Below are 57,671 nucleotides of genomic sequence, written 5' to 3'. Positions count from 1 at the left end.
ATCGCTTACCCGATGGGGCGATCGCTAATCTATCAGACCAACTGCAAGCGTTCCGCTATCGCATAGGTCAGAAAATTATCGGTAAGGAAAGTCTCCCGGAACGCATCACCATCATTTATGAGGGACAAGTGCGCCTCTTGGCATACGATCCCCAGACGCAAATGCCAATTACTCTAAAATTGCTGCAACCTGGGGAAATTATCGGCGAAATTGGTTTGTTGCGGGATGTCGCCTGTGAAACTGCGATCGCTTCCACCGAAGTAGTATGTTTAACCTTGAGTGCATCGGCATATTTTAGTTTTCTCGCTTCATATCCAGCTTTTGCCGAAGCCCGCAAGAACCGCAGTTATTTGATAGAAGTTTTTGATATTCTCAGTTCCTATTGGAACCAGCAAGCGATCGCTACCTTAAATCTTAGGGAACTCACAGAAAAAGCCTTACCACAAGCAAAAATCCATTACTTACCTCTAGGAAAAACTCCATTCAACCAACTGGATAGCGGAAGCGTCTGGTTTGTAAGTGGCGGTGGTACAGTCACGAATTTATCACCTGGCGATCGCCTAGAATCATCCGATGACAGAGACAAGATTCAGGTTATCGGTCAAAATCCCGCCCGGTTGGTTGGGATACATCCGTCAGATTTGATATTAGAAGATAGTCATGAAATAGTGCTTGCGGTGAATAACACCCAATTAGATACCCAAGATGAAGATGAATTAGATATCCCTTACGCATCAGACGAAATAGTTCCCCATACAGTCCCCGATACCTCACAGAGTTCGTCAAAACAAAAATATCCATTTTTTAGCGGTAAGGGAGAATTAAATACAGCCTTCGCCTGTTTCCAAATGATTGCGAAGCACCTAGAAATGCCATTTCGTCGTGAAGTGGTTCGCCGCATCTTAACTGAGCAAGTCAAACGTCAGGGAGTTATATCGTTTCAAGTTACTGCTTACCTGGCAGAATTAATCGGACTCAAGGCGCAGTTGGTAGAAATACCAGTCGCTTCAATTACACGCACTCCAACACCAGCATTGATTCGCTATGGTGACAATTTTGCAGTTTTATACGCAGCAGATTCAAACACCGTGGTTGTTGGTGTCCCATCTAAAGGAATTGTGCGCTGTAAACCGGCACAATTAGTTGAACAATTAGATATTGATCCAACCAACTTTCCGCCCCAAGCTAGAGTATTACTGCTCACTGCTACCAACCAAACACCTCAAGAACGCTTTAGTTTACGGTGGTTTCTGCCCTATTTGTCAAAGCACCGTCGAGTATTGATAGAGGTCTTTATCGCTTCCTTTTTCGTACAGTTGGCAGCCTTGGCAAATCCTCTGGTAGTTCAGTTAATTATCGACAAAGTTATCACTCAAAATAGCATTGGAACCCTACATATTTTGGGGATTTTGCTATTAGTAGTCGGGATATTTGAAGCGGTATTGACTACCTTAAGAACCTACTTATTTGTTGATACCACGAACCGGATTGATATGGGTTTAGGGTCGCAAATTATCGACCACTTACTACGTCTACCCCTGCGCTACTTTGAACGCCGACCGGTGGGTGAACTTTCCACTCGCATCAACGAATTAGAAAATATCCGGCAATTCCTGACTGGTACGGCCTTAACGGTGGGGTTAGATGCTCTATTTTCGGTGGTTTATATCGGTGTGATGCTGATTTATAGTTGGCTACTTACCTTAGTAGCCCTAAGCACAATTCCCATTTTTATCGTCATTACCTTAATTGCTTCTCCTACCATTAGTAGACAATTACGTGCCAAAGCCGAACGCAACGCCGAAACTCAATCTTATTTAGTGGAGGTAATGTCAGGAATTCAAACCGTAAAGGCACAAAATATTGAATTGCGATCGCGCTTTTCTTGGCAAGAGCGTTATGCTCGGTTTGTCGCTGCTGGTTTTAAAACAGTTGTAACTTCTACCCTTGCTAACTCCACCAGCAACTTTCTCAACAAACTTAGTAGCTTACTGGTTTTGTGGGTAGGAGCTTATTTAGTACTGCAACAACAATTAACTTTAGGCGAATTAATTGCCTTTAGAATCATATCCGGTTACGTCACCAGCCCAATATTACGTTTAGCTCAACTCTGGCAAAGTTTCCAAGAAACAGCCTTATCGTTAGAACGTTTAAGCGATATTGTGGATACACCACAAGAAGGAGAAACAGACCGCTACAACATACCGTTACCGACGATTAAGGGAGCAGTAAAATACGAAAATGTTTCCTTCCGATTTGGGACGAGTGGCCCTTTGCAACTTTCCAACGTCAACCTCGAATTTGAACCAGGTAAATTTATCGGTATCGTCGGACAAAGTGGATCTGGTAAAAGTACGATGATGAAATTGCTGCTGAGACTTTACGAAACTGAGTCTGGCAGAATCTTGATTGATGGTTATGATATTGCCAAAGTCGAACTTTATTCATTACGACGACAAATTGGTGTAGTTCCCCAAGAAACATTGTTGTTTGACGGTAGCGTTCAAGAAAATATTGCTTTAACAAATCCCGATGCGACAACCGAAGAAATTATCGAAGCGGCTCAGGTTGCGTGCGCCCACGAGTTTATCATGAACTTACCCAACGGTTACAACTCGCGGGTGGGAGAACGGGGTTCTGCACTTTCAGGTGGACAAAGACAAAGAATTGCGATCGCCCGCTCTGTTTTACAACGACCAAAATTATTAGTTTTAGATGAAGCTACTAGCGCCCTAGATTATCCCACAGAACGGCAAATATGTCTGAATTTAGCGAAAGCATTTAAGGGTGATACCGTATTTTTTATTACTCACCGACTAAACACCGTCAGTAATGCAGACATGATTGTTGTGATGGATAATAGCAGGGTTATAGAACAAGGTAGCCATCAAGAATTAATGGCTACTAAAGGTCATTATTTTTATCTATATCAGCAACAAGAAGTGAACTTGTAGTTAATTATTGCTTGGGAACAGTGTCCATCCGACAAAAAATCCAAAATCCAAAACCCAAAACCCAAAATCCTTATGACTCAACTTAATGGGAATCACCACAACGGCAATCAGAAAAACGGTAATCAGAAAAATGGAGTCAAGCAAGATTCACCAGTACTTACAAAACAACAGAAAGCTGCTCAACAGTCTTTAATTAACTCAAGTAGTCAGGAATTTGAGCAAGCAATTGTTTTGCGCCAATCTCCAGTTTGGTCGCGGACAATCATGGTTACTCTTATGGCCTTAGCCTGCTTTGGAATTGCTTGGGCTTATTTTGCAAAAATTGAGCAAGTAGTGCCAGCAACAGGGCAATTAAAGCCGCAAGGAACAGTCAAAGATGTTCAGGCTCCGGTTAGTGGAGTGGTAAAAACAGTTAATGTTAAAGATGGACAAGAAGTAAAGCCAGGAGATTTGTTGCTGACTTTTAATTCCATAGCCCCTGTTGCTGAATTAAATTCCTTGTATAAAATTCGGATTGCATTAGTTAAAGAAAACCAGATTTATCGCCGATTAATGGGTGCAAGTACCGCAGCAGGATCTGAACTTTTATATTTACGCGGTAATTTACCACAAGAAACTGCTTTTCTCCTGAAAAGTCGGGTAGCATTAGTAGCAGAGAATGACTTATTACGGACTCAATTAAAAAATTCTGGTCGAGACTCTACTCTAGGAATTGATGAGCAACAACGTCTACAAGTTGCCAAAAAAGAACTAGATTCTCGATCGGCTGCGGCGCAGTTGGAAGTAGAGAAAATTAAAAAACAACTAGCTCAAAATAAATTTAAGCTTGAAGATAGTAAAGCAAGTTTAGCTATTCAGCAGGGGATTTTAGAAAAGCTGAAAATATTGGCAGAAGAAGGTGGTATTTCTCAACTTCAGTATCTCAACCAGCAACAAGAAGTTCAAAACCGCACCGCAGAAGTAGCACAACTAGGTGAGGAAGGAAAACGCCTCCAGTTTGATATAGAAAAAGGACAACAAGAGTTAAGCAATACAGTGGCTGTTTCTGATAAAAACATTTTAGATAAAATCGCTGATAACAAACAGCGTATTGCCACAATCGATAGCCAATTCATGAAAGTTATCCTAGATAATGAGCAGCGTTTAGCAGATGTCAATAGTAAAATCTCTCAATCACAGTTAAACGTTAAATATCAAGAACTCCGTGCGCCTGTAGCCGGAACAGTTTTCGATTTACAAGCTAAAAACCCTGGATTTGTAGCAACTCCAACTACAAAACTGCTACAAATTGTCCCAAAGGAGAACTATATAGCTGAAGTTTTCATCACTAACAAAGATATCGGTTTTGTGCGAAAAGATATGAGGGTAGATGTAAGAATTGACTCCTTTCCTTACAGCGAATTTGGCGATATCAAAGGGAAAGTGCTGGGGATAGGCTCAGACGCATTACCACCAGACCAAACACATCAGTTTTATAGATTTCCGGCAAAAATATCATTGGATAAACAATCATTAGTAATTAAGGGTAAAAACGTCGCCTTACAATCAGGTATGTCAATCAGTGCCAATATAAAAGTCCGCGAAGAACGGACTGTGCTTAGTTTGTTCACTGAGTTGTTTACCAAGCAAATTGATACTCTTAAAGAGGTACGATGAAATAATTCGTAATGACGCTCTTTACGCGGACATGATTTGATGGGGCGATCGCTATCTGGAGAATAATCTTCTTCAGAGGGCGATCGCCAAACGCCCAACCTAGCCGCCCGATATTTGCTCTAGGCTAATGCGGCTACCTTCTCTAACAAGCCCTGAAATAACCTTAAGCCATCACTATTCCCCAGCATGGCATCAGATGCCCTTTCTGGGTGCGGCATCATCCCCAACACATTGCCCTGACGATTGCAAATCCCAGCAATATTGTTCAGTGAACCGTTGGGATTTTCCCCTTCATAACGAAACACAACTTGGCTGTTATCTTCAATTTCAGCCAGAGTAGCTTCATCAGCATAAAATCTTCCCTCTCCGTGGGCAATGGGCAAAGTGATAACTTCACTACTGGTATAAGCTTGCGTCCATAAGAGATTGGTACGCTCAACTTTCAAGGGGATGCGATCGCAAATAAAATGCAAATCCCGATTTCTGGTTAATATCCCTGGTAAAAGTCCAGCTTCAGTTAATACCTGAAAACCATTACAAATACCGATGACAAACTTACCCTTTTGAGAGTGTTCGATAACCTGCTGCATCACGGGTGAAAAACGTGCGATCGCACCGCAGCGCAGATAATCCCCGTAACTAAAGCCACCAGGGATAATCACGACATCCAAATCAGCAATGTCTGTTTCTTGATGCCAAACCATGCGAGTTGGTTGTAAGAGCAAATCTCTGGTTACATAAGCAACATCGCGATCGCAATTAGAACCTGGAAAAACAACAACACCAAATTTCATGATTGGGGATAAGGGAGTGGGGAATGGGGATAAGGGAGTGGGGAATGGGGATAAGGGAGTGGGGATAAGGGAGACAAGGGGGAATTATTTTACAAGTTTCTTCCCCAATCCCCCATGCCCCATGCCCCATGCCCAATCCCCAATTCCCTAAAATACCCCGGTTTGGGTTTCGACTTCAATTAACTCAAAGCGATAATTTTCAATTACGGGATTTGATAGCATTTGGTCACAAATGCGCTCGAGGTCTTGACGAGCTTTCTTTTCCTCAGTCGTGGTGATGGTGAGTTCAATGTACTTGCCAATCCGCACCTGATCAACGTTATCGTATCCCAGTTGCTGAAGACCGGATTGTACAGCCACACCAGCAGGGTCTAAGACTGAAGGACGAAGCGTAACAAAAATTTTGGCTAGATACTTGGTTTGCACGGCTTTTGCTGAATGCTGCGATCGCTATACTATAACTTTCTGTTCGAACTGAGTGAAAATAAGATTACGAAGCGGTTAAAGTTAATTGATCGATTAACCCATCTAACAGCTTCAACTACAGTGGCATATTTAAATAATTGTCTATGAGAGCTATACGCACCCGCAGTCAAGAGCGTATTTTCAACCTACTGAAAACCATCAAAAAAGGCATTTCTGCCCAGGATATTTACGTAGAATTACGTAATACAAATCAGAGTATGGGTTTAGCAACAGTTTACCGCTCTTTAGAAGCCTTAAAACTCGAAGGCATGGTACAAGTGCGGAATTTGGCTAATGGTGAAGCCCTCTACAGCCTAGCCCAGCAAGATAAACATCACCTTACTTGCTTACAATGCGGTGTCTCAATTCCGATTCATCAATGCCCCGTCCATGACTTAGAAGACCAGTTAGAATCCAGCCATAAGTTTAAAGTTTTTTACCACACCCTGGAGTTTTTTGGGTTGTGCAGCCAATGCCAGGTAAATCAAACTAATGAGATTGGTCAATAATCATACCAATTCTATGAGAGGAATAAAGCGTGTTCTACTTCAATACAGTTCAGTTAAGCATTTCTTTCTTCTCTTTGCGTCCTTGGCGTTCTTGGCGGTAATGCCTCCGGCACGCTCCGCGAACGTTAAAATACTCGCTTGCTGGTTTTGTCTCTGGTAGTTGTAAGAATTGTTCTACACTTACTACTGTGGTTGGCTGAATAGATAAAGTCATAATTTACAACTTCTAAAAACTTGATTATTTTATCACTGGAAGAATGCGATAATTTAGTGCCGCAGCTACGCCCTTTCTAGACATCGCATTCTCCTCACTAGCCATTGTAATTTTATGGAATGAGTTAGATGAACGTCAAAAGACAAAGTATTACTGTTGAAGAATTGTTGAGACGTTACGCTGCTGGTGAGAGAACTTTTGTTGGTATTGAGTTCAGTTACAGTGACAAAGGATTGAGAGGCTGTAACCTCAGTGGAATTAACTTGAGTGGTTCCCAGATTGAGGTTTACATGGCTGATATCAACTTGAGTGGAGCTGACCTGAGTGGAGCTAACTTCAGCAATACTATTTTTGATCGCGTTGACTTCTATGGAGCTAACTTGACAGGAGCCAACTTGGACGGTGTTGAATTCAGGAGAGTATCCTTCCAAAACACCATTATGCCAGATGGAAGTATTGGAGATGAGAGTTGCTGATGTAGGACATGAGGCATTGAGCATTGCTTCCCCTCATCCCCCTGATCTCCCGCACTCCCCATTCCTAACCAGGACGATTATTTTCTAATCCTGGGATTTGCTTAGAAAACAACTCGTTAGAGTCAACCTGACCATTTGAGATAACGGAACGCATACCCTCAAAAGCAGCAGGAATAGTCCGCGGATCTATAAATAAGACCTTGCTGCTATCGCTTTTACCAATTGTCGCGCCCATATCTAAATAGCCCAAGGCAAACAGAACTTCCACCGCTTTATTAGCATTAGGGTTAGTGTGGAGTTTTTGGGCAATAATTTCTGCTGATTCTGCGATCGCCTGGGCTTTCAAAACTTGCTGCTGACGTTCCGCTTGAGCCTTCAAAACGATCGCCTTTTGTTCAGCTTCCGCTTGCAAAACTGTCGATTTTTGACGAGCTTCCGCATCCAATATTTGCGCCTCAGCTTTACCTCTAGCACTATTGACAGCAGCTTCTCGTTCCCCTTCAGAAGTTAAAATTGCTGCCCGTTTGCGTCGTTCTGCTGACATTTGCAATTCCATCGATTCTCGCACTGCTTGAGACGGAATAATATCTCGCAGTTCTACCCGTGTCACTTTCACACCCCAAGGATCGGTAGCAACATCCAAATCCTGTAATAAAAGTTCACTAATATGGGAACGAGCCGTAAAAGTTTGATCCAACTCCAGTTGTCCCATTTCGGCGCGAATTTGAGTCAGCACCATGTTTACCATCGCTGACTGGAGATTTTCTACCTTATACCAGGCTTTTTCCATATCCACGATGCGCCAATAAAACACTGCATCCACCTCAATGCCAACATTGTCACGGGTAATGCACTGTTGCGGAGGAATATCTAAGACTTTTTCGCGGATAGTTCCTTGGTAGACAATTCTATCTACGAAAGGAATGACAAAGTTTAGTCCTGGTTCCAGTTTTTTGTTATAACTACCCAATCTTTCCACTAAAGCTTCATTACCCTGATTGACGAGTTTCACAGATCCCGCTACGGCAGAACCACCAAGGGCTAAAAATACTAGTAAAAAAAACTGTTCCATTGTAAATCTCCTGATTTTAAAGTATTAAATCTCAAAGGTAAGGTGATAATGACAAATTACCAATGACAAATAACTAAGAATTCAACAAATTTTCTGGTATCACAATCAAAGTAGTACCCTCTCTTCTAACCACATAAACTCTTTGATGGGGTGCTACGGTAAATTTGTCATCGTCACATCGTGCTTGCCAGGAATTCCCCTCATATAACACCCGTCCTGTTTTCCCAGGCGGAATTTCTGTTAAGGTTTCAGCTATGACAGCATCCTGAATTTTCGATTTGCGTCGTCGTGGTTGCAAAAACCGACGAGAAAGCCCGATTAGGAACGTGGAAAATAATAGCCAAACTACAACTTGCAACCATACATTTCCCAAACCCACTCCAGACAGCAGCGCCACCACAAAAGCGCTAATTCCCATCATGAAAGCGACAAACGCCGATGGTAAAAACAGTTCCATTAAACATAGAACTGCTCCTGCCAGAAGCCAGATTAAGGTCAAACTTGGCATAGCGTCATCCTAGACTCTACATTGACGTAAATGCATTTCTACGATTAGATACAGCCAGACGTAAGTTATTTACAGAAAGCAAAACTTGGTTTTTTACCAATAATTTTGATTAATTTCAGTAACCAGGTGTAGCTAGCGGTACACGAATCCAGTCTATTCTAGCCTTCAAGTCATTGCCAGCTAAATGTAATCGAAATTCATGAGTTGATTGGTTTTTTTAATTTATACTTTTATGATTTCTACTCAACTGACAATTTATTGTATAAATCCAAACTGTCATAGCCCCATTAATCCGATGGGAGATCGTGTTTGTGCTAGTTGTCAAACTCTTTTAGTTCATCGCTATCTTTGGGCTACTGGCTCATTGTCTGCTCAAATTACACCAGGTACAAAGGTAGCAGATAGGTATGGGGTAATTACCCACCAAATTTGGCTGGATACTCAACCGGGACTACTGCCAGATGTCCCTGAAGAATTGCCAAAGCAAGTAATTCCTTATCTACGGTTATATCCAGAAAGGTTACATTTGCCCCAGGCTTATGGGTTTGCTAGTAATGGTGAACAAGAGACAAATGACATTCTTTTGTTAGAAAATGTGCCGATAGATGAAACAGGAAATATCTATCCAACTATTGTTGAGGCATGGGAGCAAGCAACAGCGGTACGACAAGTTTATTGGCTGTGGCAAATTCTCAAACTTTGGAAACCTTTATCAGAATTAGGACTTAGCCGCAGTTTACTGGTAGAAGACAATTTGAGAGTCCAAGGTTGGTGTGTGCGACTGTTAGAACTCTACCAAACACCAGAAGATAAGACGCTGAGTTTACAAAATCTGGGACAGTGTTGGCAGTTTTGGGTAGCTACTGCAAAGACACCAGTAGCCAAAGGGTTACAAAACATAGTCCAGCAGATGTGTGAAACTGAAGTTGAGTTGGATGATATTGCTACTCAACTCAATTGTTTATTACTAGCATCTGCGGCAGAATTGCCATTAGTTTTGAAGGTGGCAGGCTCTACAAATATTGGGCCAATTATGGCGCAAAATGAAGATGCCTGCTACCCAAATACTTTAAGTGATTTAGATGAACCTTTATTGCATAACTTGTCGATTGTTTGCGATGGCATTGGTGGACACGAAGGTGGCGAGGTTGCGAGTAAGTTAGCAGTCCAGTCTGTAAAGTTGCAAATTCGCGCCTTACTAGCGGAGGTAACAGAACAAACTGTACTTGTATCACCAAACTTATTGCAAGAACAATTAGAAGCAAGCTTGCGGGTAGTAAATAATCTGATTTGTGCTCGCAATAACGAACAAAAACGCCAAGGGAAAGAACGGATGGCTACAACCATTGTTATATCCTTGCAAGTTCCACAACGAATACACACAAGTACTGGATGGCAATCAAATAATACCCATGAACTTTATTTGGCTAATGTTGGCGATAGCCGCGCCTATTGGATTACTCGCAACTATTGTCAGCTACTGACAGTAGATGATGATGTGGCAACGCGGGAAGTTCGCTTTGCTAGAAGCTTGTATCGAAAAGCACTGATTAGACCGGATGCTACAGCCTTAACTCAAGCATTGGGGACAAGAAATTCAGAATCTTTGCGTCTCAAGGTTCAGCGATTCATTGTGGAAGAAGACGGCATATTACTACTCTGTTCTGATGGTTTAAGTGATAATAACAGGGTCGAACAATATTGGCAGGATTATGCAATACCCGTGTTAACAGGTCAGATGACAGTTGAAGATGCTGTTCGCAACTGGATTAACCTGGCAAACGAAAAAAATGGGCGTGATAATACATCGGTTGTTCTCACTTATTACCGTGTGTCCCCAGAATACTTAGTACCTGTAACTCCGGCGTTGCCAGAAGAGATTATAGAAGCAGAAATACAAGAAGAAGTAGATGAAGCAGAGGAACAAGAGGAATTAATTTCTGTCACAGAAAGTTCGCAAACTTTGCTAGATTTGGATCTAAATTTGGATGTAGATTTAGATATCTCAGAGGAATCAGTTACAAGCCCAGAAATTCCACCAACTTTAATTACAAAACCTAATCGGAGTAAACGTTTAGTGATGCTGGGGGGAGTGTTGGCGTTGCTTGTCGGTGGTACAAGTTTAGGATTATTTGCTTGGTTGCAAATTAATCCCCAAGGATTCCAGCAAATGTGTCGGCAAGTTCCTCAAAAAGTGCAGCAATTGTGTCAGCCAGAAAAATAGGAAATGGGGAATGGGGAATAATAGGCTAGATGTCATATTGGCGATTCTTCAGTATCCCATCTCTAACCTGATTAAAATCAAATATTGCTTAGGGGTGGGGCTAGTGTGCATACTTCGCACTAATATTAGATTATCTAGGGTAAGCAGATTACTTATTCTAAAATTTACTTAACAAAGGCGGTAGAAAATGGGTAGACTAAATCCTTATACACTGCAATTGCAGATTACTCGAATGTTTGAGCAAGGGCAATCATTTTTTGCCACAACTAAGGTGCAAGAATGGTTGAAAGAACGCAAACATAATCCAGAAGATTATGATATTTTTTTCCATAAAAAACCTGCGCCTCCTGGTTCAAAAGAAGTGATGGTAGTAGAAATTGAATTACGCCGCAAAGATGGACAACCTGTAGATGCTTGGTTGCAGGAACAAGCAAATCTCCATGCCTGAACTGATTTTAAGAACTAGCAATTTCCAATTTTAATTCATATTATCTTAACAGAATTGACGAAAATAGAGCGTTCCCAATTGCGGAACGCTCTTTGCGATCTTTGGATGATATTTTTTACATTAGTTAATATAGTTTGAGTTATTTTCACCGCCTTACTTAGTTCATGAAACAATTCAAGCGTTTGTACCTTATCGCAGCTTTGATTTAGTTTATTTAGGCACTGAGCTATGCGGTATTGTGTTATTTACCTGGTTAGCAGAAAGGCTAAAGCTGAACAAATATGAAAAAACTCAATGCCGAAAAGACATATAGACAAATCCTACTTCTAGCTTTGTACTCTTTCTGTAGGAGCTTGTCGTAAGTATCTATCTATGCATTGTAAGTAAAAAATCACCCAATCAGGTGAATCAAGTGGGTGAGGCAGAAGAAACACAAACTATCCTATCTTAAGGCTATAAGAAAATGGTTGCTTGGCAGACCAATTTATAGCTTTAGAAATTAGGAAATGGATGATGACTGTAAACCAAATTATTGGAGATTCACAAAATAAGATTGCTGCCAACTTTGGTAAACGTTTCTTTGCTTGGATGATGGCTCAAAGCAGCACCACGTATGATAAAGTTGTGAGCGATGTCTACGACGGGCTACGCCTACGCAAACTTTCTCTTTTTGTAAATCTCCAAGGTACAGTGTTAGAAATCGTTCCAGGAACGGACACTAACCTACCGTACTATCCTAAAGATATTCACCGGATAGGAATCGCGCCAAAGCTACAAAGGCATTCCTATCTCCAAAAACAAGTAGAAAAACTAGGCTTAAACATCGATCTCCGAATTGGCAATGCTGAATGGTTAGATGCTGAAGATAACAGTATAGATACCGTTGTTAGTAATTTAGTTTTATGTTCAGTGCCAAATGTAAATTATACATTACAGGCAATTTTAAGAGTACTCAAACCCGGTGGACGCTTCTTATTTATTGAACATGTTGCCGCACCTCAAGAAACTTTATTGCGAAAAATACAAAGTAAAATTAGTCCCATTGGGAAAGTGATAGATGATGGTTGTCATCCAGATAGAGAAACTTTAATCGCTTTAGAAAATGCTGGTTTTGCTAGTATCAATTATGAGCGATTTGATGGACAACTTCCCATTATTAATTCTCATATTATCGGCGTGGCGACAAAGTGAAATAAATTTCTACTCCAGAGAATGTGTATTAAAAAGTCTTCTGAATTTTTTTGAAGCATTCTCTAACAAAAAATACTTTTATTAAGCTATATTAAAATATTATAGTAAAGGGCGCTTCTATATTAAACTAATAAGTTGATTATTTATTAGTTATTAATATGCAAAGAAAGGTTGATTATATTAGCTTTTTGGTTATTATAGGAACTTTAATATTATTTATTTCTAGTAGTTTAAGACATCTTTTATTTAAATCTACTGCTCTTGATTTAGCTGTTTTCGACCAATGGGTATATTTGATAAGTCAGAATCTACCCCCAATATCTTCTTTTTTTGGATTTCATGTTATAGGCGATCATGCAGCTTTTATATTGTATCCAATCAGCCTACTATATAAAAGAATATCAGCAAGAAAATAAGAGGCGTTGGTTGAAACCTAAGATATTAATAGTTTCTGCTATTATTTCTTTTTTTGCATTGGCTAAATATGATTTTTTTATAACACGTTATTTTCCAAATTTACCTAATCTTCCTTCTTTATATACTGCTGTCAGTCTAGTTAAAACTAAAGAAAGTGTTTTAACTACAGCAAATATTGCTCCTCATTTAGCTAAACGTCAAACCATTAAGCTAATTAGTAAAGATCGTCCGTCGGAAAAGTATAATGATATTTTTAAATATATAGTTCTAGATTTAATAAATAATAAATCTGAGTTTATTCCTGATTTAATATATCAACTTAAAAATAGTTCTAATTTCAAACTTGTATATGAAGCTGATAACGTTTTTTTGTTTATAAAAGTGTGATATATTTTTTACTGTCGCAAGTATCGCTTCTCCATACCGATGTTGCCTTGCAAGCCGCCTGTGTGTACCAGCAGCAACGAATCGCCTCTACCAAAAAACCCCTGTTTTAGTAAATCCATCACTCCGTAAAACATTTTGGCGGTATAGACGTAATCAAGAGGGACATTATGTTCTTTCTTGAATTGTTGGCTAAACAGCAGCAATTCATTGTTCACCTTTGCATAGCCGCCAAAGTGATAATCACACACCAATTCCCAAGGAGCGGGAGAGTTAGATGGTGTAGGTAAATCAGAGGCTAGGTAATTTGTCAATAAACTTTCGATTTCTTGTGCGAGAAATAACCCATTTTTTAGAATGGGAAAAGCGATCGCTCTTTGTCCTTGATGCAATGAAAGCGCAATACCAGCTAGTGTGGTAGCTGTACCACAGGCTACGCATATATAATCAAATGCGTAGGCGTAGTCAGCAGTAGGCATCGCATCACCAATGATCTCTGTACAACCGCGCACACCATTTAAATTACTCCCACCTTCGGGAATGATAAACACCTCACCAAAGCGTTGTTGCAGATATTCCTCTACCACTGCTGTGTTGCGCTGTCGATACATCTCGCGGTTCAGGTATACAAGCTGCATACCTTGTTGGACAGCAAAACTCAGCGTCGAGTTTAGTGGTAGCGTTTCCTCTCCACGAATTACACCAATGGTACGAAAACCGAAAAGATTACCAGCCGCCGCAGTGGCATAGATGTGATTAGAATAAGCGCCACCAAAGGTTAACAGGGTTATAAAATGTTTCTCCTTGGCCTCTAAAAGATTGTATTTTAGTTTGAACCACTTATTGCCGTTAACCCACGGGTGCATCAAATCCAGACGCAGCACATACAGATGAACACCAGCGTGGCGGGCGATTTCGCTGTCGATTTTTTGTATGGGAGGAGGAAAAAATATTAACGACATTCCTAAAGATTCTAACTGATTATTTACATTTTCTCACATTCATTATTGATGGTAAACATTGAGTAATTCAATGGTAAATCAATATAAATGATGAATAAAACTTTCTGATGATTAGCTTTAGAAATTAGCATTTTACTAATTGGGTATTTCAGGTCAATATAAGAAACATAAAGCTCGCTTCAGACAACAATCTTTTTGGAGAAAACAAATGGTTGCACTCATCCAGCCCACTCAAGTTACTCCCAACCCAGGACGTTTGACAGTTCAAACTGTTGAAATTGCTCCTCAAACAACTGCTATTCGTTGTCTAGACTGGGATAGAGAACGTTTTGATGTCGAGTTCGGTCTACAAAATGGTACCACCTATAATTCTTTCTTAATTCAGGGAGAAAAAGTTGCCTTAGTTGACACATCTCACCGCAAGTTTGAGGAATTATATCTTGAGATAGTGGTGGGATTAATCGATCCGACTAAAATAGATTATTTGATTATTAGCCACACAGAACCAGACCATAGCGGCTTAGTAAAAAATATTTTGCAATTAGCTCCCTCCATTACTGTTGTCGGTGCTAAGGTAGCTATTCAATTTTTAGAAAATATGGTTCACCAGCCTTTTAAATCAAAGCAGGTGAAAAGTGGAGAGCGATTAGATTTAGGCAACGGACACGAATTAGAATTTATCTCTGCACCTAACTTACACTGGCCTGACACAATCTTTACTTATGACCACAAAACTTGCACTCTCTACACCTGTGATGTGTTTGGGATGCACTACTGTGATGACCATACTTATGATGAAAATATCACCTTACTTGAGGAAGATTTTCAATATTATTATGATTGTCTTATGGGCCCCAATGCCCGGTCTGTTTTGGCAGCTTTAAAGCGCATTGAAAAGTTAGAAATAAAAACAGTTGCTACAGGACATGGGCCGTTACTACAAGAATATATTTCAGAATGGCTTGGACGGTATCAAAACTGGAGTTTAGAACAAGCAAAAACAGAGGCTTTAGTAGCTCTATTTTATGTTGAAGATTATGGGCATAGCGAACAATTAGTCCGTACAATAGCTCATGGATGCGCTAAAACAGGTGTGGCTGTAGAATTATTTCCGCTCAATAATTCAGAGCCTCAAGAAGTTAGAGAATTAGTTGCACAATCTTCTGGTTTAGTAATTGCAATGCCACCCCAATCTTCAGTGATGGCTCAAGCTTCTTTAAGCACTATTTTAGCTGCTATTCATAAGAAACAGGCAATTGGTTTATTAGAGTCGGGAGGGGGAGAAGATGAACCCATTTATCCTTTACGCAATAAGTTTCAAGAACTGGGATTAACTGAAGCTTTTCCACCTATTTTAGTTAAGGAAATCCCTACCCCAGCAACGGAACAGCTTTGTGATGAAGCGGGGACAGATTTAGGTCAATGGTTGAACCGCGATCGCACCATTAAACAAATCAAATCTATCAATACTGAGTTAGAGAAAGCTTTAGGGCGGATTAGCACAGGCTTATACATCATCACCGCCAAAAAAGGAGAAGTTCAGAGTGCAATGTTTGCTTCTTGGGTAACACAAGCCAGTCTTGAGCCTTTAGGAGTTGCGATCGCAGTATCCAAAGACCGGGCAATTGAGTCTTTGATGCACGTTGGCGATCGCTTTGTTTTAAATGTTTTAGAAGAAGGCAAATATCAAGGATTAATGAAACATTTCCTCAAACGTTTTGCTCCTGGTGCAGATAGATTTGCGGGAGTGAAAACATATCCAGCTAAAAACGAATCGCCCGTTTTAGCTGAAGCTCTAGCTTACATGGAATGTGAAATCACAAGCCGTATGGATTGTGGAGATCATTGGGTAATTTATAGCACAGTCCAAACTGGAAGAGTTGCCAAGTTAGATGCACTTACTGCCGCCCATCACCGCAAAATTGGCAATCATTACTAAATTGGCCATTGGGCATTGGGCATTAGTTATTCTCCTCTTCTGCCTCATCTTCTCAACTCCTAACTTCAAACTCCTCACTCCTCACTCCTCACTATTCAATTACAGAAAGCTATGTATAAATCTGTTGAAAATACTCCGATTACAATGTACGAAATCAATCGGGGGCGCGTTGTGCGAACCTTGGAATTTATTCAAGATATAATTGTAATTTCTCTGTGTATCGGTTTATTTAGCTTCATGGTACTTCAGGTGAGAGATATGTTTCTCTCCTTACTTCCGCCTCTAGATTTTCATGCTGTTACTGCCGATATTCTCTTTTTACTCATCTTAGTTGAGTTATTCCGCCTGCTGATTATTTACCTACAAGAACATCGAGTATCTATTGGGGTAGCTGTTGAAGTTTCCATTGTTTCTGCTTTGCGAGAAGTCATTGTTAAAGGTGTTCTAGAAACAAATTGGAGTCAAATTTTAGCAACTTGCGCCTTTTTATTAGTCCTGGGAGTATTACTATTTCTCCGAGTTTGGCTACCCCCTACCTTTGAAGGTATCGATCCGGAACAAGAAGTATCAAAACGCTATAGAACCCAAGCTAAATCTGAACTAACACAAACCAATGGTCATTAAAAACAAGCTGGCGTTGCAGGGGGAGTATAACTATTAATTATTTATCCATGCCCCATGCCCCATGCCCAATTCCCAATTAAGAAAGGTTATTATGTCTGTTGCAACATTAACGCCCAACCACAGCAGAGATGTCCAAGTTGCTGAAATTGGTAAAAATACTCTGATTCTCCGATCGCGGACTTGGGACAGACTAAAATTTGAGGTGGAGTATTCCCGCCAACGGGGAACTACAGCAAATTCTTATCTGATTCAAGCTGATAAAAAGGCTTTAATTGACCCTCCCGGCGAATCTTTTACCGAAATTTACCTTGAGCAACTTGCACAACGTCTAGATTTCATTACCCTAGATTACATTGTTCTCAGTCATGTCAACCCCAACCGGAGAGCAACCTTACAAGTATTGCTCTCTCTGGTTCCTCAAGCTACTCTAATTTGTTCTCGCCCCGCCGCCAATGCTCTGAAAACTGCCTTTCCCGAATTTCAATCACCTATTCAAGTGATGCGATCGCAGGATACTCTAGATTTAGGACAAGGACATCTTCTATCATTTATCACCGTACCAACTCCCCGGTGGGCTGATGGACTTTGTACTTATGATTCTGCAACAAAAATTCTCTACACAGATAAACTTTTTGGCGCTCATATTTGCGAAGATACTTTGTTTGATGAAGATTGGAAGGGATTAGATGCGGAACGTCGTTATTATTTTGAATGTCTTCATGCGCCCCAAGCCAAACAAGTTGAAGTAGCTTTAGATAAAATATCGGTTTTGGGAGCCAGATGTTATGCCCCAGCACACGGGCCAGTTGTGCGTTACAGCCTCAGCCGTTTTACTTATGATTATCGTCAATGGTGTCAAGGACAAAAATCTCAAGAATTGAGTGTCGCTTTGCTTTACGCTTCTGCTTATGGTAATACAGCAATTATGGCGAATGCGATCGCACAAGGTTTGATTCAAAATGGCGTAAATGTAGAATCAATCAACTGTGAATTAGCCGATTCAGCCGAGATTAACCGCATTGTCGAAACTTCCGATGGCTTGATTATCGGCTCACCTACATTAGGCGGCCATGCACCGACTCAAATTCAAACAGCTTTAGGAATAGTTCTCTCGGTGGCGGCTAAAACTAAGTTAGCAGGGGTGTTTGGTTCTTACGGTTGGAGTGGAGAGGCAATAGATTTAATCGAAAGCAAGCTCAAAGATGCTAATTATCAACTAGGATTTGAAACAATTCGGGTGCGTTTTAGCCCTACTCCTGAAATTCTTCAGCAGTGTCAAGAAGCGGGTGCTTTTTTTGCTCAAAACTTGAAGAAAACTAAAAAGCTGCGTAGTTCTCGCCAGATTGTCACAGAAACCCATGTAGATCGTACCGAACAAGCGGTGGGGCGGATCGTTGGTTCTCTGTGTGTTGTGACAACTCGTGATGAAGAAACCCACAAAGGCGTTTTAACTTCTTGGGTATCGCAGGCAACTTTTAACCCGCCAGGGATTATGATTGCGATCGCAAACGAGCAAAATGCAGAGTTAATGCATCATCCTGGCGATCAATTTGTGCTGAATATCCTTAAAGAAGGCAGAAATGTCCGACGCTATTTTTCTCGTCACAGCACTTTAGGCGATAATCCCTTTGCAAATCTTGCCACAAAAACTGCTGATAATGGTTGTTTGATTTTGAACGAGGCATTAGCGTATTTAGAATGTACAGTGCAAAATCAGCTTGAATGTGGCGATAGATGGTTAATTTATGCCGTCATCAATCACGGTGAAGTGTTGGAAAATGATGGTATCACTGCTTTGGAACATCGGAAATCTGGCAGCTATTATTAATGTGACTTTTCACGGTATTTGAAAAACCTCTCTCTAAATCTCTCTCCTAAAAGGAGAGAGACTTTGAATTTTCCCCCTTCCCGCGTCGGGAAGGGGGTTAGGGGGTTAGGCATTTCTTTCTTCTCTTTGTGTTTTACCCTGCGGGAAGCGGCTCCGCGTTTATAGATGCAATGTTATTGTTTCGCCTAACAATGCGATTGTTTTGACTAACAATGCGATTGTTTCGCCTAACAATGCGATTGTTCCGACTAACAATGCGATTGTTTCGCCTAACAATGCCATTGTTTCGCCTAACAATGCCATTGTTTCGACTAACAATGCGATTGTTTCGACTAACAATGGCATTGTTTCGACTAACAATGCCATTGTTCCGCCTAACAATGCGATTGTTTTTACAAGATTTGGAAAACCTTTCTTCTCATTAAGAGGAGAGAGGTTTTAATTTTTCTCCCTTCTCTAATATGCAAAGGGATTAGAGTTTTCAGGAACTTTACCCGTTGTCGGCTAATCTTAGTGCCAGTCCCCCATACTCAATATTGCGATCTAAGATTGTTGAATATCTTATAAATTGCGATCGCCACTATACCGATGATCGAAGTTGAACATCTAAGTAAAATATACGGCTCTACCTCAGCGATTACTGATGTTACTTTTAGCGTCGAACCTGGGGAGATTTTAGGGCTTCTTGGCCCCAATGGTGCTGGGAAAACCACAACCATGCGGATTCTGGCTGGTTATCTACCGGCAACCAATGGTAATGCCCGAATTGCTGGTTATGATGTCCATGAAAATTCCCTGGCTGTGCGCCAACGAATTGGTTACTTACCCGAAACACCACCGTTATATCCAGACATGACGGTAGAAGGATTTTTGCATTTTGTCGCCCAAATTAAGGGAGTTTCAGCAGGCGATCGCGCCAACAAGGTAACAGCCGCCATCAAACGCTGCAACTTAGAAGATAAGCGGCGAGTGATTATTCGCAAACTCTCTAAAGGATACCGCCAACGTGTCGGAATTGCTCAAGCGATCGTCCACGATCCACCAGCGATTATTCTCGATGAACCCACCGTAGGACTCGATCCGCGACAAATCATAGAAGTGCGGAATTTAATCAAAAGCCTTGCTGGGACTCACACAATTATCCTTTCCACGCACATTCTGCCAGAAGTGAGCATGACTTGTAGCCGCGTCGCCATCATTAATCGCGGTAAAGTCGTGGCAACTAATACACCAGAAAACCTGATGACTCAGTTGACAGGTGGCTCAGGATATGAATTAGAAATAGAAGGAGAAGCTGCGTTAGCGAAACAGGTATTGCAAAATGTCGCAGGAGTGAGTCTGATAGAATCAATTCCAACCGCCGGAGGACATCAACCGCAGACGAATCGCGCTTACCTGCGGGTGATATCGCAACCAGGAAAAGAACCAGGAAAGGATATTGTGGCAACATTAGTGCGTGCAGGATTCGGTTTACATGAACTGCGGCGAGTCAACGCTACTTTAGAAGATGTATTCTTGCAACTAACCACAGAAGAAAAAAATTTCGAGACTGAGGTAGACTTAGCAGCAGACAAAGAAGGAGAAGCAGCGTAAATGGGTATAGTGCTGAGTAATATTATTGCCATTTATCGCCGAGAGTTACAGAGTTATTTTGTATCGCCTTTAGCTTATGCGATCGCAGGCATATTTTGGTTAATTGCGGGGTTATTCTTCGTGATGATTTTGCTAGGGCCAGATGGCATTTTGCTAGGAGTGGCGGCCATAGATGCACAAGGGCAACAACTCGGAGTGCCAACACCGCCGATAGATGTCCCTTACGAATTTGTTCGGGCATTTTTGGATCGTATGGGGTGGCTATTGTTATTTATCTTGCCGATTCTCTCGATGGGACTCTATGCCGAAGAACGGAAGCGGGGGACTTTAGAACTATTAGCCACATCACCAATCACTAATTGGGCGGTAGCCGTAGGTAAGTTATTAGGTGTGCTAACATTTTTTACCACAATGGTTGTACCCATGCTAGTGTTGGAAGCGATCGCAATCAGTGGATCGAATCCACCAATAGCGTTCTCAATTCCCTTACTGGGTCATTTTGGATTAATCTTACTAGCAGCAGCAATTTTATCTGTAGGAATGTTTATTTCCTCCTTAACAGACAGTACAATTCTGTCTGCCGTATTCACATTTGCAGTAATTCTATTATTGTTATTGATTGATTTAATCGCCAAAATTGTCCCTGGGCCACTAGGCGAAGCTTTAGGTTATCTGTCGTTGCTGAAAAATTACAACACCTTAATTCAAGGAATTTTTGATACCAGCGCCTTAACTTTATTCGCTAGTTACATTTTTTTGGGCATCTTTCTCACCGCCCAATCAATTGATGCACTACGTTTTCAAAGGCAATAGTCTTATGAGTTATGAGTTGACAGTTAGAGGATGTTTTAAAAGTCCTCTGGTCGGTAGCAAAACGTTTTAGATCCCCCTAAATCCACGCCACTTGCTTCACTTGGGGAGACCCCAAGACCGCAGTGGCTCCCCTTAAGAAGGGGGACTTTTAGAGACTTTGCCCCCCTTTTTAAGGGGGGTTGGGGGGATCAACAAGTGCCTAAAATTACAGCCAAGCACTTTTAAAACATCCTCTTAGGAGTGAGGAGTTAAAAGTCATCAGGACTTAAGCAAAATAATGAAAAACGAACCGCATTCGCGCAGCGTCTCGTTAGAGAAGGACGCAAAGGATACAAAGGATACAAAGGAATAAGAGTTTAAGAGAGTCGAACACTCATAATTCCTAATTCCTCACTTCAGTTTAAGAATATGAATATAGTTGTAAAAAAGAAACTGTGGAAATATCTGTTTTGGTTAGGCCCGTTCTTAATTGCTGTGGGCTTAACAGTTGGGTTAGTCTCTGAACAATGGGGACTAATTCCATTAGCATTTCTGGTTACGGGAATTGTAATCAGTGGGTTGGGGATAATATGGCAAAGCTATGAGACGAACTGGTGGAAACGTCGTTCTACCCAAGCTGGGACTAATGCCCTAGTAGCAACTCTAGCAGTATTAGCAATTTTGGGATTGATTAACTTTTTGGGTACTCGCTATCACTTGCGGGCAGACTTAACAGAAAGTCAATTGTTTACCCTTGCGCCTCAGTCACGAGAATTGGTGAGTGTTTTACCACAACCAGTTAAAGTGTGGGTATTTGATATTAACCAAAATCCCCAAGACCGAGAATTACTAGAAAATTATCAAAGGCAAAGCTCAAAATTTAAATATGAGTATATCGACCCCCAAGCTAGACCAGGATTGGCAGAAAAGTTTGGCGTTAAAGATTACGGGGAAGTTTATTTAGAATCTGGAGATAAACGGCAATTAGTACAAACAGTAAATCAAAATGAGCGTTTGTCAGAAATCAGATTAACTAGTCGGCTGCAACAACTAACAAATTCAACTACAGCCAAAGTTTACTTACTCCAAGGTCATGGCGAACGCCAACTTTCGCCTGGTAAAGATGCAATATCACAAGCAGTTCAAGGATTAGGCGACAAAAATTTTACAACATCACCTCTGAATTTAGGAGAAACTTCCAAAGTTCCTCAAGATGCGTCTGTAGTAATAGTAGCAGGCCCCAAGCGAGGGCTATTTGAAGGCGAAGTGAAAGCTTTGCAAGAGTATCTTAATCGCGGCGGTGACTTACTGTTGATGATCGATCCGAATACCGATCCCAAACTTAATAGCTTGCTACAAGAGTGGGGTGTTAGTCTAGATAATCGTTTAGCAGTCGATGTCTCTGGCGAAAGCGTCGTGGGACTTGGCCCTGCTGCACCCTTAGTCACAGCATACGGGCAACATCCGATTACCAAAGATTTCGGTAACGGTAATTCTTTCTATCCGATTTCCCGTCCACTGGAAATTACCTCTGTACCTGGTGTTCAGGCTACTCCATTGCTACGAACCAAACCCTATCCCAAAAGCTGGGCAGAAAGCGACCTCCAAAGCGAAAAATTGGAGTTTAATGAAGGTAAAGACGTGAAAGGCCCTTTAACCTTGGGTGTTGCTTTAACAAGAAAACAAGCAGCTAAATCTGCTTCCATTCCCCAAGCTTCACCGACACCTTCGCCACTACCATCACCAACCACTCAAAACAAAACTAGCCCCACTCCTTCCGCTTCCCGCAATACACCGCAAGCTTCACCCCTGCCATCTCCAACCACCCAAGGCAAAGCTACATCCAATCCTTCGCCCCCCCGCAAGACTCCGCAGGCTTCACCCCTGCCATCTCCAACCACTCAAGGCAAAGCTACGCCCACTCCCACACCTGCTGCTACTGCTTCCCCAACTCCCTCATCTCAAACTGCTACTGAGTCGCGGTTAGTAGTTTTAGGGAATTCTAGTTTCGCCACAGATGGCTTGTTTCAACAGCAATTAAATGGGGATGTATTCCTCAACTCAGTTACTTGGCTGAGTCAACAGGATCAGCAACCCCTTTCCATTCGCCCCAAAGAACCAAAAAACCGTCGGATAACCCTGACAACCACACAAGGCAATCTTCTAATATTGTTATCTCTTTTAATTTTACCCTTAATTGGGTTTGCGATCGCAGTTATTATTTGGTGGAAACGAAGGTAAGAAGTTTATAGTAGAGACGCGATTAATCGCGTCTCTATAGGAGTTAGGAGTTATAAATAATTAACTCTTCACCAATGACAAATGACAAATAACTAAAAAATGAAATTGCCGAGAACGACTTTAATTTTGATACTACTAGCGCTGGGTTTAGGTGGTTTTGTTTACTTTTCTGAGATTCGGGGTGTGGCTGTGCGAGAAGAAACGAAGGAGCAAAAGCAGAAAATTTTCTCTTTTGCAGAAGATGACGTGCAGTCGTTAACAGTTAAAACAAAAAAACTCACCTTGAATCTAGAACGTAACCATGAATTTAGTAACCCTAAGTGGTTAATCAAATCTCCGATATCGCGCCCAGCCAATGATGCCATTGTTTCTTATTTAATGGATTTGTTGGTCAAGGGGAATAGCGATCAAACTTTATCAACTCCAGCAAAAGAGCTTGGACAATTTGCCTTAGATCAACCCCCAGCCACTATCAATATCACCCTAAAAAACCGACAAAGCCATCAGTTGATTTTAGGTAAATCTAACTTTAACGGACGTTTCTTATATGCTCAAACTTATCCGACTGCTAAAACCGATGGAAATATAAATGTGCTGTTGGTATCTACAGATTTTGCAAATGCCGTGAATCGGGATCTATCAGAGTGGCAGCAACCTGTAGATAATAGTCAGAAACTGCCTTCTTCGCTCACCATTCCGAAACCGAGTCCGACAAACAGCAAATAATTTAAAATCTGGCGATATTATGACAAATCCGACAGCAACATTGCTGATTTCCTGCCCAGATCAACGGGGACTGGTGGCGAAATTTGCCAACTTCATCTATTCTAACGGTGGTAATATCATCCATGCAGATCAGCATACAGATTTTGCTGCTGGGTTATTTCTCACGCGCATTGAATGGCAGCTAGAGGGATTTAATTTACCGCGTGAGTTTATTGCCCCGGCTTTTAATTCCATTGCTCAACCTCTTGGCGCTAAGTGGGAAATACGTTTTTCTGATACAGTACCACGCATTGCTATTTGGGTGAGTCGGCAAGACCATTGTCTATTTGATTTAATTTGGCGACAACGCGCTAAAGAATTTGTGGCTGAAATTCCTTTAATTATTAGTAACCATTCTAATTTAAAGGTGGTGGCAGAACAATTTAATATTGACTTTCAGCACATTCCCATTAATAAAGACAATAAATCAGAACAAGAAGCCCAACAACTAGAATTACTCCGCCAGTACAAAATAGATTTAGTTGTATTGGCGAAATATATGCAGATTGTTAGTGCAGATTTTATTAGTCAATTTCCACAAATTATTAATATACATCATTCATTTTTACCAGCTTTTATTGGTGCAAATCCCTATCACCGAGCTTTTGAACGTGGGGTAAAAATTATTGGGGCAACGGCGCATTATGCCACTGCTGACTTAGATGCAGGGCCGATTATTGAACAGGATGTAGTGCGAGTCAGTCACCGTGATGAAGTTGATGATTTGGTGAGAAAAGGCAAAGATTTGGAGAGAGTTGTATTAGCAAGAGCGGTGCGATCGCACTTACAAAATCGTGTATTAGTCTATGGTAATAGGACAGTGGTATTTGAGTAGATGATGCTTAATTAAATAGAAGTTGTGACTTCGGCAGTAAGTCATAAAATTTCTTTCTTTGTGAAAATATCCGTAGAATCTTGTGTGACACAATTATGATCGGAATAGTTGCAAAATGTTGATTAATGTGATAAGCATCACATAATTGCCAAAAACCCGTTAGGGAGATTTGACAACAATGACGACTTTATGTAGCAATCCCTTGGCCCAACAGATTTAATATCAAGGAATAACCAACACGTTTCTGTAAAGCCATTAGTAATATTCCCGATTTCTGGGTGAGTGAGAACTAATCTCACATCAGAACCCGTTGGTAGACCTACATCACGGATACTAAAATAACCCTCTAAGAGTCTCGGCAACTTATCTCCAATAGCGTGTTCAGCAACCTCAATCCAAGGGTATTGGTCGCCTATCGGCAATCTTCCCCTTTCTTCAGGTGGATAGTTTTGCCAAAATGGGTAAAGATAACTTGCTTCATTAAAGTCATCAACTATCTGTTCGATATTATTATTGATAATTTCGTGTATTTTCGAAGATATGAAATTCTCAAGATTGATTAGCTGAGTATAGTTTTGGATGAAGTAATTTCTGGCTTCATTGTAGATTACATATTGAGAGTCTCTAAAAGCATTAAACATCTTGCTGATCTTTCAGTAAGTCATGTGGTAAAACACCTAAACTTTCTGCGAGTCTTTCTAGAGTCTGTAACGTGATGTTGCGCTCACTTCTTTCAATAGCGCCGACATAAGTTCTATGCAGACCGCATCTTTCAGCTAAATCTTCTTGAGATATTCCAATCCCCTTCCTTAGCTTTCTTAGATTTTTAGCTACAACTTGATTAAGTCCCAGAAATTGCTTGACTATCTAACATAAGTAAAATCACAGTTTAGGTATTTGTTCTTTAGCAATCCTATACAAATGCTACTTATATATCTACAGACTATATATAGCAATTACTTAATTAGGAATTTTTGATTAACTAGTAAAGAAGTATTCAGGATTTAAGAGTTACTCTACAAAAACTAATTTAGATCCATGCTAATCAAAAAAATCTCCAAAATACATGAATAGTTTTGGAGATATGTAATCAAGTTAAACGATATTAACTTATACGCTAATACTATTAGTAACAAGTCTTGGTTTGAGATAGTTGTAATTTATTAGACGACTCTTGTTGTTTAACTCAATTTCCCGCTCCGCTTCATTCAACTCCTGCTGGAATTTAACTAAAACATCCTGAGCCTCTGGATCTACAAACTTATCATCATAGTATCCTAATCTGTCATAACGGTAGGCTGCCAAGATGAATAAAATCGATAACTGATCGGCCGTTTGCTTCGATGGTGGCAGAAATGATAATAGGCTTTTGCGGTCAGCGATAGTGCCTTCTGCTGTTATTTGTTTATAAGCAGCAAGTGGCATATTGGGCATGAAAGTCATATATTCATATTGTGAATAGTTGACAGCAGCGTGTTGCGGCCCACAGGTGAAGATAACCGCAGTAGCAATATCAACTAATTGGTTTAATGTGTCGATGCGATCGCTAACACCCTTTACTCGTCCGCCTGATTGGGAAACTAATTCCTGCGCCCAAGTTTGTAATTCAAGGTCTGCTGTTAAATCTTGGGGAGTTTTGTAGTATAGCTTCAAGTATTCAAACACAAACTTTTTAATGGCATTCCACAATAGCAAGCCATCATCTCGATAGGGATAGTGAGGTAAGTTGTCTGGATCGTCCATACCCCGATTTTTTAGTTCAGTGGGTAAGGAAAACTGATCTAAACTCCATTCATGATATGCGTTGACGACAATTTGCAACGACTCTTGCAGAGTTCCAGCTAGCAATTCGTCAACAGGGCCACCTCTATTAACTAGACGCTTACGGCCTAATTCATTATTAGCCAACATAAAACGGAAGTGGGGTTTTAGTAGTAAGTTGACGGGATGGTTTTCGGCTAGTTGACGAGCTGTGACAATAGCAAAGGGTTCCATAACAAAGTGAGTTCGACACAGATGGCTACTCATTTCATGATGGTTAGCATCAGCAATTTGAACACAAAGCTTGGCATGAAACCAGATTAAAGGTTCATCAAAAGGTGTGATTAGCTGGCTCTGTTTACCTTCTGCGGGGTTGATTTGGATAGCAATCGGTACTAGTTGACCGCGATCGCTAAAGCCAGAGCTACGCCAACAAAAGAATGCTACAGGGGTTGGTAAATACTTCTTACCTCTCTCGAAAGTACCCCCTTTAACAAACGCAAGCCCTCTGTAATCAGCTACATATAAGTTTCCATTCGCAAGCCTTTCTACTAAGTCAATAGAGTCACCAAACTTTTTTTGCAGTTCTAAAATTGTAAAAGCAAAGCCATCGGGCATATTCTCAATTCGGCGTAAAACAAAAGGATTTGCCCCACAAAGCCGTTGTTCAGAAAAAGAGTTGTCAGTTTGGTATGTTTTGATAACATTAGGTTTAGGCAAAACTGGAAAATAGTCCTCATAGTCTTGCAATTCATCTAAAGGGTCCCATAAAGAACGGGCTTTAACGGCTAACAAATTTATAGGGAGTTCTGCCGACTCTACTGTACGTTCAGCAATATACTTAGTAGAAAAATTTTCTATAGAAGGTACATTTTTGAGCATTGCCATAGGCGCTAAAAACTCGTGATCAAATTCATACTCTCCTTGCTTGCGCTCTAACAAGATTTTGCGTTGTGTAGGATCCGGATCATTCTGGGAAAGGTATGGTTTCATAACTTTTAATGCCTGTTTAATGTAAGAATAATAACAAGTAATTTAAACTCTAAAATCTGTATTTTAAATTTTCACATAAAATACTTAACAGTGTTGATTAGAGTTTATCTCAAGCTGCAAAATCTATAATTATGAACAGCCAACTATTAATCACACTTACTTATTATTTTTATGCAGAATACCCATTTTTGTAAAATTTCTTCACTTATTATCAAATCCTAGTACGGTAAATTACGTCGTCAAGGGGTTTGTAAAGACACTTCATGCAGAAGGTGTGCGATCGCATCATAATAAAGAAATATTAAGCTGCACTTAAAAAACTCTCAATGAGCCAGACTACCTTAAATTTAGTTGCAATATCTATCTTTCTCATGACCCTATCAGTACTTTTGGGGCCATTCTTAAATTTGTCGCCAGCAGTACCAGCACTTGCAACCTTCACTATTTTAGGCATAGCTACGTTAGATAGTTTTAGCTTACAAGGCAAGGGTGGTACTATTTTTTTAGATTGGATTGCTGGTTTTTCAAGTGAATACCGCGATCGCATCGTCCACCACGAAGCAGGGCATTTTTTGGTTGCTTACCTGCTGGGGATTCCCGTTACGGGCTACACACTTAACGCTTGGGAAGCCTGGAAACAGGGACAACCTGGGCAAGGTGGCGTTAGCTTTGATGATAGCGAATTAGCATCTCAATTAGAAGTAGGCAAAATCAGTGCCCAAATGCTAGACCGCTACTGCACTGTTTGGATGGCGGGTATTGCTGCTGAAACCCTAGTTTTTAATGATGCTGAGGGTGGCGCTGATGATAAAAGCAAGCTGATAAGAGTCTTGACAATTTTGGGCTTTTCTGAATCAGTTTATCAACAGAAATTACGGTTTCATGCCCTCCAAGCAAAAACCCTACTGCAAGAAAATTGGTCTAGCTACGAGGCTTTAGTTAATGCCATACGACAACGCACTTCGGTAGAAGATTGTCATGCTGAGTTAGGAGAGGCGATTAATCGCCTCTCTTAGGAATTATAAATATTAACTCTTCACCAATACCCAATGCCTCATGCCCAATGCCCCATGCCCAATTCCCAATTCCCATTTTTATGAAGAAACAGCTTTCAAATGTGAAACATGAGATAAGTAGTTCGAGTGAATAACCCGATTACGCCCACTATTTTTAGCCTGTAACAGACATTGATCGGCACGATTCAGCAGACTCTCTCCTTGCTCATCATCGTCAGCTTGTAGACTAGCTGTACCTAGACTAATGGTGATATTAATTGTCAGTTTATTACTGAGTGCAAATGGTTCGTCGCTGACTACGCGATTAAGACGACGGGCTACCAATAGTGTTTCTTCGTCGGTAGTGTTAGCCAAAAGAATCACAAATTCTTCACCACCGTAGCGAAATGCTGTATCTTGACAGCGCAGATTGTGGCGCAGACGCTGACATAATACTTGTAAAATGCGATCGCCTACTAAATGCCCGTGAGTATCGTTAACTTTCTTGAAATGATCTACATCCAGAATAATCAAACTCAAGGAAGTTTTTTCAGTTCTAGTTCTTTTAATTTGCCTGGGTAAGTCCCATTCTAAGGCACGGCGATTATTTAATTCTGTCAACGAATCAGCTAACGCGATCGCTGATAACATATCATTTGTCCGAATCAAATCTCGATATTTTTGTGCTTTTCGCAATCCAACAGTCAATTGAGCAAGTATTAATCCATGATTAGCAGTTAACTCTGCCAAGCTATGTTCTGTTTTGTCATCAATAAGATGCCAAATATAAGCATCGGCTCCTTGCTTTAGGGCCGCAGCGCTCATTTCTAATTCTCTATGCCAACCCTTATTTCTATCGGTAAGCTGTTGGGAACGATCCTCGAAAAGAATACAGTATATCCAGGATAGTTTTGTCTGCTCTTTCAACCAATTGCACAGTTCCATACTTCCATGTAGGCTAGCCTGCACAAGTATTATATCGGGGGACGTTGTTTTAATCTGCGATACTGCTTGGTTCAGATTGTCCATCGCTTCTACACTAAAAGCAGTCGCATAACGGATCTGATCTGGAAGTGTGGCGATAAAGTTATTTTTTCCAAAGACCAGAATAGAAATATTCATTGCTTTATTTTTTGTCCTATTTAAATTTTCAAGAGATTAAGTTGAGTAACTTGTTGCTATCTTTGCCTAATACTAAATACAATCTTATAGACTGAATTACATTTCTTGAGATATAATTTTTTTTACGCGGAATCTACAATATTTATTCAAGTTTTATTTCCTTTTAAGGCTTTATATTTACTACTCCCATTTGTAAAATATCCACTTCTGACAACTAATGTCTTCTTTACAGTATGTTTTTAAAACAGTAAAAATACTGAATAATATCGAAGTGTATAAAAACTATTTATGTGTTTTCTTAAGTATTGTTTTCTTGATGTAATTATCAAAATAGATAATTATTAATAACCTTCACATTAGATATCTAAATTTATTTCTTGGTAGAAAAATGAAAAATTATATTTTTTTAAATTTAACTAGCAAAATTTAAATTTGATTGTCGATTTAAAACAAATTATTTATTATATAAAATTTCAACCTTTTTCTTTAGAAGCTAGGCTTTCATCAAGTGTTAAGATAGGGTTAAAATTGCAAAAAAATACAAACTCAATAGGGAGCTTTGCTCCCTCATACTATGGATAGGAGCTTTCTGACACTAATAAACCATATAATTACAGAACAAATTTAGATTGGTAAAAAATACCCAATTTAAGCCAGACGTGAAACTTTGGTTCACAATCTGTTAGCAGGAGAAATAAAATGTCTCTGCCTAAGCGCTTTATCTGTGTTTGTTTACTTAACTCACATTTTTTATTGAATTGGTTGCAACATCATAAATCTAGAAAACAAAGCTAAATAAAATGCTTGATGTTAAAACCTGCCTCTAATGTGGGTAAATTGGTTCGATTCCGTCTGTAGAGAGGGCGGAAGAAATATCAAAAATTTTGTTAGCGTAGCCTGAGATATTAAAATCTCAACTTCTGGAAAAGGTTAGAATCGGCTCAATAAGCTTCAACAGTGTAACCAGCAGCAACAATTAGCTGTTTGATTGACTCGTCAGAAACTGCGGATTCCACTGTGATTAGTTTTAGCATTAACATCGACATCCACCTTGAACTCCGGTTCCATAAAGTGGATGGATTCAGTAAGTATTTCTGTGCATCCCTCACAAGCAATATTTGATACTTTCAGTTTTAGTGCCATTTGCTACCTTGGTATGGAAATTTTAAAGTATTTCTTAAGAATTAATCTTAAAGACTAAAATGCGCTAGTACATCCTGCCAGAGGCAGATAATGGCCTAAAAGCATCCTCATCATTGCATATAGCTCACAGACTTGCACAATTTGCTGGCGGTAATATGAAACAAAATGCAAGAATATATAAAGCTATTGATGAAAATACACCTACCTAGTACCGCTACGCCCAAGTCTAAAGTCTAAAGTCTAAAGTTAAAAATACCTATGTCTTCAAATCCCCAGTACCTAAGCGGTAACGAAATTCGCAACACATTCCTCAACTTCTTTGCCCAACGGAGTCACCAAATCCTCCCAAGTGCCTCTCTCGTGCCAGAAGATCCAACCGTACTGCTGACGATCGCGGGGATGCTACCATTTAAGCCGATATTCTTGGGGCAGAGGACACCAGAATTTAAGCGGGCTACGACTTCGCAAAAGTGTATCCGTACCAACGACATCGAAAATGTCGGACGCACTAAACGGCATCATACGTTTTTTGAGATGCTGGGTAACTTCAGCTTTGGTGATTATTTTAAAGAACAAGCGATCGCTTGGGGTTGGGAAATTTCCACACAAGTCTTTGGTTTTTCCGCCCAAAATCTGGTTGTCAGCGTTTTTGAAGATGATGATGAAGCTTTTGCTATCTGGCGCGATCAAATCGGTGTGCCGGTAGCGAGAATCAAACGCTTGGGCGAAGACGATAACTTTTGGGTATCTGGCCCGACTGGCCCTTGTGGCCCTTGTTCCGAAATATATTACGACTTCCACCCAGAACGCGGTGACGAAAATATCGATTTAGAGGACGATTCCCGGTTTATCGAGTTTTACAACCTCGTGTTCATGCAATATAACCGGGATGCTTCCGGTAATTTAACGCCACTGCAAAGCAAGAACATTGACACCGGTATGGGTTTGGAGAGAATGGCACAAATCCTTCAAAAAGTGTCGAATAACTACGAAACTGACCTAATTTTCCCAATTATTCAAACAACTGCTCAAATTGCTGGCATTGACTACCACAGCAGCGATGAGAAAACCAAAGTTTCTCTAAAAGTCATTGGCGATCACGTTCGTTCTGTCGTCCACATGATCGCTGATGAAATTCGCGCTTCTAACGTCGGAAGGGGTTATGTGTTGCGGCGATTAATTCGGCGGGTGGTGCGTCATGGGCGATTAATTGGGATTTCTGGCGAATTTACTACCCAAGTTGCCGAAAGTGCGATCGCACTTTCTGAATCAGCTTACCCTAATGTGCGTCAACGGGAAGCAGCAATTATTGCCGAGTTGCAACGCGAAGAATCCAATTTCCTCAGAACTCTGGATAGAGGCGAAAAACTCCTAGAAGAAATTATAAATCGTCCATCTTCAATACAAGATGAGCAGTATCGTCCATCTTCTTCACCAGAACCAAGAGTTTCTGGTTTGCCAGAACTAAGAGTTTCTGGTTCACCAAAACAAAAAATTTCTGGAATCGATGCTTTTACCCTCTACGATACTTACGGCTTCCCCTTGGAACTGACGCAGGAGATTGCGGAAGAACAGGGACTAGAAGTTGATGAAGTGGGATTCAATATCGAAATGCAAAAGCAGGTGGAACGTGCCAAAGCCGCACATGAAACCATCGATTTAACAGTGCAAGGTTCCCTCGACAAATTAGCAGAACACATCCAAGTCACTGAGTTTTTAGGCTATACCCAACCGGCGGCGGTGGCGAAAGTCGAAGCGATCTTAGTAGAAGGTGTTTCCCAAGAGGAAGCAGAAGCGGGAACACAGGTACAAATTGTTCTTGACAAAACGCCATTTTATGCTGAATCTGGAGGACAAATCGGCGATCGCGGTTATATCTCTGGTGATGGGATTGTTGTTCGCGTTGAAGATGTTAAAAAAGAATCTGATTTCTTTGTTCATTTCGGACGCATCGAACGCGGTACACTGCGCGTAGGCGATCGCGTCAACGCCCAAATCGATCCGGCTTGTCGCCGTCGCGCCCAAGCAAACCATACTGCAACGCATCTGTTACAAGCAGCGTTGAAAAAAATTGTTGATGATGGCATATCTCAAGCAGGTTCCCTGGTTTCCTTTGACCGGTTGCGCTTCGATTTCAACTGTCCCCGCGCGTTAACAGCAGAGGAGGTGCAACAAATTGAAGAACAGGTGAACACTTGGATTGCCCAAGCCCACGCGGCGAAAGTGGAAGTATTACCTTTAGCACAGGCGAAAGCTAAGGGTGCTGTTGCCATGTTCGGCGAAAAATACGGCGATGAAGTGCGCGTGATTGACTTCCCCAGCATATCAATGGAACTATGCGGTGGAACTCATGTCAGCAATACGGCTGAAATTGGCGTGTTCAAAATTATCTCGGAAGCTGGCGTGGCTTCTGGGGTGCGGCGCATTGAAGCTGTTTCGGGGCCAGCAATACTAGATTATCTCAACCTGCGGGATAAAGTAGTTAAAGATTTGAGCGATCGCTTTAAAGTTAAACCCGAAGAATTACCAGACAGAATTACAAGTCTGCAAAGCGAACTCAGAAATAGCCAAAAGGAATTGGAAACCTTAAAAGTACAATTAGCGATCGCCAAATCTGACAGCTTGCTACAAACAGCCGAAATTGTAGGCGATCATAAAATTATCGTCGCCCAATTAGAAGATGTCGATCCAGAATCATTGAAAACCGCAGCCGAACGCCTACTACAAAAAATCGGTAACGGTGCAGTGGTACTGGGTTCTGTTCCCGAAGCAGATAAGGCTAGCATAGTTGCAGCTTTTAGTCAAGAAGTCAACCAAAAAGGTTTGCAAGCTGGTAAATTTGTCGGTGCGATCGCTAAAATCTGCGGTGGTGGCGGCGGCGGAAGACCAAACTTAGCTCAAGCTGGCGGACGCGATGCGAGTAAATTACCAGATGCATTGGCACAAGCGGAAAGTGAGTTAAAGTCAGCATTGAGTTAAAACTCTTTGTTACAGCATCTGTCGTAGTAGTCTGTCAATAAATAATTGATGGATAAATTCCCTGTAGAGACGGCGATCTATCGCGTCTCTCTAACCGTCAAAATCAATTTGACAGATGCCCCTACGAAAAATCAAGGCTTTCACTGCCTTTCTGCGTAAGTCCTGAACATTCCAAAACAGACGCAAAAATCCTCTCTATTTCTCTTCTCTCTGTGTTCTCTGCGCCTCTGTGGTTCGTTGATTTCCTTAAACCATCTCAAACTCTAATTGATGACTCTTAAAAAAATCATGAGTAAAATGATCCACCACATTCGTATCAGCTAATTCCAAATTATAAAAATCCACAGCTTCATAGTCAAAATGGGGGCCAGCGTGCCAAGTACCCTCATACAGCTTGATAAAACAATTCCCCGGAACGTGGAAAGCAGCAATCTCTTCTAATGCTGGCTCATTCACATCATTATGAGGAGGACAAACAGCAATGAACCAATCCTTCCCATCCAAAGAACCCAGACATTGAGTGCATTGCAGATGGCGAGTAATTTTGTGAAACTTTCGCCCTCTCTTCTCCAACCGCATAATATAAAATCGTGGAATTCCATTTTGCAGGTTTAACTGGGCATCTTCCACATCGTAACCTTTGCCATCAACACTTGCAAAAATTACCTGTCCATAACGCCGAAAGTTTTCAGAACTCACCCATTGCGCTTGCAATTGTTGCACTGTCTTTGATGTGCCCATATCAAATATTTGAGAGACATTACTTAGGTTTATTTTCCCCCAAAATGACTGAATTTTATACATACAGCCATTATGGTGACTTTCTAAGTTTAAATGCTCTAAGTTTTGGAAAAATAACCTCAGCTAGCTAGATAACTACGTACTTGTTCCTTTTGTCGTCGGAGGAGACTGAGAGCTTTTTGCTCAATCTGACGTACCCGTTCTCGACTAATCCCCATGCGATCGCCAATCTGTGCTAAAGAAAGTTCATAGCCATCAGTCAAACCAAATCGCAAGGTTAATATTTCTCGCTGTTGGGGAGACAACTTTGCCAACAAGTCGTGTAAATCTTGGTGCAAAGATTCTTCAACAGCATAGTCTTCAGGAGAAGGCCCGTCATCTTCCAGGATGTCCTGCAACTCTGTATCTTGTTGTTCGCCAACTCGCGCCTCTAGCGAGAAAGGTTGACGCGCCAAATACAAACACTCTCTAACTTGGCTAGGTGTCAAAGATAACGCATTGGCAATTTCAGCAGTAGTGGGAACCCGGCCCAGTTGTTGAGATAATTCTCGCTGTACCCGTTTAATTTTGTTCAGTTTCTCAAAAACATGGATCGGTAAACGAATAGTCCGTCCTTGTTGAGCGATCGCTCGCGTGATTCCTTGACGAATCCACCAGTAAGCGTAGGTAGAAAACTTATAACCAAGAGCAGGATCAAATTTATCGACCCCTCGCTCTAAACCCAAAGTACCTTCTTGAATTAGATCCATAAATTCCAGATTGCGGTGCTGGTATTTCTTTGCCACTGCTACCACCAACCGGAGATTAGCCTGAATCATTTTTTTCTTGGCTTGGTGTCCTTGACTTAACTGTTGCTCTAGTACCTCAACACCTAACTCCACCCGATCTGCCCATTCTTGTAGCGTGGGTTCGTGGTCTAATTTCACAGCCAATTCTTCCTTAGCAGCTAATAAATTCATCATCAGCTGCACTTGTTGGGCAAAAATAACCTCTTGTTCGCGAGTCAACAAATCTACACGCCCGATCTCTTGCAGATAACTACGCACAATATCATCTGTAGCTCGAGGTTTTTTATCTGCGGCTAAACTTTTTTTCTTGGTTTTTTGAACTTCGGTAGGTGGAGATGTTAAGTTGCTCATGGTTATTTGCTCCTCTGTAACCTCATCAATTTATTGGTATCAAGTCTATATATTCAGACCCATAGCCATTCCACACTGCTAATCATATTAATTGGCAATACTGATGAATTTTGGTCTATGATACATTACAAGTTAATTCTTGGAGATAATAAACCCAAAATCAACCCACCTCATAATACTAACATTATCACCAGTCACAAATCAATTACCCTAAAGTATTATCACTATATCTTTTGAAGTAATTACACTTGTTTCTCATAGAAAATTGCAGATTTTAAAACACAATTATATGTAGTTCAATTCTTCAATGTAGTTAATGGGAAAAATGAAAACTTGATTGAGCAACAATTTCATTCCCGAAAAAGAACTTAATAACAACAGATTTCAACATAACTCCGAATTATTAAACCACGGAGCTTTTAATTTTTTAACAGGCTGATTATAGTTCTATGTAATTCTAATTAAGTGGAATTAATTAATTACATATAAAATATTTGTTTTTTACTTTTATTTATTGCTAGATAATTAAATCATCTCAAGCTGGATACATAACAGGCGATCGCTAAATATTAACAAAAGAACTCTCCTGCTCAAGAACAGCTTTCTTTTGGAGTCCGGTTAAATACTTGTAATTAAGGATTGAGAATAACGAACACGCAGGTATGTGTGACAATTCTACTTGTGTCATACTGCACGCAGACATCTGCATTGAATGCGATAGTATCAATTTGATTGCTTTTGGAGACATTTTTAGAATAAAAGTAGTAACAGTGGTCACATTAGCACCAAGGATAGTTATTGGCAAGACATGAACACTCGCGATCGCTACTAATATCTTATTAAAGCGAAAAGATTTACGTTTAGAGATGGGTAGTTGATCCTTATGTAGCATACTTAAACAATAAAATTCCCCACTTCTCCAATAAGTCGGAAATCATCTGAGACTCTTAGCTAGAAAACATTTTGAAGCTTCCTCACTTCCTGATTTTCACCTTAAGTTGACATAATCACACAATCATGTATGCATATAGATGATTGACTTGCTCCAAAGATTTTTAAGAAGAAGGTACTACATTGCAATTTAGACCCCAACTCTTCAACCATCACCTTAGTAGATATTGCTTAAGAAAAGTATTAACCTCATTAGCGCATAACCCGACATAGACTTTCTTGCTTGCTTTTCTGATAATATCTAATCCTTGACCATTATTACGGGGATCTGAATCAACTAGAGATACATATATTTCATGTATACGACAATCCTCTGCGATCGCTAAAGCACATGCAGGTGTGTGTCCATGAGAAGAACAGGGTTCAAGAGTTACATACATTTTTAACAAGTTGAAAGCTTTACCTTGAATCTGTTTAAGTGCGTCAGCCTCAGCATGATGTTTTCCTGGTACTTGCGTGTATCCTTCAGCTACTATCTTTTGAGTATCTCCGATTACACAGCCTACTGGTGGATTAGGCAAACATTCCGGCAAAGCTTTCCTGCTTTGAGCTAAAGCAGCCAGCATAAACATTTCATCCATGTTTTAGCGTAAATTATCTAGATAAATTACACTACCAAAAATTAGTTATGTTTAGTAAAAAAATTCCTATATCAAAATTTAGTAACTGTTACACTAATACCAGAATCGAGTTTAGGAACCTTAAGATACTCAATTGGCTCAGTGCTTTGAGAACTTGGGATATTTGTTTGCTTCTGACATTCTTTAAAGAAAGCACCAGGGTTGTTGATAAATTCAAGGGGGTTAATCTTTTGACATCCTTGCTCCTGAACTAGCGAAATTGATTCAGCAGTTTGTTTGGAATTATTAGTCTGTCCTGTGAAATTGCTCCATGTAGTGGTAATTGTCGCGGGTTCCGTCAATAAAACTCCAGCCTGATTGCGAGCGTGAAATTGTTCCTTCAGAGCATCGCCTGTTGCCATCGGAACATTTTCTTGGTTAGCATAGACACTCTGGGGAAAAATGAGTGCGCTAATCATAAAAACTAAGGTGATAGAAGAGGATTTCATAATTAAATCTTTCAACACTTAATGTCAGTTTAATAATTACGATCGGTTAGAGAGGGCAACCAAAAAATAGCAGCGTAGTTTGGGTACTTCAGATTAACACAGGTAGTAAGAAATATAGCTAAATTTAATTAAAAATATAGCAAAATTAAGTCAGATGTAGACTTTTTTCTAAAAGAATGCAGTTAAATAATCCATACTCTAAGGACATCAGAATTTAATACTCATTTATTCAAAATAAGTATTTATTAATACTGTAGAGACAGTGTTAATAAGCAAAATGCCTGTAAAAATTTATTGTTAACATAAGGCAGGATGCGGACAGAAGTTCAAGTGTGGAGTTGCAGCACCAGAATTTCATAGAGACTGAGGGGAAGGGGGTTGTAGCTCAGTTTACCTTTCTTCACTAGTTTGGTTTTATTGTCCCAACTTACTTACTAGACGTTTATCTGTCACGTGTGTTACTATACGCTTACACAGATAGCACAATGAATATACTGTGATAAAATTTTTAAAAGGAGTATTTTGTGTATATTGGAGAATAAAAACAGGGCAATTGCAAGTTTAGGAGTAAAGCTAGAATACCGAAATATAAACCCAAGGATTGGAACTTTACTGGATTATAAATTCATACCTCAACCCATATCAGAAGAAATCTTTCGCCAGTCTCAGAAAATTAAACTGAGTATGAGTTATTACAACTTTGACACTAAAATCACATAACCTTATTATTGTCAGTACCTATCATTTCCATGATTGCTCATTATTCAGAGAAAGAATTAACTTTTGCTGAAAGCTTTTAAACAGCTTATATAAATATTCATCCAGTGTTTAAAAGTGGCTATTTTGACTCTATAAAGTCTATCTATGAAGTAATTATATTGTTCAGAGTGCGGCACAATTGCTCTATTCCTTATGCTTAAGGTATTAGTTTTTCTCGTATTTTCAAAATTAATGAACGGCTAGCGAATTTCCTGGCAGGTTGTATGAATTTTTTGTAAAGTTTTACAATTCGGTGTTCCTACATAATATGATGGTTATTGTTAGATTACTAACCAATATTTCCGTCAGTACTAACGAAAAGTTAAAGTTACAGAAAACAAACTTAATAAAAAATAGAAAGTGAATAAATCAGAAGAAATTTGTGAGTTATTATTTCTTAGCATCAGGATAATATCAAGCAACTTGAGTTAAAAGTACAACTGTTCAACCTATATTTAGATTAGTTCATTGGTTTTTGAACAACCTCAATCAAAAGACGTTAGTTGGCAATCAATGAAGTCAAATATTCCTATTTCCAATTAGACTACAGTCCTATTTACCGATAAAATACTGAGAAATAGAAATATTTTTTATAACTAAATAAACTTTTTTATTTAAGAACATGTATATATTATGACAATGGAATCTTTACCACAGTTTGAAGAAGTAAATATTCAGAAATACTTAGAAGTTGTTCAACGACGTTGGCTACCTCTAGTCGGAATTTTTAGTATCGCTGTCACCCTTGGATGTTTGTATGCATTTTCACTAAAACCCTTCTACAAGGCAGAAGGAAGTTTGATGATTAAAACAAATCGATCTTCCTCACTCACAGGCTTATCCGAAGACATAGGAAAACTGGAAGCTTTAAATATAAACGACAATCCTCTGGAAACTCAGGTGAGAGTTATTGGATCAAATCCAGTAATTGGCAAAACAATTAATTCACTTAACCTCAAAGATAACAAAGGCAAACCGCTATCGATTCGTAACTTAGCAAACCAACTAAAAATAGAAGGAATTAAAGGCACTGATGTTGTACAAATTTCTTATAAAGGAAGCGATCCTGAACTAGCTACCAAAATCGTCAATGAAGTTATCAAAAATTATATCGATCTAAATATCCAGGCTAATCAGGATGAAGCACGGACAGCTAAAGCGGTTCTCGTAACAGAAGTACCCAAATCTGAAAAAGTTGTCGCAAGAGCCGAATTAAAACTGCGGGTATTTAAAGAACAGAATAAAATTGTTGTATTAGGGCAAGAAGCAACCGCAGCAGTTGATACAATTTCCAAGTTAGGAAACCAAATTTCTCAATCTCAAGCTCAACTGAATAATGTCAAGGGTCGTTTAGAACGGTTAGGCAGTGAAACTCAGTTAGATTCACAGCAAGGTGTAATTGCATCTGACTTGAGTCAAGCACCTGGGGTTCAAAAAGTGCTTATCCAACTTCAAGAAACAGAAAGTCAACTAGCAGTAGAGCGAACTCGATTTTCACCTGAACACCCTACAATTACTAGCTTAGAAGAAAAAATCTTAGCTCTTAAAAATTTACTGAAAGAGCGGACAGGACAAGTCGCTGGGACAGCACAGGTAACACAGGGAAATTTACAGATTGGACAACTGCGCCAAGGCTTAATTGGAGATATTGCTCGCGCTCAAGCGGAACGCGTCGGTCTAGAAAGACAAATTTCCACCCTTTTAGTACAGCAAGATGCTTACATCAAACGAGCAAATAATTTGCCAAGACTAGAACAAACTGAACGAGAGCTAGAACGGAAACTGCAAGCGGCTCAAACGACTTATGAAACACTCTTAAAGAAACGCCAAGAAATTGAAATTGTACAGAACCAAAAGATTCCTAATGCTCGTGTCATTTCTTTAGCTTTAGTCCCCGATAAAGCAGAAGGGCCTCGCAAAATCGTGTTTCTTGTTGGTGCAGGAGCAGTTGGTCTTTTCTTGGGTATCATTGTCGCCTTTAGCTTAGACTTGATAGACCGGTCAGTGAAGACGGTTAAAGAGGCGAAAGAGGTCTTGAGATACACTGTTTTAGGAGTGATTCCTACACAGAGCAAAAATGGTAAAGCTCATTCTTCCACATCAGGAATTGATAGACCCATTCCCAAAATTATTGGTAGAGATATTCCTTATTTCCCTCTTGGTAACGCTTATCAAATACTCCAAGTAAACTTAAAGTTCCTCTGTTCCGATAAACCTCTCAAAAGCATTGTAATTACGAGTTCCGTTGCTAAAGAAGGAAAGTCTGACGTATCTGCAAATTTAGCTGTGACAATGGCTCAGGCGGGTCGTCGAGTGTTGTTGGTGGATGCAGATATGCGTAATCCCATACAGCATCATATCTGGGGGCTAAACAATACAGAGGGACTAAGCAATGTAATTGGTGGTCAAGTTTCTTTAGATACAGTTGTTCAAGAAGTAATGCCTAATCTAGAAGTTCTTACTTCTGGCGTTTTGCCACCCAATCCAGTAGCTTTGCTAGATTCTCAACCAATGGCAACATTGATAAGTAATTTGGGTAAAGATTATGATCTAGTTATTTTTGATACGCCACCTCTATCAGGGATAGCAGATGCTGCTGTTTTAAGCACCCTAACTGACGGTATCCTACTAGTCGTTCGTCCTGGAGTAGTTGACTTGAACAGTGCCAATTCAGCTAAAGAATTTTTAAATCAGTCAGGTCAGAAAGTATTAGGGATAGTCATTAATGGCGTAAACATTAAAAATGAGTCTCATACTTATTTACCAGAAAGTAAAAAGCCACAAATTGAACAAGATTTAGTATCTAGCAGTTTAACCAAATTTTACAAGAAGCGTTAATTCATACTATTACAACTATCGATTTCGCATTTGCTTTATGTCTAATCCTTCAAAGACTTGTATATCATTCATAGATATGATTGCTTTAAAAAAGATAGTAAAATCATATATATATACAAACCAAGTTTGGTTACTTGCAAACCAAATCAGGAATTGGCTTGTTAATACTGTTAAATCTCTTCCTCTCGTTTCCAAGTATATTAACCTACCAAAAGGCTACTATGCTTCGTCTGTAGAATATTGGCAGCTATGTCAAACCGAAAATCTGAATGATGTAACCTATACAAAATTCCTTCCAGAATCTACATCTTACAGAAGTTCTCCTAAGTCAATATCACGAGAAACTCATTGGAAGTTTAATGGGAGACACGTTAACTCTAACCCAGAAACCTTTGTGATTTCTATCGCCAATGGTAGAGTTCTTGGTAATGCGGGTACAGTCATTACCCATGATGACAAATTACTTTGTGATGTTTCAGGTATTCAAAGTAGTGAACATCATATACTTCCTTATTTAAACCTGCCTAAATGTGAGCAAGTATCTGAAACTGTTGCTGTCTTAGCAACTGGTGCTGGAGGTAAATATTTTCATTGGTTATTAGATGCTCTACCAAGACTAGAAATTCTTAAAAAAACTCTTCCCAACGGTTTAGACAGCATCGATAAATATATCGTCAACAGAGGAATTTCTGCAATACCTGAATCTCTAGAAAATCTGGGAGTTCCATCAAATAAATTGCTATTTTGTGATTCCAACTTCCACATTCAGGCTAAATCTCTTCTAATTCCTTCGCTTCCTGGTAGTATTGGTGATCCTCCAGCTTGGGTATGCAAGTTTTTACGAGAAAATTTTCTCGTAAAAAAAGCAGATATTAACACGCCTAGTAAACTATATATAAGTAGAAATAAGGCAGAATATAGAAGAGTTAAAAATGAGGAAAATGTAGTTAAATGCTTGTTAAATTATGGATTCACAGTAGTTTACCTTGAGGAATATAGTTTTGCTATGCAAGTAGCTCTTCTGTCGAATGCAGAAGTTATTGTTGCTCCTCATGGAGCTGGATTAAGTAACCTTGTCTGGTGCAATCCGGGAGCTAAAGTATTAGAAATATTTTCTCCAAATTATGTGAATGTATGCTTTTGGGCAATTTCTAACCAAGTTGGATTAGAGTATTTTTACCTGATTGGTGATGGGAAAAAACCTGTTGATTCTTTTGATCCGCATTTAATACATGATGATATAAATGTTCCTATAGATGAGCTTAATTTGCTCTTAAAAACCATATTCACCTAAATTCTATACACAGTTTTATATGGATATAACAAAGATTAAAACATCTTGCTTGATTAACAATTACAATTATGCTGGCTTTCTATCAGAAGCAATAGAGAGCGCTTTAAATCAAACAGTTGAATTTGATGAAATTATTATTGTTGATGACGCATCTACAGACCATTCGGCAGAAGTTATCGCTAAGTTTATACAAAAAAATAATGTTAAATATATTTTGAAACAAAAAAATCAAGGACAATTGTCATCTTTTAATGAAGGCTTTTTAGCTGCTACTGGAGATATTTTATTTTTCTTAGATGCTGATGATATTTATGAACCTGAATATTTAGAAACTGCCCTAAATTTTTATGATAGGAGGAGTGAATGTGATTTTATATTTTGTGCCTATAAAAAATTTGGGGCAATAGAAGGTATATTTCAAACTGATGTAGTTGATTTAGATTTAGGTTATTCGGTAATCAGAACTTTTTACACTGGTGAATGGATTGGCTCTATAACTTCAACATTATCAATACGGCGAGAAATAATTAGTAAATTTTTACCTATCCCATACATAGAAGATTGGCGTGTTAGAGCTGATGACTGTCTAGTATGGGGAGCTTCGTTAGTAGGAGCTAAAAAGTTTTATATATCTAAACCTTTAGTAAGATATAGAATACATCAAAATAATCAATTTCATAACAAGAAATCTATAGATATAGACAAAAACTATGAATATAAAAGATTTTGGAAATGTAATTCTTTATTTAACTACATTCTTAAAAAAAACAATTATACGTTGCCATTGTTAGTAGCTTTTACATCTCTAAATGAACTAAAAACAATCCCGTGTCCAAACTTAAAAGATTTTGTTTGCTATTTGAAAATAATATTTTTGTTTGAGCATAATTTTTATTGGAAAGTCAAGGGAATTTTTTTGTTATTCAGCTATTTCGTGAAGATTTTGTTCATTAATGAATTAAAAAAAAGATAACCGATTGTGTTTGTATTTTTTCTGAATTTTGAGTACACCACAAATTATAAAATCAATAGAAAGAACCTAAGATGGTTAAATTAAAAAGCAATGCTAAGTAAATTGAAACTTCAAAGTTTATCAAAATTAAAATCTCGATCAAAGCTGCGTGCAATAATTGCAAATACAGGCTGGCTGTTTGCCGATCGCATTCTGCGTATGGGTGCAAGCTTGGTTATAGGAGTATGGTTAGCACGCTACTTAGGAGTACAGCAGTATGGTCTTTTTAACTATGCTTTAGCCTTTGTCACATTATTTAGCCCAATTTTTACTTTAGGGCTAGATGATGTCGTAGTTCGTCATCTTTTACGCGAATCATCAAACAAAGAGGAAATTTTAGGAACCACTTTTTGGTTAAAATTTTTGGGTGGAATTTCCTCTGTATTACTTGCAGTAATAACTCTATTTCTCTTAGGTGAGCATGAAACGCTTAAGATATATCTAGTTGCTATTTTAGGAATGGTAGGAGTTTTTAGAGCGACTGATACTGTTGAATTGTGGTTTCAATCACAAGTACAGTCAAAATACGCTGTAATTGCTAAAAATTTAGCTTTTCTACTAAATAGTCTGATTAAAATAACACTAATTTTAACAAACGCGCCATTATTAGCTTTTGCTTGGATAACATTAGCAGAATTTGGAATGAGTGCAATTGGATTGCTAATTGTTTACCAAATCAAAACTTCTTCATTGTTGTCATGGCGTTGGAGTTTGGCTGAGGCTAAAACTCTTTTGAAAGATAGTTTACCTCTAATTTTTTCAGGATTCGCTATTTTGATTTTTATGAAAATAGATCAAGTAATGTTAGGTCAAATGATCGGAAATAGTGAGGTTGGAGTTTATTCTGCTGCTGTACGTATTTCTGAAATTTGGTATTTTATTCCAGGGGCTATTGTTTCTTCTGTTGCTCCTTCAATTTATGCAGCTAAGGAAAAATCAGAAAGTCTTTATTATCAGAGAATAGGACAATTACTTAGTCTAATGACATGCATGTCTTTGGCGATTGCTCTTCCAATGACATTTCTATCCGACAAGATAATTATGGTTATGTTCGGAAGTGGATATGCAGAAGCCGGGCCAATATTATCAGTTCATATTTGGACTTCTTTGTTTGTATTTATGGGTCTTGCGACATCACCGTGGTTTATCGCTGAAGGTTTAAATCACGTTTCTTTAGGTAAAACTTTATTTGGAGCAATACTAAACATTATTCTTAATTTCTTCCTGATTCCTAAATATGCAGGATTGGGTGCTGCGATCGCAACCATAATATCTCAAGCTTCTGCCGCTTTTCTATGCAATGCATTTGATAAAAGAACAAAAAAAATATTTAATATTCAGATGCAATCATTACTTCCTTTTTATAAATTTTGATTGTTATCTTTAACTTTTTTATATCAATAAAATTAGCAAAATTAATCAAAGATGCAAACACCAGTAACTCTTATTATTTTCAATCGTTCACAAAAAACAGAGAAAGTTTTTGAAGCTATTCGCCAAGCGAAGCCAAAAAAACTTTTTGTCATTGCAGATGGCCCCCGCAGTAACCGTGAAGGTGAGGCGGAAAAATGTGAAGAGACTAGGGCAATTATTGAAAAAGTTGATTGGGAATGTGAAGTTATTAAGAATTATTCTGATATCAACTTAGGTTGCGCGAAACGAGTATCTAGTGGTTTAGATTGGGTATTTAATAATGTTGAAGAGACAATTATTTTAGAAGATGATTGTATCCCTAACCCGACTTTTTTCAGATTTAGTGAAGAACTACTGGAAAAATATAGACATGATACTAGAATCGCCACCATATCTGCCCAAAATGTTCAATTTGGACGAAAACGCACAAATTACAGTTATTATTTTTCTCGCTATAACCACTGCTGGGGGTGGGCAAGTTGGAGGCGTGCTTGGCAATATTATGATTTGACTATCAAACTCTGGAAGGAAGTGGAAGCAGAAAACCTTTTACATCATATTCTTGTCGAGCCGAAAGCAGTAAACTATTGGCAACGAATATTTCGGTCTGTTTATAACAATCCTACAGGTATAACCTGGGATTATCAATGGACATTTGCTTGCTGGATGCAGGGTAGTTTAAGCATTATTCCCAATGTCAATTTAATTTCTAATGTTGGTGTTGGTGCAGACGCAACTCATTTTAATTCTAAGCAAGAATTTTCGTTTATTAATATGTCAATGGAAGCAATGGAATTTCCTTTAAAGCATCCACCCTTTATTGTGAGGAATATAGAGGCAGATATTTTTACACAAAAAACAGTCTATAAAGCAACTGCATTGGATATTTTTAAAGAAGAATTTAAGAAAAAATTAAATTACTCTAAAGTGAAAAACTGACGAGGAATCTAGTAAATTAATAGACAAATGAAATGTCAGAAACTAAAGTAAAGTTAACAGAAAAAATATTAACCATCTTGCTATTACTCATTACTGTAGGGGCATTAACCATACATCCTGCACAAGAAATTTCTACATCTACCCTTGGAGGCGATAAGCTAGATACTATATTCAATATAGTTTCATATTTAATTCTATTTTATTTTCTACTTTTATACTGGAAAGGCTTTATTTATGTAATTACTAGCAGTCCGTTACAGTTGCTTTTATTAACAATAGTTGTATTTTCTCTTTTGTGGTCAGGAGACTTAAGTTCAAGTCTTACTTATATGAGAGGTTTAATCAGACTATATTTTCTGGCAATCTATTTGGCAATGCGCTATTCTCTTCGCGAACAAATGAGACTAATTGCTTGGGCTCTTGGTGCATCTGCATTATTATCGATGCTATTTTCTGCATTTATACCAGGTTATATTCATAAATCGCCTGAATTAGTAGGTATGTGGAGCGGAATTTTTGGTCATAAAAATGAATTAGGATACATGATGGCTTGGAGTGCAGGAGTTTTTTTACACCTTGCTCTTAGTAGCAATCGATATCGTTGGTTGATGTGGGGAATATGTGGGATATCTGTATCTTTAATCATCCTCTCGCGTTCGACAACATCTTTAACAATTTTATTAACAATGATATTACTTTTGCCGATCTATAAATCCTTTCAAAAAACTAATTATAAATTACAAGTTATTATGATTACTTCGGCATTAATGTTAGTAATTCTTGGTGTAACATTACTTATCAATAATGCCGACACTGTAGTTGGTACTTCTGGCAAAGACCTTACCTTTAATGGACGCTCTGATCTCTGGGAGCTAGTGATGTCCAAGATTTGGGAGAGGCCCTGGCTAGGTTATGGATTTTCTGGGTTTTGGACTAGTAGTGATGCATCTAATTTAAGAGCTACTTATGATTGGGCAAGTAATGCCCACAATGGTTTTTTAGAACTATTGTTAGAATTAGGATTTTTAGGTTTTTTGACTTTCGCAGGAGGGTTTGTCCGGTTCTTTGTAATGGCATTAACTCGAATTATTTCTGTTGCTAAAAAAACGGAAGATTATTGGCCAATGCAGATGCTAATTATCATTGTAATAGTTAATTTTTCAGAAGCTAGATTATTAACTCCCAGTTGGAATTGGTTAATGTATGTCACTACTTCGTTATCTTTGACCCTTGAATATCAACGAAATCATCAGAATATTTTAGTTAGTAATTACGCAGTTAAGAAAAATGAAAGTTTTACATCTTAGCACTCACGATATTGGTGGAGGCGCTGCAAGGGCTGCCTATCGCTTGCACACAGGTTTGCAAGATATAGGACTACAGTCACAAATGCTAGTCCAGGAAAAATCTAGTAATGATAAAACAGTTATTGCACCTAAGCTTAGACTATTTCAAGGCATTGCTAAGGCTAAATTGACATTTGAAAGCCTACCATTAAAGCTTTATCCTCAAAAGAAAAAGACTCCATTTTTTATTCAATGGTTGCCAGATAGAGTTATTCCTAAAGTTGCTCAGATTAATCCAGATATAATTAATTTGCATTGGATTAGCGCAGCTTTTATGCAAATAGAAACGTTACCTAAACTGAAGCGTCCTTTAGTTTGGACTCTCCATGATATGTGGGGGTTTACTGGAGGGTGTCACGTTATTGGAGAATGCGATCGCTACAAAGCATCCTGTGGATCTTGCCCCCAACTCAACAGTAGTAACGAATGGGATTTATCCCGTTGGGTATGGCGGCGCAAAGTAAAAGCTTGGAAAAATCTTAACTTAACTCTGGTTTCCCCCAGTTCTTGGTTAGCAGAGTGCGCTCGTTCTAGTTCTTTGTTGCAGAATTTACGAATCGAGGTGATTCCTCACGGATTGGATACTCAAAAATATCGACCTCTTAATAAAGATTTTGCACGACAAACACTGAAGTTACCTCAAGATAAGAAGCTAATTCTCTTTGGAGCAATAGAGGCAACAAGCGATCGCAATAAAGGATTTCATTTGTTGCAGCCAGCTTTACAAGAATTGAGCAAATCGGGATGGAAGGACGACTTTGAAGTGGTAATTTTTGGGGCATCTCAACCCGAAATTCCACCTGATTTAGGATTCAAAACATACTATTTGGGGCATTTATATGATGATATATCTTTAGCAACTGTTTACTCAGCAGCTGATGTAATGCTTGTACCGTCTCTGCAAGAATCTTTTGGACAAACAGCTTCTGAATCTCTCGCTTGCGGTACTCCGGTTGTTGCATTTAATGCAACTGGTTTAAAAGATATTGTTGATCATCAGGAAAATGGCTATTTAGCTAACCCTTATGAAGTTGACGATTTCGCCAAAGGAATTGCCTGGGTACTTGAAAATGAGCAGAGGTCAGAAAAACTGTCATTTTATGCTCGCAAAAAAGCAGAACAAGAATTTACTCTGGAACTTCAAGCACGTCGTTATTCAGCTTTATTTCAGGAGATATTGGTAATATAGCGGTTCTCAGTTGAGTGAGGTACAAGAACGCCACCCCCTCCCCGTAAGCGATGAAGTGACTATGATGTACCTTATCTGATTAGTAAACGCTATAAAAAAGAAATCTTCATTTAGTAACTAACTTAGTAAATCAATACTTCATAATATGTCAATACCTATAGCTTTTATAATTTGTACAGAACCTGGGCGCTTAGAAGCTCAATCTTTAATGCTTGCAGAAAGTATTCGTAAATTCTGTGGAGAATTGAAAGATACACCTGTATATAGTTTTCATCCTAGACTGGGTGAACCTATATCACAGCAGACCCAAAAAGCATTTGAAGCGTTGCAGGTAAATCATCAACAAATCCCGATCAATCAAGAATTTCATGAGTATTATTTAGCAAATAAGCCCCTAACATGTGCCTATGCAGAACAAAATATTGATGCAGAAATATTAGTTTTTCTAGACAGTGACAAATGCTTCTTTTCTGAACCAAAAGAATTTTTATTACCCGTGAATTGTAACGCCCGCTTACGTCCTGAGTATGGTCAAGGAATTGGTTCTACAGGTTTGCGAGACTCTCAAGAATGGTACTGGCAAAAATTATATGAAGTGCTGGGGGTAAAGCGTGAGGTATTTGTTGAAACACCAATTGGTAAGAAAAAAATTAGAGCTTACTGGAATTCTGGTTTGGTCGTTGTGAGAAGGAGTACAGGTATATTTACAGCTTGGAAAGAGAATTTTGAAAAAGTAATGCGCCTTGATATCACTCCTCCTCAAGGTATTTATTTTGTTGAGCAGTCTGTTTTATCTGTAACTTTATGTGCTTTGGAAGAAAATGTCGAACATCTTCCTCCTAATTATAGTTATCCGTTACCTTTACATAACCGCTTATCACCAGAACTACAAATTAAACATTGGAATGATATTACATCGATTCATTATTTCAACTTATTCTTTTATAACGATTGGAATGCACAAATCCAAAAATTGAAGAAACTTAATATTGATTCCGAAAAATATCGATGGTTGTGTCAAGAGGTTGTCAAACTTCAAATGCCTCGCGTCTCAGTTTTGCATCGATATATGTTGGTAGTGAGAAGAATGGAACAAAAATTACGAAACTTTAATTTAGATATTAATTTAAGTTGTTGGATAGAAAAAATGGCTAAACTTTAAACGCGATTAAAATAATTAGGTTTAGCTTTATTTTTTGTATTGATCGTTTCTAGATAAACTACATGAGGTAAATAGGATGAAAAAAGCAAATCTAGCTGTAATAATGACCTGTCATAATAGGCGTAATATAACTCTCACCTGTCTACATACTTTATATGAGCAAAAAAATAATTTTGATGTCTATCTAACTGATGATGGTAGTTCTGATGGAACTGCACAAGCTATCAAAGCAGAATATCCAGAGGTACATATTCTTCAGGGTAATGGTAATTTATTTTGGGTGGGAGGGATGCACCTCGCCTTTGGTGAGGCAATAAAAAATCAATATGACTATTATCTGTGGTTGAATGATGACACATTTTTAGAAGCTAATGCTGTCAGTAAATTATTAGAGATTCATCAAAATTTGTCTGAACAAGGTTATTCAGACTCAATTGTAGTTGGTTCAACTAAAGATTCAATGACAGGAAAAGCAACCTATGGAGGAGCAGTAAAATCTAAAAAGTGGTATTCTAACAAATTTGAGTTTTTAGAACCAAGTTCGGTTATGCAAAAATGCGATGCTATGTATGGTAACTGTGTGCTAATTCCTAAAACTGTTGCTGCAAAAGTTGGGAATATTGATACAGCTTTTATTCACAGTTTAGGAGATTTAGATTATGCCCTCAGAGCAAGTAAATTAGGTTGTCAAATATGGGTAGCTCCTGGATATATTGGTACTTGTACTAAAAACTCTATCCGCAATAGTTGGGTAGATACCAAATTAAGCATATTACAGCGCTTGAAAAAAGCACTACAAATTAAAGGATTTCCATTAAAACCCTGGACTATATTTTGTATCAGACACTCTGGGCCATTATGGATATTTTACTGGTTCTTGCCCTACATTAGAGCAATTATTGGTTACAAAAATTTGGCAATTTCTCCTACATTTTCTGATGATATCAGCCAAACTAACTCTGAAATATGATTCTGCTAATTAGGCTCATTACCTAATATTAGATAATTTATAACTATCTAAGTGAGTTAAAAAATGTTGTTTAAAAACTAAACTTACTAAATATTTGAATAATCAATCATATTATGGGTAAACGCTTACTAATTGTCTCAACGCTGGATTCCAGTCAACCATTTGGTGCATTTACTAGACCTTTTTATCTAGGACAATATCTTACTAAAAATTTTGATGTTTTTCAGCTAGGATTAGATTGTTCATCTGTTAATTATGCTCCTTCTGCTTCGATTGGGTCAAGAAGTCTAAAGTCATATATTCAAACTATAGAAAAATGTATCGATGAGTTTTGTCCAGATATCATTTATGCTCAAGAAACTTTACCTGGATTAGCTGCTTTAATTTCACTTAAACTTAGAAAACATACAAATTCCTCTCTTGTATTAGATTTTCATACATTTTCAGCCTATGAATACTGGATGCGCTTGTTTTCAGTTGCGAATCCTTTCAAAGAGTTTGTACAATGTATTAAGACATATATTGCTCAGGGAATTTTGATATTTTCTGGTAGTCCAATTATTGCAGCAGGTGACTCTATTCCTAAACTAATTTCCCAGTGGTATGGTAAAACTCCACATGAAATTTATAGTATTGGTAATGGAGTTACTGAAGACTTACTAAATACTGAATTGTTGTTGAATAAAGACCCCTATAAAGCATTTAGACCAGCAAAAATAGTGGTTCTTATTGCTCCTAAAACATTTCAGTTTCCAAGTAACGATATGTCTGTGTCAATGACTATTGATGTTGCCAAATATCTTGAAAATCATGAGGGAAAAATCCATTTTGTTGTTATAGGTAGGGATAGTAGTGATATTTCAGAACCAATACCCTCGAATATTTCTTTTTTAGGTTTTTTACCTAAAAGAGAGAATTTCGTTGACCATGTTAAATATGCGGATATTGCTTTGCTGCCATTCTCAAAACAAGCAGTAGCCGGTGGCGCTCGTAATAAGGCATTAGATTATTTTGCTAGTAAAAACTTAGTTGTATCAACACCAGAAGGCTTGCGAGGTTTAGAAGAGTTTCGGCACTTAGAACATCTTCTAGTAACAGGATACTCTACTGAAGAAGTCGCTAATACAGTGCTGGATGCAGCTTTAAATCTTGATAAATATCAATCACTTGTAGATACAGCATATACCTTAATTACAGAAAAATATTCCTGGAATGCAAGAGCGCAGAATGTCGCCGAAATCCTGATGAAAATAAGTCATTCTTAGTTAATAAGGAGACTTAAGTTTTCTTAATATTTAAATTTGGAAATATTTAAATATTGTTACCAATTGCTTTTTAAATAATCACCTTTGTTGTGACATTAACTCTCATAATTCAAAAAATAAAAATTTTAAGTCATGAAAAAACGATTTTCATATAAATTTCTTGGTGTTAAAGTTGATGCACTCTCTATCCCAGAGTTAAATTCATTAATTGAAGAATCTGTTGAGAAACAACAGAAGTGGATTATCGCAAATCACAACATGCATAGTCTTTATCTCTTTCATAATGACCCAGAAATGCAAGCTTTCTATGCCCAGGCTGAATATATCCATATTGATGGTATGCCTCTATTGTTGATTGGAAAGTTGTTAGGCTTTCCTATGAAACGAGAACAAAGAGTAACCTATGCTGACTGGATATGGCCTCTGATGGCGGAAGCAGCTAATAAAGGCTGGCGTGTATTCTATTTAGGTTCAAAGCCAGGAATTGCTGAAGAAGGAGCAAGTATTTTGCGCGAGAAGTTTCCTGGTTTAGAGATTGCTTGCGCTCATGGCTACATTGATATGGATAAAGATAGTCAAGAAAATCTTGCTACTCTGGCTGCAATTAATGCTTACAAACCTCATGTATTAATGGTAGGAATGGGTATGCCACGCCAAGAGCATTGGATTTCTGAAAATCTGGAATATATTCATGCCAATACTATTTTGACTAGTGGAGCTTGCATGGACTATGTAGCAGGAGTAATACCCACTCCTCCTCGCTGGATGGGAAGGGTGGGTTTAGAATGGTTGTATCGCTTGGTGTCTGAACCGAAAAGGCTTTGGAGACGCTACTTACTTGAGCCTTGGTTTGTAGCCACATTATTTTTACGGGAAATTTGGAGTATGCCAAGCCAACAAAAAAAAAATAGAATGCTGCTATTTCTCAGTACAAGATTTCACAAGTTTGTCGCGTGATTGAGTCTTGCAAAGCCTTGTCAGTAGGGAACTCAATTCGTTACGAATTTATGGAATACTGTATTAAGGCTTAATTATAAATTATTCAACATTCTTTATTCTGCGTTCAAAAATTCCAAATATCCATTGCTAAGTTCTTTCAGTGCCAAATCATAAAATTGCTTACCGTGTTCTGGTGTTGCCAAAGCCGGATTTGAACCCATACGTCCATCTGGATAATGGACTCGAAAATCAGCTGCACTGTAAATTCTGTGTCCGGTTGCAACTTCTGGTGAAAGGGGTGCTTGCTTAATCGCCTCTGGATAAACGTACTGGGTGAGAGCTACTTCACTTGGAGTTGCATGAGAACCTTCTTGATTCCCATATAGTTCTTTAGCCAGCTTATATACAGAACTACACATAAACCAGTTTGCTACATGACATTGCACGTGTTTAGCATTGGGAATCTGCAAATCTTCTAAATGCGCGTAAGTTTCTGAAAATGCAGCTTTGAGGGTAGCAATGTTACCGCCGTGTCCGTTGATAAAATAGAACTTGGTAAAACCAGATTTGGCTAAACACGTTACATAATCTCGCACTACTTGAATTAAAGTGCTGGGACGCAGGCTGATTGTACCAGGAAAAGCAGTATGATGCAGTGCCATCCCCACATTGATTGTAGGGCCAACGATCGCTTGAATTGCGTCACCTACACCACGAGCGATCGCTTCTGCACAAATGGCATCAGTACCAATCAACCCCGTTGGTCCATGTTGTTCAGTGGAACCAATAGGGAAAATAATACCCCGTGACTGCTGTAAATAAGCTTCGACTTCTTGCCAAGTACTTAAATGCAGTAACATTATTGATGAATTTCCTCAATAAATTGCTGTAGGACAAAACATTTTTCTACTAAACAGCAGGTTCTGTAACTAAATTCCCCCTAACATGATTATGAACTCCTTTGCTTTGTGGTGGTAGCGATCGCTTAAAGCTTTCCTATTGCTTTGTTTTGCTCAGGAGCGATCGTGGTTTTTCAATTTACTAGAACCAGGTAATCCAGCCTACAACAGTTGGTTTAGTCTCAAACTATCGGCATACCTAAATATTACAGCACTTGAGAAGAGCGTTAATGTGACTTTACCCATAACTTTGCCGCTACTGGAACCATAACTTTGCCGTCAACAACACTATAACCCTCATTCTAGCGTCAGCTAATTTTGGATGAAATTAACAGTTTGGAAGCATAAGTTTGCCGCTAGTCCAAATTGGAAGGATAAGCTTGCCGTGAGTCCAATCAAGCATGGAAAGCAGGAAAGCGCCGGATTTTTTTAGAATGGAGCAGAAGCGGTTCATGCTGGTATGGGATAGAAATTTTCGGCTACCCCTCTGTTCTGAGTAACTACTGGAGTATTATAAGATCCTTCTAACCAGTGAGAACATTGCGAACAATAGCCTAAACTGGATTGCCACTCTAACCAAAGTAGTTGGCCATGACAATGAGGACATGAGATTACACTTGGCAGTGGATGGCTTGGTAGTCGCTCTAATGGTCTGAAGCCTAAATACGCTCTAGACGTAAATTATCCGTCTTTTCAGTCCATAAGTGATTAGCGTAGGCGTAGCCCGCCGTAGGCTCGTAATCGAAATGAACTGATTGAAGCTTTGAAAACAGTCATTAAAAGAGATTTGGGCTTAGAAGAATCAAAATGATTGCACCATTAATTCTCTATTTGGATGTTCCATTTGCGACTTTTCGGGAGTCCCATGCAAGGGAAATGGGAAAAACCTATCCTGTCCCTCCTCCAGCAACAGTGTATGGGATGTTGTTGTCTTTGGTAGGGGAAACGGATGTCTATCGCCACTCTGGGGTAGAATTGGCGATCGCTATGTTATCTAACCCCAAAAAGTCGCGAATTTTGCGTCAAATGAGACGGTTTAAGAATGCTGATTTTAACCATCCAGAGAATGTTATTCCTTGTTATCAAGAAATTTTATCTAATCTGAAGTGTTTGATTTTGGTTCGTTCTAACGGGGAGAAGATACAGCCAAGTTTAAGGGAGAGGATACAGTTAGCGTTTGACTATCCTGAGCTAGTGAGACGGTTTGGTTGTTTATTTTTGGGAGAAAGTGACCAGTTGATTAAAACGATCAAACTTGTCTCGGAAGATTATCTAGAGGGGATGAGACAGTGGGCAATTAGGGATAATCAAGGCAGGTTAACTTTACCTTATTGGGTTGACCATGTGGGGTCAAGAAATACCCGATTTTTGAGGTATCGGATTGAGGAAGTGCCAAGCTCACCACCTCCTGATTTGGCGTGGACGATGATTCAATCTCCAATTTGACAAGTATTTCTTATGGGAAAGGGAATTGAGGGTAAAAGAATGCAGGGAAGGTTTACACAGTAAGGGATATGGTAATTGAGACAAGGAAAAAGGTGATTGCCATTTTTGGAAAAGTTTATCAGCACTGGGTTTGAGGGGTTGAAAGTAAGGGAAATTTTGGTAAGTTTTGTGTTTTTGGTTTCTCGATCTGGAAGGTACTTGTAAGATTGTAAACGAACCTTCCTCAGTTAAGGGTTTTCACCTTCGCTGTGATTCGTGGCTTGATGCCGTTAGGCGTTGCTCAACAGTCGGGCGTAGCTTTTAAAATCAATATTGAACCGGTGATTCGTGGCTTTATGCCGTTAGGCGTTGCTCAAAGCGATCGCCCACTGTTTTAAGATGGAGTACGATCGCTACTTAACACAGATACACCAGAGAGAATTTCTACAAGTAGGCTAGGAAAAACCATAGGCTTACTCGGATTACTTGAAAAACATCTTGACCAAATGCCTTTAACACAGGCTTATTTGGAATCAGCAGTTGAAACTGTAGAAGAATTTCAGATGCGCCGAATCAAGTGGGCAATCAAGCTGCTTGATAAATGTGGAGAAGAAATTATGCGCTGGAAGGGTGGTGAGACTTGCTGTTTTGCGAGAGGATTGCTCTGAAAGAGTCAGTGCATTTCTTGAAAGTGAACTTGACAAAGGGTACAAGAAAGAGACGTGATTCAATCTGGCGGCTGTAGCAACGGAGTTGAGGCAGTGCGATCGTGAGATGGTAGCGATCGATGAGGCGATTAAGGGGTTTTGTGATGAGTTGGGTATTGATGCGCCGTTATGAGTAAGAAAAAAAATCCATACTATCCAATTAATCAACTTTGCAAAGTAATTGATTGTGAGCATAAAACTGCTCAATATGTAGAATTTTCTGAGTATCTTGTCGTAAGAACGAATAATGTTAGGAATGGAATTTTGGTATTAGATAATATCAAATACACAACGAAAGAGGGGTTTATCGAGTGGACACAAAGAGCGGTTCCCGAATATGGAGATGTTTTCTTTACAAGAGAAGCTCCAGCAGGAGAAACTTGTTTAGTTCCTTCAGGCTTAAAGATTTGTATGGGACAAAGAATGGTTCTTTTACGTCCCAACAAAGATATAATTAATCCCCATTTTTTATCTTTCTATTTAACAAGCAAAGAATGTAGACGCGAAATATATCAATATGTAATTGGTTCAACAGTTACGAGAATCAATATTGACGATATCTTACAAATAAAAATATTTTGCCCATCGATCGCCGAACAAGAGAAGATCGCTAGTTTTTTGGGGGCGGTGGATACGCGCCTCAACCAACTCCGCCGCAAACGAGAACTGCTGCAAACCTACAAACGTGGCGTTATGCAAAAACTTTTCTCTCAAGAGATTCGTTTTAAGGGTGCGATCGGCTTACCCTTCCCTGATTGGGAAAGGAAAAAGTTACAAGAAATCACAAAAATAAACCAAGGTCTTCAAATTGCAATTTCAGACAGATTTACATATCAAGTTGAAGGCGGCTATTTCTACATAACTAATGAATTTTTAAAGCCAAATTCTCAAACGCATTACTATATATTGAACCCTCCTAAAAGGGTGCTTTGTGACAAAGATGATATTTTGATGACAAGAACTGGCAATACAGGACAAGTCGTAACTGATGTTGTCGGAGCTTTCCATAATAACTTCTTCAAGATTGATTATGACAGAAATAAGATAAATAAAAAGTTCTTGCTTGAGTTTTTTAAGCGAGATAAAATCCAGTATAAAATTTTAAGCCTAGCTGGAACATCAACAATACCAGATTTAAATCATGATGATTTCTATAATTTGGAAATTTTTATTCCTGTCTTAGCTGAACAAAAAAAAATAGCCAACTTCTTAACCGCTATCGATCGCAAAATCGAAACCCTCTCCCGCCAAATCGACCAGACCGAACAATTCAAAAAAGGCTTACTCCAAAAACTGTTTGTGTAGATTGTTAAAATCAAACCAACAACCCAGATCCACACCTGTCCCAAACAACTACAAACTTAGGAGGTGACTAACAATGATTGTGGCAAAAGATAACACCCCACAGCTTACCCCAGAAGAATACTTTGCTTGGGAAGAACAGCAGTTAGAAAAACATGAATATATCAACGGTCAAGTCTATACAATGGGTGGCGGTAGCGTCAATCATAGTCGGATCATAGTACGTTTTACGACTATAATTGATACCCACTTAGATGGCAGCAATTGCATCACAGGTAACTCTGACTTGCGAATTAACATTGTTGGTACAAATAACTACACTTACCCAGATGCCCAGCAATTCTCATTTTGAAAAAAAATCAGAGAAAATTCTGTTATTTAAATAGAGAACTTGTGTCGAAGCATCATTTTTTTACAAATAGTTATCA

General features: G+C 39.0%; 51 protein-coding genes and 3 pseudogenes (1 of these 54 running past the window's edge). 37 read left to right on the top strand and 17 right to left on the bottom strand.

The window, feature by feature from the left end:
• Together V7K38_RS24040 and V7K38_RS24035 are read left to right on the top strand one after the other, a co-directional pair.
• A protein-coding gene (locus V7K38_RS24040) for a peptidase domain-containing ABC transporter (protein ID WP_334861374.1) crosses the window boundary here: on the top strand, positions 1 to 2,954 show its 3' portion. Its footprint begins 55 nt before the window's first position; 2,954 of the gene's 3,009 nt are visible here — the last part of the coding sequence; its start codon lies off the left edge, out of view; the stop codon is at positions 2,952 to 2,954.
• A gap of 72 nt (positions 2,955 to 3,026) precedes the next feature.
• The gene (locus tag V7K38_RS24035; protein WP_334861372.1) at positions 3,027 to 4,610 is read left to right on the top strand and encodes an HlyD family efflux transporter periplasmic adaptor subunit; all 1,584 of its coding nucleotides are present in this window, start codon (positions 3,027 to 3,029) and stop codon (positions 4,608 to 4,610) included.
• Positions 4,611 to 4,729: 119 nt separating this feature from the next.
• Here the strand turns inward: V7K38_RS24035 and purQ are convergent, their stop codons facing one another.
• Together purQ and purS are read right to left on the bottom strand one after the other, a co-directional pair.
• Positions 4,730 to 5,404 (bottom strand): phosphoribosylformylglycinamidine synthase subunit PurQ, encoded by a 675-nt coding sequence (gene purQ, locus V7K38_RS24030; RefSeq protein ID WP_334861370.1) that lies wholly within the window; start codon positions 5,402 to 5,404, stop codon positions 4,730 to 4,732.
• 147 nt (positions 5,405 to 5,551) lie between these two features.
• A complete protein-coding gene (gene purS / locus V7K38_RS24025; protein ID WP_334861368.1) occupies positions 5,552 to 5,830 on the bottom strand; it encodes a phosphoribosylformylglycinamidine synthase subunit PurS in 279 nt (92 codons plus the stop codon).
• Between the two features lie 143 nt (positions 5,831 to 5,973).
• On the opposite strand from purS, the gene V7K38_RS24020 reads away from it, so the two are divergent.
• Positions 5,974 to 6,378, top strand: coding sequence for a Fur family transcriptional regulator (locus V7K38_RS24020; protein WP_265272365.1), 405 nt, complete (start codon positions 5,974 to 5,976; stop codon positions 6,376 to 6,378).
• Between the two features lie 49 nt (positions 6,379 to 6,427).
• Here V7K38_RS24020 and V7K38_RS24015 read toward each other — a convergent pair whose 3' ends face one another.
• Positions 6,428 to 6,592 (bottom strand): hypothetical protein, encoded by a 165-nt coding sequence (locus V7K38_RS24015; RefSeq protein WP_334861366.1) that lies wholly within the window; start codon positions 6,590 to 6,592, stop codon positions 6,428 to 6,430.
• 128 nt (positions 6,593 to 6,720) lie between these two features.
• Between V7K38_RS24015 and V7K38_RS24010 the strand changes: the two genes are divergently transcribed.
• Positions 6,721 to 7,068: a pentapeptide repeat-containing protein gene (locus V7K38_RS24010; RefSeq protein WP_334861365.1), complete on the top strand. Its 348-nt coding sequence runs from the start codon at positions 6,721 to 6,723 to the stop codon at positions 7,066 to 7,068.
• Positions 7,069 to 7,132: 64 nt separating this feature from the next.
• Here the strand turns inward: V7K38_RS24010 and V7K38_RS24005 are convergent, their stop codons facing one another.
• A complete protein-coding gene (locus V7K38_RS24005; protein ID WP_334861363.1) occupies positions 7,133 to 8,140 on the bottom strand; it encodes an SPFH domain-containing protein in 1,008 nt (335 codons plus the stop codon).
• A gap of 73 nt (positions 8,141 to 8,213) precedes the next feature.
• Positions 8,214 to 8,648 carry an NfeD family protein gene (locus V7K38_RS24000; protein WP_334861362.1) on the bottom strand — a complete coding sequence of 145 codons (435 nt, stop codon included), beginning with the start codon at positions 8,646 to 8,648 and terminating at the stop codon, positions 8,214 to 8,216.
• Positions 8,649 to 8,880: 232 nt separating this feature from the next.
• Here V7K38_RS24000 and V7K38_RS23995 point away from each other — a divergent pair, with 232 nt between their 5' ends.
• The 5 genes and pseudogenes from V7K38_RS23995 to V7K38_RS23980 all read left to right on the top strand — a co-directional run bounded on the left by V7K38_RS23995 (position 8,881) and on the right by V7K38_RS23980 (position 13,315).
• Positions 8,881 to 10,872 carry a protein phosphatase 2C domain-containing protein gene (locus V7K38_RS23995; protein WP_334861360.1) on the top strand — a complete coding sequence of 664 codons (1,992 nt, stop codon included), beginning with the start codon at positions 8,881 to 8,883 and terminating at the stop codon, positions 10,870 to 10,872.
• A gap of 187 nt (positions 10,873 to 11,059) precedes the next feature.
• Positions 11,060 to 11,320 carry a hypothetical protein gene (locus tag V7K38_RS23990; protein ID WP_334861358.1) on the top strand — a complete coding sequence of 87 codons (261 nt, stop codon included), beginning with the start codon at positions 11,060 to 11,062 and terminating at the stop codon, positions 11,318 to 11,320.
• A gap of 471 nt (positions 11,321 to 11,791) precedes the next feature.
• Complete coding sequence (locus V7K38_RS23985; RefSeq protein WP_334861356.1) at positions 11,792 to 12,511, top strand: class I SAM-dependent methyltransferase; 720 nt, start codon at positions 11,792 to 11,794, stop codon at positions 12,509 to 12,511.
• 158 nt (positions 12,512 to 12,669) lie between these two features.
• A pseudogene (locus V7K38_RS29725) lies at positions 12,670 to 12,906 on the top strand (DUF2079 domain-containing protein); the annotation flags it as partial.
• On the top strand, positions 12,866 to 13,315 hold the full coding sequence (locus V7K38_RS23980) for a DUF2079 domain-containing protein (protein WP_334861354.1): 450 nt from the start codon (positions 12,866 to 12,868) through the stop codon (positions 13,313 to 13,315). The pseudogene V7K38_RS29725 and the gene V7K38_RS23980, both read left to right, overlap by 41 nt.
• A gap of 8 nt (positions 13,316 to 13,323) precedes the next feature.
• Here the strand turns inward: V7K38_RS23980 and V7K38_RS23975 are convergent, their stop codons facing one another.
• Positions 13,324 to 14,274, bottom strand: a complete 951-nt coding sequence (locus tag V7K38_RS23975; RefSeq protein ID WP_334861352.1) for a 1-aminocyclopropane-1-carboxylate deaminase/D-cysteine desulfhydrase — start codon at positions 14,272 to 14,274, stop codon at positions 13,324 to 13,326.
• Positions 14,275 to 14,482: 208 nt separating this feature from the next.
• On the opposite strand from V7K38_RS23975, the gene V7K38_RS23970 reads away from it, so the two are divergent.
• The 9 genes from V7K38_RS23970 to purU all read left to right on the top strand — a co-directional run bounded on the left by V7K38_RS23970 (position 14,483) and on the right by purU (position 24,891).
• A complete protein-coding gene (locus V7K38_RS23970; RefSeq protein ID WP_334861350.1) occupies positions 14,483 to 16,213 on the top strand; it encodes a diflavin flavoprotein in 1,731 nt (576 codons plus the stop codon).
• Positions 16,214 to 16,324: 111 nt separating this feature from the next.
• Positions 16,325 to 16,837, top strand: a complete 513-nt coding sequence (locus V7K38_RS23965) for a phosphate-starvation-inducible PsiE family protein (protein WP_334861348.1) — start codon at positions 16,325 to 16,327, stop codon at positions 16,835 to 16,837.
• A 91-nt stretch (positions 16,838 to 16,928) separates the two neighbouring features.
• On the top strand, positions 16,929 to 18,665 hold the full coding sequence (locus V7K38_RS23960; protein WP_334861346.1) for a diflavin flavoprotein: 1,737 nt from the start codon (positions 16,929 to 16,931) through the stop codon (positions 18,663 to 18,665).
• Positions 18,666 to 18,867: 202 nt separating this feature from the next.
• Positions 18,868 to 19,107, top strand: a complete 240-nt coding sequence (locus V7K38_RS29720) for a hypothetical protein (RefSeq protein ID WP_442940796.1) — start codon at positions 18,868 to 18,870, stop codon at positions 19,105 to 19,107.
• Between the two features lie 146 nt (positions 19,108 to 19,253).
• Positions 19,254 to 20,258 carry an ABC transporter ATP-binding protein gene (locus V7K38_RS23950; protein WP_334861343.1) on the top strand — a complete coding sequence of 335 codons (1,005 nt, stop codon included), beginning with the start codon at positions 19,254 to 19,256 and terminating at the stop codon, positions 20,256 to 20,258.
• Complete coding sequence (locus V7K38_RS23945) at positions 20,259 to 21,071, top strand: ABC transporter permease (RefSeq protein WP_334861342.1); 813 nt, start codon at positions 20,259 to 20,261, stop codon at positions 21,069 to 21,071. It abuts the gene before it with no gap.
• A 408-nt stretch (positions 21,072 to 21,479) separates the two neighbouring features.
• Entirely contained in the window at positions 21,480 to 23,291 is a 1,812-nt protein-coding gene (locus V7K38_RS23940; protein WP_334861341.1) for a GldG family protein, read from the top strand.
• A gap of 99 nt (positions 23,292 to 23,390) precedes the next feature.
• Positions 23,391 to 24,017, top strand: coding sequence for a DUF4340 domain-containing protein (locus V7K38_RS23935; protein ID WP_334861339.1), 627 nt, complete (start codon positions 23,391 to 23,393; stop codon positions 24,015 to 24,017).
• 19 nt (positions 24,018 to 24,036) lie between these two features.
• Entirely contained in the window at positions 24,037 to 24,891 is an 855-nt protein-coding gene (purU, locus tag V7K38_RS23930; RefSeq protein WP_334861337.1) for a formyltetrahydrofolate deformylase, read from the top strand.
• A gap of 137 nt (positions 24,892 to 25,028) precedes the next feature.
• Here purU and V7K38_RS23925 read toward each other — a convergent pair whose 3' ends face one another.
• From V7K38_RS23925 to V7K38_RS23915, 3 genes are all read right to left on the bottom strand, one after another.
• On the bottom strand, positions 25,029 to 25,532 hold the full coding sequence (locus V7K38_RS23925; protein WP_334861335.1) for a BglI family type II restriction endonuclease: 504 nt from the start codon (positions 25,530 to 25,532) through the stop codon (positions 25,029 to 25,031).
• Complete coding sequence (locus V7K38_RS23920; RefSeq protein ID WP_334861762.1) at positions 25,525 to 25,743, bottom strand: helix-turn-helix domain-containing protein; 219 nt, start codon at positions 25,741 to 25,743, stop codon at positions 25,525 to 25,527. The genes V7K38_RS23925 and V7K38_RS23920 overlap by 8 nt, the downstream gene beginning before the upstream one ends.
• A gap of 258 nt (positions 25,744 to 26,001) precedes the next feature.
• Positions 26,002 to 27,645, bottom strand: a complete 1,644-nt coding sequence (locus V7K38_RS23915) for a lipoxygenase family protein (RefSeq protein ID WP_334861333.1) — start codon at positions 27,643 to 27,645, stop codon at positions 26,002 to 26,004.
• Between the two features lie 326 nt (positions 27,646 to 27,971).
• On the opposite strand from V7K38_RS23915, the gene V7K38_RS23910 reads away from it, so the two are divergent.
• Positions 27,972 to 28,661, top strand: coding sequence for an ATP-dependent Zn protease (locus V7K38_RS23910; protein ID WP_334861331.1), 690 nt, complete (start codon positions 27,972 to 27,974; stop codon positions 28,659 to 28,661).
• Positions 28,662 to 28,739: 78 nt separating this feature from the next.
• Here the strand turns inward: V7K38_RS23910 and V7K38_RS23905 are convergent, their stop codons facing one another.
• A complete protein-coding gene (locus V7K38_RS23905) occupies positions 28,740 to 29,762 on the bottom strand; it encodes a GGDEF domain-containing protein (RefSeq protein ID WP_334861329.1) in 1,023 nt (340 codons plus the stop codon).
• 941 nt (positions 29,763 to 30,703) lie between these two features.
• Positions 30,704 to 30,905: pseudogene (locus V7K38_RS23900) on the bottom strand (heavy-metal-associated domain-containing protein).
• A 258-nt stretch (positions 30,906 to 31,163) separates the two neighbouring features.
• On the opposite strand from V7K38_RS23900, the gene alaS reads away from it, so the two are divergent.
• Positions 31,164 to 33,884, top strand: coding sequence for an alanine--tRNA ligase (alaS, locus tag V7K38_RS23895; RefSeq protein WP_334861326.1), 2,721 nt, complete (start codon positions 31,164 to 31,166; stop codon positions 33,882 to 33,884).
• Positions 33,885 to 34,130: 246 nt separating this feature from the next.
• On the opposite strand, the gene V7K38_RS23890 is transcribed toward alaS, so the two are convergent.
• From V7K38_RS23890 to V7K38_RS23870, 5 genes and pseudogenes are all read right to left on the bottom strand, one after another.
• Positions 34,131 to 34,625: an ureidoglycolate lyase gene (locus tag V7K38_RS23890; protein WP_334861324.1), complete on the bottom strand. Its 495-nt coding sequence runs from the start codon at positions 34,623 to 34,625 to the stop codon at positions 34,131 to 34,133.
• 119 nt (positions 34,626 to 34,744) lie between these two features.
• Positions 34,745 to 35,764, bottom strand: coding sequence for an RNA polymerase sigma factor, RpoD/SigA family (locus V7K38_RS23885; protein WP_223278007.1), 1,020 nt, complete (start codon positions 35,762 to 35,764; stop codon positions 34,745 to 34,747).
• Between the two features lie 632 nt (positions 35,765 to 36,396).
• Positions 36,397 to 36,510 (bottom strand): annotated as a pseudogene (locus tag V7K38_RS23880) (DUF3172 domain-containing protein); the annotation flags it as partial.
• Between the two features lie 357 nt (positions 36,511 to 36,867).
• On the bottom strand, positions 36,868 to 37,296 hold the full coding sequence (locus V7K38_RS23875; RefSeq protein ID WP_334861322.1) for a bifunctional diaminohydroxyphosphoribosylaminopyrimidine deaminase/5-amino-6-(5-phosphoribosylamino)uracil reductase RibD: 429 nt from the start codon (positions 37,294 to 37,296) through the stop codon (positions 36,868 to 36,870).
• 71 nt (positions 37,297 to 37,367) lie between these two features.
• Positions 37,368 to 37,784, bottom strand: coding sequence for a hypothetical protein (locus tag V7K38_RS23870; RefSeq protein ID WP_334861320.1), 417 nt, complete (start codon positions 37,782 to 37,784; stop codon positions 37,368 to 37,370).
• A 1,392-nt stretch (positions 37,785 to 39,176) separates the two neighbouring features.
• Between V7K38_RS23870 and V7K38_RS23865 the strand changes: the two genes are divergently transcribed.
• The 11 genes from V7K38_RS23865 (at position 39,177) to V7K38_RS23815 (ending at position 52,928) form a co-directional block, all read left to right on the top strand.
• Positions 39,177 to 41,381 carry a GumC family protein gene (locus tag V7K38_RS23865; protein ID WP_334861318.1) on the top strand — a complete coding sequence of 735 codons (2,205 nt, stop codon included), beginning with the start codon at positions 39,177 to 39,179 and terminating at the stop codon, positions 41,379 to 41,381.
• 37 nt (positions 41,382 to 41,418) lie between these two features.
• Complete coding sequence (locus V7K38_RS23860; protein WP_334861316.1) at positions 41,419 to 42,675, top strand: glycosyltransferase family 61 protein; 1,257 nt, start codon at positions 41,419 to 41,421, stop codon at positions 42,673 to 42,675.
• A gap of 19 nt (positions 42,676 to 42,694) precedes the next feature.
• Positions 42,695 to 43,648, top strand: coding sequence for a glycosyltransferase family 2 protein (locus V7K38_RS23855; protein ID WP_334861314.1), 954 nt, complete (start codon positions 42,695 to 42,697; stop codon positions 43,646 to 43,648).
• Between the two features lie 90 nt (positions 43,649 to 43,738).
• Positions 43,739 to 45,061, top strand: a complete 1,323-nt coding sequence (locus V7K38_RS23850; RefSeq protein ID WP_334861312.1) for a flippase — start codon at positions 43,739 to 43,741, stop codon at positions 45,059 to 45,061.
• Positions 45,062 to 45,112: 51 nt separating this feature from the next.
• Entirely contained in the window at positions 45,113 to 46,039 is a 927-nt protein-coding gene (locus V7K38_RS23845; protein ID WP_334861310.1) for a glycosyltransferase family 2 protein, read from the top strand.
• Between the two features lie 32 nt (positions 46,040 to 46,071).
• Positions 46,072 to 47,346 carry an O-antigen ligase family protein gene (locus V7K38_RS23840; RefSeq protein WP_334861308.1) on the top strand — a complete coding sequence of 425 codons (1,275 nt, stop codon included), beginning with the start codon at positions 46,072 to 46,074 and terminating at the stop codon, positions 47,344 to 47,346.
• The gene (locus V7K38_RS23835; protein ID WP_334861306.1) at positions 47,327 to 48,574 is read left to right on the top strand and encodes a glycosyltransferase family 4 protein; all 1,248 of its coding nucleotides are present in this window, start codon (positions 47,327 to 47,329) and stop codon (positions 48,572 to 48,574) included. Before V7K38_RS23840 ends, V7K38_RS23835 begins: the two co-directional genes overlap by 20 nt.
• 145 nt (positions 48,575 to 48,719) lie before the next feature.
• Positions 48,720 to 49,736, top strand: a complete 1,017-nt coding sequence (locus V7K38_RS23830; protein ID WP_334861304.1) for a hypothetical protein — start codon at positions 48,720 to 48,722, stop codon at positions 49,734 to 49,736.
• Positions 49,737 to 49,812: 76 nt separating this feature from the next.
• Entirely contained in the window at positions 49,813 to 50,706 is an 894-nt protein-coding gene (locus tag V7K38_RS23825) for a glycosyltransferase family 2 protein (RefSeq protein ID WP_334861302.1), read from the top strand.
• 113 nt (positions 50,707 to 50,819) lie between these two features.
• Positions 50,820 to 51,971, top strand: coding sequence for a glycosyltransferase (locus V7K38_RS23820; protein ID WP_334861299.1), 1,152 nt, complete (start codon positions 50,820 to 50,822; stop codon positions 51,969 to 51,971).
• Between the two features lie 132 nt (positions 51,972 to 52,103).
• Entirely contained in the window at positions 52,104 to 52,928 is an 825-nt protein-coding gene (locus V7K38_RS23815; RefSeq protein WP_334861297.1) for a WecB/TagA/CpsF family glycosyltransferase, read from the top strand.
• Between the two features lie 95 nt (positions 52,929 to 53,023).
• On the opposite strand, the gene V7K38_RS23810 is transcribed toward V7K38_RS23815, so the two are convergent.
• Positions 53,024 to 53,770 carry a creatininase family protein gene (locus tag V7K38_RS23810; protein WP_334861295.1) on the bottom strand — a complete coding sequence of 249 codons (747 nt, stop codon included), beginning with the start codon at positions 53,768 to 53,770 and terminating at the stop codon, positions 53,024 to 53,026.
• 139 nt (positions 53,771 to 53,909) lie between these two features.
• Between V7K38_RS23810 and V7K38_RS23805 the strand changes: the two genes are divergently transcribed.
• The 6 genes from V7K38_RS23805 to V7K38_RS23780 all read left to right on the top strand — a co-directional run bounded on the left by V7K38_RS23805 (position 53,910) and on the right by V7K38_RS23780 (position 57,595).
• Complete coding sequence (locus V7K38_RS23805) at positions 53,910 to 54,080, top strand: hypothetical protein (RefSeq protein ID WP_334861294.1); 171 nt, start codon at positions 53,910 to 53,912, stop codon at positions 54,078 to 54,080.
• A 536-nt stretch (positions 54,081 to 54,616) separates the two neighbouring features.
• Complete coding sequence (gene cas5 / locus V7K38_RS23800) at positions 54,617 to 55,255, top strand: type I-MYXAN CRISPR-associated protein Cas5/Cmx5/DevS (protein WP_334861292.1); 639 nt, start codon at positions 54,617 to 54,619, stop codon at positions 55,253 to 55,255.
• A gap of 248 nt (positions 55,256 to 55,503) precedes the next feature.
• The gene (locus V7K38_RS23795; protein ID WP_334861291.1) at positions 55,504 to 55,632 is read left to right on the top strand and encodes a hypothetical protein; all 129 of its coding nucleotides are present in this window, start codon (positions 55,504 to 55,506) and stop codon (positions 55,630 to 55,632) included.
• A gap of 108 nt (positions 55,633 to 55,740) precedes the next feature.
• Positions 55,741 to 55,902, top strand: coding sequence for a hypothetical protein (locus V7K38_RS23790; RefSeq protein ID WP_334861290.1), 162 nt, complete (start codon positions 55,741 to 55,743; stop codon positions 55,900 to 55,902).
• Positions 55,903 to 56,070: 168 nt separating this feature from the next.
• Positions 56,071 to 57,246 (top strand): restriction endonuclease subunit S, encoded by a 1,176-nt coding sequence (locus tag V7K38_RS23785; RefSeq protein ID WP_334861289.1) that lies wholly within the window; start codon positions 56,071 to 56,073, stop codon positions 57,244 to 57,246.
• A 73-nt stretch (positions 57,247 to 57,319) separates the two neighbouring features.
• Complete coding sequence (locus V7K38_RS23780) at positions 57,320 to 57,595, top strand: Uma2 family endonuclease (protein WP_334861287.1); 276 nt, start codon at positions 57,320 to 57,322, stop codon at positions 57,593 to 57,595.
• Positions 57,596 to 57,671: the final 76 nt, after the last annotated feature.

Source organism: Nostoc sp. (assembly GCF_036917465.1).
Taxonomy (GTDB): Bacteria; Cyanobacteriota; Cyanobacteriia; order Cyanobacteriales; family Nostocaceae; genus Nostoc.
Note: the sequence above shows the minus strand (reverse complement) of the source record. Positions and strands in the feature narration are given on the sequence as shown.

Coding starts and splice junctions, on each gene's coding strand:
- purQ (WP_334861370.1), bottom strand. CDS start 5,404: ATGAAATTTGGTGTTGTTGTTTTTCCAGGTTCTAATTGCGATCGCGAT.
- V7K38_RS23870 (WP_334861320.1), bottom strand. CDS start 37,784: ATGAAATCCTCTTCTATCACCTTAGTTTTTATGATTAGCGCACTCATT.
- V7K38_RS23865 (WP_334861318.1), top strand. CDS start 39,177: ATGACAATGGAATCTTTACCACAGTTTGAAGAAGTAAATATTCAGAAA.
- V7K38_RS23860 (WP_334861316.1), top strand. CDS start 41,419: ATGTCTAATCCTTCAAAGACTTGTATATCATTCATAGATATGATTGCT.
- V7K38_RS23850 (WP_334861312.1), top strand. CDS start 43,739: ATGCTAAGTAAATTGAAACTTCAAAGTTTATCAAAATTAAAATCTCGA.
- V7K38_RS23940 (WP_334861341.1), top strand. CDS start 21,480: ATGAATATAGTTGTAAAAAAGAAACTGTGGAAATATCTGTTTTGGTTA.
- V7K38_RS24005 (WP_334861363.1), bottom strand. CDS start 8,140: ATGGAACAGTTTTTTTTACTAGTATTTTTAGCCCTTGGTGGTTCTGCC.
- V7K38_RS24035 (WP_334861372.1), top strand. CDS start 3,027: ATGACTCAACTTAATGGGAATCACCACAACGGCAATCAGAAAAACGGT.
- V7K38_RS23905 (WP_334861329.1), bottom strand. CDS start 29,762: ATGAATATTTCTATTCTGGTCTTTGGAAAAAATAACTTTATCGCCACA.
- V7K38_RS23910 (WP_334861331.1), top strand. CDS start 27,972: ATGAGCCAGACTACCTTAAATTTAGTTGCAATATCTATCTTTCTCATG.
- V7K38_RS24010 (WP_334861365.1), top strand. CDS start 6,721: ATGAACGTCAAAAGACAAAGTATTACTGTTGAAGAATTGTTGAGACGT.
- V7K38_RS23835 (WP_334861306.1), top strand. CDS start 47,327: ATGAAAGTTTTACATCTTAGCACTCACGATATTGGTGGAGGCGCTGCA.
- V7K38_RS23965 (WP_334861348.1), top strand. CDS start 16,325: ATGTATAAATCTGTTGAAAATACTCCGATTACAATGTACGAAATCAAT.
- V7K38_RS23840 (WP_334861308.1), top strand. CDS start 46,072: ATGTCAGAAACTAAAGTAAAGTTAACAGAAAAAATATTAACCATCTTG.
- V7K38_RS24015 (WP_334861366.1), bottom strand. CDS start 6,592: ATGACTTTATCTATTCAGCCAACCACAGTAGTAAGTGTAGAACAATTC.
- V7K38_RS23780 (WP_334861287.1), top strand. CDS start 57,320: ATGATTGTGGCAAAAGATAACACCCCACAGCTTACCCCAGAAGAATAC.
- V7K38_RS23980 (WP_334861354.1), top strand. CDS start 12,866: ATGCAGCTTTTATATTGTATCCAATCAGCCTACTATATAAAAGAATAT.
- V7K38_RS23790 (WP_334861290.1), top strand. CDS start 55,741: ATGCCTTTAACACAGGCTTATTTGGAATCAGCAGTTGAAACTGTAGAA.
- V7K38_RS23935 (WP_334861339.1), top strand. CDS start 23,391: ATGAAATTGCCGAGAACGACTTTAATTTTGATACTACTAGCGCTGGGT.
- V7K38_RS23855 (WP_334861314.1), top strand. CDS start 42,695: ATGGATATAACAAAGATTAAAACATCTTGCTTGATTAACAATTACAAT.
- alaS (WP_334861326.1), top strand. CDS start 31,164: ATGTCTTCAAATCCCCAGTACCTAAGCGGTAACGAAATTCGCAACACA.
- V7K38_RS23885 (WP_223278007.1), bottom strand. CDS start 35,764: ATGAGCAACTTAACATCTCCACCTACCGAAGTTCAAAAAACCAAGAAA.
- V7K38_RS23785 (WP_334861289.1), top strand. CDS start 56,071: ATGAGTAAGAAAAAAAATCCATACTATCCAATTAATCAACTTTGCAAA.
- cas5 (WP_334861292.1), top strand. CDS start 54,617: ATGATTGCACCATTAATTCTCTATTTGGATGTTCCATTTGCGACTTTT.
- V7K38_RS24020 (WP_265272365.1), top strand. CDS start 5,974: ATGAGAGCTATACGCACCCGCAGTCAAGAGCGTATTTTCAACCTACTG.
- V7K38_RS23950 (WP_334861343.1), top strand. CDS start 19,254: ATGATCGAAGTTGAACATCTAAGTAAAATATACGGCTCTACCTCAGCG.
- V7K38_RS23815 (WP_334861297.1), top strand. CDS start 52,104: ATGAAAAAACGATTTTCATATAAATTTCTTGGTGTTAAAGTTGATGCA.
- purU (WP_334861337.1), top strand. CDS start 24,037: ATGACAAATCCGACAGCAACATTGCTGATTTCCTGCCCAGATCAACGG.
- V7K38_RS23825 (WP_334861302.1), top strand. CDS start 49,813: ATGAAAAAAGCAAATCTAGCTGTAATAATGACCTGTCATAATAGGCGT.
- V7K38_RS23875 (WP_334861322.1), bottom strand. CDS start 37,296: ATGGATGAAATGTTTATGCTGGCTGCTTTAGCTCAAAGCAGGAAAGCT.
- V7K38_RS23975 (WP_334861352.1), bottom strand. CDS start 14,274: ATGTCGTTAATATTTTTTCCTCCTCCCATACAAAAAATCGACAGCGAA.
- V7K38_RS23970 (WP_334861350.1), top strand. CDS start 14,483: ATGGTTGCACTCATCCAGCCCACTCAAGTTACTCCCAACCCAGGACGT.
- V7K38_RS23820 (WP_334861299.1), top strand. CDS start 50,820: ATGGGTAAACGCTTACTAATTGTCTCAACGCTGGATTCCAGTCAACCA.
- V7K38_RS23890 (WP_334861324.1), bottom strand. CDS start 34,625: ATGGGCACATCAAAGACAGTGCAACAATTGCAAGCGCAATGGGTGAGT.
- V7K38_RS23995 (WP_334861360.1), top strand. CDS start 8,881: ATGATTTCTACTCAACTGACAATTTATTGTATAAATCCAAACTGTCAT.
- V7K38_RS23945 (WP_334861342.1), top strand. CDS start 20,259: ATGGGTATAGTGCTGAGTAATATTATTGCCATTTATCGCCGAGAGTTA.
- V7K38_RS23925 (WP_334861335.1), bottom strand. CDS start 25,532: ATGTTTAATGCTTTTAGAGACTCTCAATATGTAATCTACAATGAAGCC.
- V7K38_RS23845 (WP_334861310.1), top strand. CDS start 45,113: ATGCAAACACCAGTAACTCTTATTATTTTCAATCGTTCACAAAAAACA.
- V7K38_RS23810 (WP_334861295.1), bottom strand. CDS start 53,770: ATGTTACTGCATTTAAGTACTTGGCAAGAAGTCGAAGCTTATTTACAG.
- V7K38_RS23830 (WP_334861304.1), top strand. CDS start 48,720: ATGTCAATACCTATAGCTTTTATAATTTGTACAGAACCTGGGCGCTTA.
- V7K38_RS23960 (WP_334861346.1), top strand. CDS start 16,929: ATGTCTGTTGCAACATTAACGCCCAACCACAGCAGAGATGTCCAAGTT.
- V7K38_RS23990 (WP_334861358.1), top strand. CDS start 11,060: ATGGGTAGACTAAATCCTTATACACTGCAATTGCAGATTACTCGAATG.
- V7K38_RS23915 (WP_334861333.1), bottom strand. CDS start 27,645: ATGAAACCATACCTTTCCCAGAATGATCCGGATCCTACACAACGCAAA.
- V7K38_RS24000 (WP_334861362.1), bottom strand. CDS start 8,648: ATGCCAAGTTTGACCTTAATCTGGCTTCTGGCAGGAGCAGTTCTATGT.